The 56,666-nt window shown below is 67.8% G+C and carries 49 protein-coding genes, 2 tRNA genes, 1 other RNA gene and 1 pseudogene (1 of these 53 running past the window's edge); 18 read left to right on the forward strand and 35 right to left on the reverse strand.

What is annotated here, in order from left to right; all coding sequences use genetic code 11:
* The 4 genes and pseudogenes from Tther_RS13335 to Tther_RS00020 all read right to left on the reverse strand — a co-directional run.
* Positions 1 to 214 (reverse strand): annotated as a pseudogene (locus Tther_RS13335) (group II intron reverse transcriptase/maturase); the annotation flags it as partial.
* Positions 215 to 624: 410 nt separating this feature from the next.
* Entirely contained in the window at positions 625 to 2,097 is a 1,473-nt protein-coding gene (gene guaB, locus Tther_RS00010) for an IMP dehydrogenase (RefSeq protein WP_143899582.1), read from the reverse strand.
* A gap of 64 nt (positions 2,098 to 2,161) precedes the next feature.
* Complete coding sequence (locus Tther_RS00015; RefSeq protein ID WP_143899584.1) at positions 2,162 to 2,497, reverse strand: RnfH family protein; 336 nt, start codon at positions 2,495 to 2,497, stop codon at positions 2,162 to 2,164.
* Positions 2,487 to 2,936: a type II toxin-antitoxin system RatA family toxin gene (locus Tther_RS00020; protein WP_143899586.1), complete on the reverse strand. Its 450-nt coding sequence runs from the start codon at positions 2,934 to 2,936 to the stop codon at positions 2,487 to 2,489. Before Tther_RS00020 ends, Tther_RS00015 begins: the two co-directional genes overlap by 11 nt.
* A 33-nt stretch (positions 2,937 to 2,969) precedes the next feature.
* Here Tther_RS00020 and smpB point away from each other — a divergent pair, with 33 nt between their 5' ends.
* Positions 2,970 to 3,452 (forward strand): SsrA-binding protein SmpB, encoded by a 483-nt coding sequence (gene smpB / locus Tther_RS00025; protein ID WP_143899588.1) that lies wholly within the window; start codon positions 2,970 to 2,972, stop codon positions 3,450 to 3,452.
* A 92-nt stretch (positions 3,453 to 3,544) separates the two neighbouring features.
* On the opposite strand, the gene Tther_RS00030 is transcribed toward smpB, so the two are convergent.
* The 8 genes from Tther_RS00030 to rimP are packed head-to-tail and all read right to left on the reverse strand — an operon-like array spanning position 3,545 to position 13,731.
* Entirely contained in the window at positions 3,545 to 4,675 is a 1,131-nt protein-coding gene (locus Tther_RS00030; protein WP_143899590.1) for an enoyl-CoA hydratase/isomerase family protein, read from the reverse strand.
* An 11-nt stretch (positions 4,676 to 4,686) separates the two neighbouring features.
* Positions 4,687 to 5,550, reverse strand: a complete 864-nt coding sequence (locus Tther_RS00035; RefSeq protein ID WP_143899592.1) for a DMT family transporter — start codon at positions 5,548 to 5,550, stop codon at positions 4,687 to 4,689.
* Positions 5,547 to 7,376 (reverse strand): translational GTPase TypA, encoded by a 1,830-nt coding sequence (gene typA, locus Tther_RS00040; protein ID WP_143899594.1) that lies wholly within the window; start codon positions 7,374 to 7,376, stop codon positions 5,547 to 5,549. The genes Tther_RS00035 and typA overlap by 4 nt, the downstream gene beginning before the upstream one ends.
* Complete coding sequence (gene truB, locus Tther_RS00045; protein WP_143899596.1) at positions 7,373 to 8,332, reverse strand: tRNA pseudouridine(55) synthase TruB; 960 nt, start codon at positions 8,330 to 8,332, stop codon at positions 7,373 to 7,375. Before truB ends, typA begins: the two co-directional genes overlap by 4 nt.
* Positions 8,329 to 8,703, reverse strand: coding sequence for a 30S ribosome-binding factor RbfA (rbfA, locus tag Tther_RS00050; protein ID WP_143899598.1), 375 nt, complete (start codon positions 8,701 to 8,703; stop codon positions 8,329 to 8,331). Before rbfA ends, truB begins: the two co-directional genes overlap by 4 nt.
* A 9-nt stretch (positions 8,704 to 8,712) precedes the next feature.
* Positions 8,713 to 11,583 (reverse strand): translation initiation factor IF-2, encoded by a 2,871-nt coding sequence (infB, locus tag Tther_RS00055; RefSeq protein ID WP_143899600.1) that lies wholly within the window; start codon positions 11,581 to 11,583, stop codon positions 8,713 to 8,715.
* 28 nt (positions 11,584 to 11,611) lie between these two features.
* Entirely contained in the window at positions 11,612 to 13,114 is a 1,503-nt protein-coding gene (gene nusA, locus Tther_RS00060; RefSeq protein ID WP_143899602.1) for a transcription termination factor NusA, read from the reverse strand.
* Between the two features lie 35 nt (positions 13,115 to 13,149).
* The gene (gene rimP, locus Tther_RS00065) at positions 13,150 to 13,731 is read right to left on the reverse strand and encodes a ribosome maturation factor RimP (RefSeq protein ID WP_143899604.1); all 582 of its coding nucleotides are present in this window, start codon (positions 13,729 to 13,731) and stop codon (positions 13,150 to 13,152) included.
* Positions 13,732 to 13,929: 198 nt separating this feature from the next.
* Between rimP and Tther_RS00070 the strand changes: the two genes are divergently transcribed.
* From Tther_RS00070 to Tther_RS00095, 6 genes are all read left to right on the forward strand, one after another.
* Positions 13,930 to 14,631 carry a glutathione binding-like protein gene (locus tag Tther_RS00070; RefSeq protein ID WP_143899606.1) on the forward strand — a complete coding sequence of 234 codons (702 nt, stop codon included), beginning with the start codon at positions 13,930 to 13,932 and terminating at the stop codon, positions 14,629 to 14,631.
* A 47-nt stretch (positions 14,632 to 14,678) separates the two neighbouring features.
* Positions 14,679 to 14,755 (forward strand) — tRNA-Pro (locus tag Tther_RS00075).
* A gap of 19 nt (positions 14,756 to 14,774) precedes the next feature.
* Positions 14,775 to 14,851, forward strand: a tRNA-Arg gene (locus Tther_RS00080).
* A gap of 23 nt (positions 14,852 to 14,874) precedes the next feature.
* Complete coding sequence (gene map, locus Tther_RS00085; RefSeq protein ID WP_143899608.1) at positions 14,875 to 15,705, forward strand: type I methionyl aminopeptidase; 831 nt, start codon at positions 14,875 to 14,877, stop codon at positions 15,703 to 15,705.
* Positions 15,706 to 15,742: 37 nt separating this feature from the next.
* On the forward strand, positions 15,743 to 18,427 hold the full coding sequence (locus tag Tther_RS00090; protein ID WP_143899610.1) for a [protein-PII] uridylyltransferase: 2,685 nt from the start codon (positions 15,743 to 15,745) through the stop codon (positions 18,425 to 18,427).
* Between the two features lie 122 nt (positions 18,428 to 18,549).
* Positions 18,550 to 18,879, forward strand: coding sequence for a hypothetical protein (locus Tther_RS00095; protein WP_185974950.1), 330 nt, complete (start codon positions 18,550 to 18,552; stop codon positions 18,877 to 18,879).
* On the opposite strand, the gene ligA is transcribed toward Tther_RS00095, so the two are convergent.
* The 5 genes from ligA to dnaX form a co-directional block, all read right to left on the reverse strand.
* The gene (ligA, locus tag Tther_RS00100; RefSeq protein ID WP_425472785.1) at positions 18,848 to 21,001 is read right to left on the reverse strand and encodes an NAD-dependent DNA ligase LigA; all 2,154 of its coding nucleotides are present in this window, start codon (positions 20,999 to 21,001) and stop codon (positions 18,848 to 18,850) included. The genes Tther_RS00095 and ligA overlap by 32 nt on opposite strands.
* Before the next feature lie 8 nt (positions 21,002 to 21,009).
* The gene (locus Tther_RS00105; protein WP_143899612.1) at positions 21,010 to 22,059 is read right to left on the reverse strand and encodes a type 2 periplasmic-binding domain-containing protein; all 1,050 of its coding nucleotides are present in this window, start codon (positions 22,057 to 22,059) and stop codon (positions 21,010 to 21,012) included.
* Between the two features lie 187 nt (positions 22,060 to 22,246).
* Positions 22,247 to 22,846 (reverse strand): recombination mediator RecR, encoded by a 600-nt coding sequence (gene recR, locus Tther_RS00110; RefSeq protein WP_143899613.1) that lies wholly within the window; start codon positions 22,844 to 22,846, stop codon positions 22,247 to 22,249.
* 27 nt (positions 22,847 to 22,873) lie between these two features.
* Positions 22,874 to 23,206, reverse strand: coding sequence for a YbaB/EbfC family nucleoid-associated protein (locus Tther_RS00115; RefSeq protein WP_143899615.1), 333 nt, complete (start codon positions 23,204 to 23,206; stop codon positions 22,874 to 22,876).
* 35 nt (positions 23,207 to 23,241) lie between these two features.
* The gene (gene dnaX / locus Tther_RS00120; RefSeq protein ID WP_143899617.1) at positions 23,242 to 24,903 is read right to left on the reverse strand and encodes a DNA polymerase III subunit gamma/tau; all 1,662 of its coding nucleotides are present in this window, start codon (positions 24,901 to 24,903) and stop codon (positions 23,242 to 23,244) included.
* 34 nt (positions 24,904 to 24,937) lie between these two features.
* On the opposite strand from dnaX, the gene ffs reads away from it, so the two are divergent.
* From ffs to Tther_RS00145, 5 genes are all read left to right on the forward strand, one after another.
* Positions 24,938 to 25,034: signal recognition particle sRNA small type (gene ffs / locus Tther_RS00125), an RNA gene on the forward strand.
* Between the two features lie 37 nt (positions 25,035 to 25,071).
* Complete coding sequence (trxA, locus tag Tther_RS00130) at positions 25,072 to 25,404, forward strand: thioredoxin TrxA (protein ID WP_143899619.1); 333 nt, start codon at positions 25,072 to 25,074, stop codon at positions 25,402 to 25,404.
* 251 nt (positions 25,405 to 25,655) lie between these two features.
* The gene (rho, locus tag Tther_RS00135; protein ID WP_143899622.1) at positions 25,656 to 26,921 is read left to right on the forward strand and encodes a transcription termination factor Rho; all 1,266 of its coding nucleotides are present in this window, start codon (positions 25,656 to 25,658) and stop codon (positions 26,919 to 26,921) included.
* A 117-nt stretch (positions 26,922 to 27,038) separates the two neighbouring features.
* Positions 27,039 to 27,293: a type B 50S ribosomal protein L31 gene (locus Tther_RS00140; protein ID WP_143899624.1), complete on the forward strand. Its 255-nt coding sequence runs from the start codon at positions 27,039 to 27,041 to the stop codon at positions 27,291 to 27,293.
* A gap of 127 nt (positions 27,294 to 27,420) precedes the next feature.
* Entirely contained in the window at positions 27,421 to 29,118 is a 1,698-nt protein-coding gene (locus Tther_RS00145) for a hypothetical protein (protein WP_143899626.1), read from the forward strand.
* Here the strand turns inward: Tther_RS00145 and phoR are convergent.
* From phoR to Tther_RS00185, 8 genes are all read right to left on the reverse strand, one after another.
* Complete coding sequence (phoR, locus tag Tther_RS00150; protein ID WP_143899628.1) at positions 29,115 to 30,434, reverse strand: phosphate regulon sensor histidine kinase PhoR; 1,320 nt, start codon at positions 30,432 to 30,434, stop codon at positions 29,115 to 29,117. The two genes, Tther_RS00145 and phoR, sit on opposite strands and share 4 nt — an antisense overlap.
* 57 nt (positions 30,435 to 30,491) lie before the next feature.
* The gene (gene phoB, locus Tther_RS00155; protein WP_143899630.1) at positions 30,492 to 31,211 is read right to left on the reverse strand and encodes a phosphate regulon transcriptional regulator PhoB; all 720 of its coding nucleotides are present in this window, start codon (positions 31,209 to 31,211) and stop codon (positions 30,492 to 30,494) included.
* On the reverse strand, positions 31,208 to 31,906 hold the full coding sequence (gene phoU, locus Tther_RS00160; protein WP_143899632.1) for a phosphate signaling complex protein PhoU: 699 nt from the start codon (positions 31,904 to 31,906) through the stop codon (positions 31,208 to 31,210). Before phoU ends, phoB begins: the two co-directional genes overlap by 4 nt.
* Positions 31,907 to 31,956: 50 nt before the next feature.
* A complete protein-coding gene (gene pstB, locus Tther_RS00165) occupies positions 31,957 to 32,787 on the reverse strand; it encodes a phosphate ABC transporter ATP-binding protein PstB (protein ID WP_143899634.1) in 831 nt (276 codons plus the stop codon).
* A 57-nt stretch (positions 32,788 to 32,844) separates the two neighbouring features.
* Entirely contained in the window at positions 32,845 to 34,497 is a 1,653-nt protein-coding gene (gene pstA / locus Tther_RS00170) for a phosphate ABC transporter permease PstA (protein WP_143899637.1), read from the reverse strand.
* A gap of 26 nt (positions 34,498 to 34,523) precedes the next feature.
* The gene (locus Tther_RS00175) at positions 34,524 to 36,809 is read right to left on the reverse strand and encodes an ABC transporter permease subunit (RefSeq protein ID WP_143899639.1); all 2,286 of its coding nucleotides are present in this window, start codon (positions 36,807 to 36,809) and stop codon (positions 34,524 to 34,526) included.
* Between the two features lie 82 nt (positions 36,810 to 36,891).
* Positions 36,892 to 37,527, reverse strand: a complete 636-nt coding sequence (locus Tther_RS00180) for a hypothetical protein (RefSeq protein ID WP_143899641.1) — start codon at positions 37,525 to 37,527, stop codon at positions 36,892 to 36,894.
* A gap of 20 nt (positions 37,528 to 37,547) precedes the next feature.
* Complete coding sequence (locus Tther_RS00185) at positions 37,548 to 38,528, reverse strand: PstS family phosphate ABC transporter substrate-binding protein (protein WP_143899643.1); 981 nt, start codon at positions 38,526 to 38,528, stop codon at positions 37,548 to 37,550.
* A 227-nt stretch (positions 38,529 to 38,755) separates the two neighbouring features.
* On the opposite strand from Tther_RS00185, the gene Tther_RS00190 reads away from it, so the two are divergent.
* Positions 38,756 to 40,240: a Ppx/GppA phosphatase family protein gene (locus Tther_RS00190; protein ID WP_143899644.1), complete on the forward strand. Its 1,485-nt coding sequence runs from the start codon at positions 38,756 to 38,758 to the stop codon at positions 40,238 to 40,240.
* 34 nt (positions 40,241 to 40,274) lie between these two features.
* Here the strand turns inward: Tther_RS00190 and Tther_RS00195 are convergent, their stop codons facing one another.
* The 4 genes from Tther_RS00195 to Tther_RS00210 form a co-directional block, all read right to left on the reverse strand.
* Entirely contained in the window at positions 40,275 to 40,748 is a 474-nt protein-coding gene (locus tag Tther_RS00195; RefSeq protein WP_143899646.1) for a SixA phosphatase family protein, read from the reverse strand.
* Positions 40,749 to 40,752: 4 nt separating this feature from the next.
* Positions 40,753 to 42,834 carry a polyphosphate kinase 1 gene (gene ppk1 / locus Tther_RS00200; protein WP_143899648.1) on the reverse strand — a complete coding sequence of 694 codons (2,082 nt, stop codon included), beginning with the start codon at positions 42,832 to 42,834 and terminating at the stop codon, positions 40,753 to 40,755.
* Between the two features lie 95 nt (positions 42,835 to 42,929).
* On the reverse strand, positions 42,930 to 43,769 hold the full coding sequence (locus tag Tther_RS00205) for a UDP-2,3-diacylglucosamine diphosphatase (RefSeq protein WP_246098845.1): 840 nt from the start codon (positions 43,767 to 43,769) through the stop codon (positions 42,930 to 42,932).
* Positions 43,770 to 43,831: 62 nt separating this feature from the next.
* A complete protein-coding gene (locus Tther_RS00210; protein WP_143899650.1) occupies positions 43,832 to 44,689 on the reverse strand; it encodes a GNAT family N-acetyltransferase in 858 nt (285 codons plus the stop codon).
* A 172-nt stretch (positions 44,690 to 44,861) separates the two neighbouring features.
* On the opposite strand from Tther_RS00210, the gene lplT reads away from it, so the two are divergent.
* Positions 44,862 to 46,109, forward strand: coding sequence for a lysophospholipid transporter LplT (lplT, locus tag Tther_RS00215; RefSeq protein ID WP_143899652.1), 1,248 nt, complete (start codon positions 44,862 to 44,864; stop codon positions 46,107 to 46,109).
* Here the strand turns inward: lplT and Tther_RS00220 are convergent.
* Entirely contained in the window at positions 46,063 to 47,313 is a 1,251-nt protein-coding gene (locus Tther_RS00220; protein ID WP_246098840.1) for a glycosyltransferase family 4 protein, read from the reverse strand. The two genes, lplT and Tther_RS00220, sit on opposite strands and share 47 nt — an antisense overlap.
* Before the next feature lie 189 nt (positions 47,314 to 47,502).
* Here Tther_RS00220 and Tther_RS00225 point away from each other — a divergent pair, with 189 nt between their 5' ends.
* Positions 47,503 to 48,111 (forward strand): hypothetical protein, encoded by a 609-nt coding sequence (locus tag Tther_RS00225; protein WP_342781746.1) that lies wholly within the window; start codon positions 47,503 to 47,505, stop codon positions 48,109 to 48,111.
* A gap of 34 nt (positions 48,112 to 48,145) precedes the next feature.
* Here the strand turns inward: Tther_RS00225 and Tther_RS00230 are convergent, their stop codons facing one another.
* Positions 48,146 to 49,831: an aminotransferase class III-fold pyridoxal phosphate-dependent enzyme gene (locus Tther_RS00230; RefSeq protein WP_143899656.1), complete on the reverse strand. Its 1,686-nt coding sequence runs from the start codon at positions 49,829 to 49,831 to the stop codon at positions 48,146 to 48,148.
* Positions 49,832 to 49,888: 57 nt separating this feature from the next.
* Between Tther_RS00230 and asd the strand changes: the two genes are divergently transcribed.
* Positions 49,889 to 50,776: an archaetidylserine decarboxylase gene (asd, locus tag Tther_RS00235; protein WP_246098841.1), complete on the forward strand. Its 888-nt coding sequence runs from the start codon at positions 49,889 to 49,891 to the stop codon at positions 50,774 to 50,776.
* Here the strand turns inward: asd and glmM are convergent.
* From glmM to Tther_RS00255, 4 genes are all read right to left on the reverse strand, one after another.
* Positions 50,773 to 52,110 carry a phosphoglucosamine mutase gene (gene glmM / locus Tther_RS00240; protein WP_143899659.1) on the reverse strand — a complete coding sequence of 446 codons (1,338 nt, stop codon included), beginning with the start codon at positions 52,108 to 52,110 and terminating at the stop codon, positions 50,773 to 50,775. The genes asd and glmM overlap by 4 nt on opposite strands.
* A 32-nt stretch (positions 52,111 to 52,142) precedes the next feature.
* Positions 52,143 to 53,024, reverse strand: coding sequence for a dihydropteroate synthase (gene folP, locus Tther_RS00245; protein ID WP_143899662.1), 882 nt, complete (start codon positions 53,022 to 53,024; stop codon positions 52,143 to 52,145).
* Between the two features lie 115 nt (positions 53,025 to 53,139).
* Positions 53,140 to 55,068 carry an ATP-dependent zinc metalloprotease FtsH gene (gene ftsH, locus Tther_RS00250; protein WP_143899664.1) on the reverse strand — a complete coding sequence of 643 codons (1,929 nt, stop codon included), beginning with the start codon at positions 55,066 to 55,068 and terminating at the stop codon, positions 53,140 to 53,142.
* A gap of 184 nt (positions 55,069 to 55,252) precedes the next feature.
* On the reverse strand, positions 55,253 to 55,936 hold the full coding sequence (locus Tther_RS00255; protein WP_143899666.1) for an RlmE family RNA methyltransferase: 684 nt from the start codon (positions 55,934 to 55,936) through the stop codon (positions 55,253 to 55,255).
* A gap of 83 nt (positions 55,937 to 56,019) precedes the next feature.
* Between Tther_RS00255 and Tther_RS00260 the strand changes: the two genes are divergently transcribed.
* Both Tther_RS00260 and Tther_RS00265 read left to right on the forward strand, forming a co-directional pair.
* Positions 56,020 to 56,499: a YhbY family RNA-binding protein gene (locus Tther_RS00260; protein ID WP_143899668.1), complete on the forward strand. Its 480-nt coding sequence runs from the start codon at positions 56,020 to 56,022 to the stop codon at positions 56,497 to 56,499.
* Positions 56,500 to 56,547: 48 nt separating this feature from the next.
* On the forward strand, positions 56,548 to 56,666 hold the 5' portion of the coding sequence (locus Tther_RS00265) for a M3 family metallopeptidase (RefSeq protein WP_143899670.1). Its footprint extends 1,942 nt past the window's final position; 119 of the gene's 2,061 nt are visible here — the first part of the coding sequence; its start codon is at positions 56,548 to 56,550; its stop codon lies off the right edge, out of view.

The following is a 56,666-nucleotide window of genomic DNA, read 5'->3' on the forward strand; positions in this document are numbered from 1 at the left end:
TGTTGGCTTTGACTCGTTTCCACGCTTGCCGCAGGTTCTCTCTCGCCAGGACAGCTTGCAGCAGTCCCAGCCCTGTGTTCTCGGTGTCCTGTCGCGGGCTGGACGCTTCGTCGCTGACAGGATCACGCCCAGCTTCACCGTGCGCTATGCCCGCCCGCTCTGCTTGCGCAGACTTCTGACGCCTTGCTTCCAACATCGACATGGTCTCGAACACTTCTCCTCGTTCGGCCCTTCGCCCCAAACTGGCAGCTACTATGGCCTCTGCTGACTTCTCGCTCCGGCACAGGCCGTCGCCCTTTCAGGCATAAGGCGAGATCTCCCCGGGTAAGAACGCACTCCTTCGCTGCACAACCGCCGGATTTACGCCACTTCGCCTTGATCACAAGAGCTTCGCGAATTCATGCCCGCTCGCCCTGCTCCGCAGCGCCTTCTATCCGGTTCTTGTCCATCGGCTCGCAGCTTCGCTCCACGCTTCCTCCCCACAATCGGTCACCCTCTTGCAGTTGCGCTTCGCTTCGTTCGCTGTGATCAACTTACGGGAGGACTTTCACCTCCAAGAGTGCGCCCGTGCCGGGCGCACATGCAAAGGGCCGCCGATGCGGCGGCCCCAGGTGGCGGGCGGGATCAGTCGAGCCGGTAGTTGGGCGCTTCCTTGGTGATTTGCACGTCGTGCACGTGGCTTTCGCGGATGCCCGCTGCGGTGATCTGCACGAAGGCCGCGCGCTCGTGCAGTTCGTCAATGGTGGCGCAGCCGCAGTAGCCCAGGGCTGCGCGGATGCCCCCCGCCATCTGGAAGATGATGGCCACCACCGACCCCTTGTAGGGCACGCGGCCCTCGATGCCCTCGGGCACCAGCTTGTCGGCGTTGGGGTTGGCAGCCTCGTCGTTTTCCTGGAAGTAGCGGTCGGCGCTACCGGCTTTCATGGCGCCGATCGAGCCCATGCCGCGGTAGCTCTTGTAGCTGCGCCCCTGGTAGAGGATGACTTCGCCGGGGGCCTCCTCGGTGCCGGCGAACATGCCCCCCATCATCACCGTGTGCGCGCCGGCCGCCAGCGCCTTGGCGATGTCGCCGCTGTAGCGGATGCCGCCGTCGGCGATCAGCGGCACACCGGTGCCGCGCAATGCCGTGGCCACGTTGTCGATGGCGGTGATCTGCGGCACGCCCACCCCGGCGACGATGCGCGTGGTGCAAATCGAGCCCGGCCCGATACCGACCTTGACCGCATCGGCGCCCGCCTCGACCAACGCCCGCGCGGCCTCGCCTGTGGCGATGTTGCCGCCGATGACCTGCACCTGCGGGTAGTGCTGTTTGACCCAGCGCACCCGATCCAGCACGCCTTGGCTGTGGCCGTGCGCGGTGTCAACCACGATGGCATCGACCCCGGCTTTGACCAGGGCTTCCACGCGTTCCTCGGTGCCGGGGCCGACGCCCACGGCGGCGCCGACGCGCAGGCGGCCGTTTTCGTCGCGCGCGGCATTGGGGAAGTTGAGCTGCTTGGTGATGTCCTTGACCGTGATCAGGCCCTTGAGTTCGAAGGCGTCGTTGACGACCAGCAAGCGCTCGAGCTTGTGCTTGTTGAGCAGCGCCTTGGCCGCCTCGGGCGTGGTGCCTTCGGGCACCGTGACCAGGCGCTCGCGCGGGGTCATGATTTCGCGCACCGGCGCGTCCATGCGCGTTTCAAAACGCAGGTCGCGGCCGGTGACGATGCCCACCACCCGGCCGTGCTCGACCACCGGAAAGCCCGAGACGCCCAGCTCATCCGAGAGCTTGACCACCTGCCGCACCGTGGTGTCGGGGGCGATGACCACGGGGTCGCGCAGCACCCCGGACTCGTAGCGCTTGACCTTGGCCACGTGCGCCGCCTGCTCCTGCACCGAGAGGTTTTTGTGGATGATGCCGATGCCACCCTCTTGCGCGATGGCAATGGCCAGCCGCGCCTCGGTGACGGTGTCCATGGCGGCGGACACCAGTGGCAGGTTGAGGGTGATGTCGCGCGTCAGGCGCGTGGCCAGCGATGTGTCCTTGGGCAGGACTTGAGAGTACGCAGGAACGAGCAGAACGTCGTCGAACGTCAGGGCTTTTCCGAGCAGGCGCATGGGGGAGCTCCAAAAACACTATTGTACGCGCCCGCTCCCATGGGAGCGCTGCGGCAGCGTGCGTTTACGGCGATCGGCCACCGGGCCGCCGCGCAAACAGACCCGCCGCCCGCGCGCCCTGCCGCGCAAACCGCTGGCGCCGTGCGACTTTGGGATCGACGCGCAGCGGGCGCGTGAGCTCCAGCCGATCCCCGTCGCGCAGCGCGGTGGTGGGCGACGCGCGCCGCCCCCAGATGCTCGCCGCCACGTCTGCATGGGGGTCGTCCACAGGGCCGACCACCCAGCCGGTGCGCGCCATCGCCTGCGCCACGGTCGCCCCGTCGGGCAGCTCCAACACCACCTCGTGCACGGTGCGCGGCGCGCTCGCCCAGACCACGGTCACCCGCACGTCATCCCCCATACACCTGATCGGCGCGTTTGACAAAGGCATCCACCAGCGTGTCGGCGATGCGGTCGAACACCGGGCCCACCAGCGCGGCCAGCACGCTGCTGGAAAAGCCGTAGGTCATCGTGAAGTCGATGCGGCAGGCACGCTGCGCGTCGCCGCCCACGGGGGTGAAAGTCCAATCGCCTTCGAGCTGGGAAAACGGCCCCTCGACCAGTTGCAGGTGGATACGGCGGTCGGGCTCGTGGACGTTGCGCGTGGTAAAGCTTTTGCGCACACCGCCAAAGGCCATGCCGATCGAGGCCACCATGCCGTCGGCGGTGCGCTCGAGCACCTGGCCGGAGGCGCACCAGGGCAGGAACTCCGGGTAACGTTGCACGTCGCTGACGAGCTCGAACATCTCGTGCGGGCTGTGCCAGACGAGCACGGACTTGCGGACGGTTTTCGGTTTCATACAATCGTCGGCCCTGCCCCGATTGTAGGTCCCATGTCGTCCAACACGTCCAAAACCCCCGCCGACAGCCGAATCGCCGAGAACAAAAAAGCGTTCTTCAACTACCACATCGAGGAACGCTACGAGGCCGGTGTCGTGCTGCAAGGGTGGGAGGTCAAAGCCATCCGTGAGGGCAAGGTGCAAATCACCGAAGGCTACGTCGTCGTGCGCGAGGGCGAGCTGTTTCTGATCGGCTGTCTGATCCACCCGCTGCGCAGCACGTCCACGCACATCCGCGCCGATGCCGACCGCACGCGCAAGCTGCTCATGCACAAGGCCGAGATCCGGCGTCTGATCGGCAAGGTGGAGCAAAAAGGCTACACGCTGGTGCCGCTCAACCTGCACTGGAAAAACGGCCGCGTCAAGTGCGACATCGCCCTGGCGCGCGGCAAGGCGCAGCACGACAAACGCGACACCATCAAGGAGCGCGAGGGCAAACGCGAGGTCGAGCGCGCCATGAAGCAGCGCCTGCGCTGAACCACCCGCCCCTGCCCTGTATCGCCGGGCGGGCGTGTGTGCGGCCCGGGCAGGCGCCGGCATGCGTCGCCGCCCCGCGTGTCAGCGCACCATCAACGCAAATCGCGCAGCGGATGGGCGTGCGCCGGCCACGGGCTGGCAAAAAACGGCTCGACCATGGCCGTGGTCACGTCGTCGATGCGTGCGGGGTTCCAGCGCGGGGCGTGGTCTTTGTCCACCGCCAGCGCGCGTATGCCTTCGACGGTTTCGCTCTGCGCCGGGGTGCGCCCCAGATGGTGCGGGTGAAAGCAGTGCCGCACCAGGTCGCGCTCCATGCGCAGCACGTCGGCCAGCGCCATGCCGCGCGCGCGCCGGATTTGCGCCAGCACGACGTGCAGCATCAACGGGCTGCGCTGGTGCAGCAGCGCCAGGGTTTGCGTGGCAGCTTCGGTGCCGGCGCGGTCCAGCGCGGCCACGATGGCAGGCACGGTGTCGGCCGCAAAGGCCGCGTCGAGCTCCGGCGCCAACGGGGCCACCGTGCGCGCCTGCGCGTGCTGCCAGCCGGCGCGGCGTGTCCATTCAGCCCACGCCGCCTCGAACGCGGCGGGGCTGTTCGCGCTCAGCGTACCCAGCGCCTCCCAGGCGCGCGGCAGATCGGCAGATGGCGCGGCCACGTCGGCCAGTCCCCACGACAGCGCCGCGTGCGCGCCGATCACGGTGCCCGTCAAGCCCAGGTATTCACCCACGTGCCCTGGGCAGCGGGCCAGGAAGTGACCCCCGCCCACGTCGGGGAAGAGCCCGATGTTGGTCTCGGGCATGGCCATCTTGGTGCGCTCGGTGACGATGCGGCAACGCCCGCCCTGGCTGATGCCCATGCCGCCGCCCATCACCACCCCGTCCATGAACGCGAGGTACGGTTTGGGGTAGGTGTAGATGAGGTGGTTGAGGGCGTATTCCTCGGTAAAAAAGTCCTCCAGACGCGCATCGCCCGCCAGCGCCGCCTGGTGGAAGAAGCGGATGTCGCCGCCGGCGCAAAACGCGCCGAAGGGCCCGTCCTTGCCCATGCCGCGCACCGCCACCGCCACCACGGTGGGGTCGTCACGCCAGGCCCGCAACGCCTCGGTGAGCGCGCGCACCATGCCCAGGTCCAGCGCATTGAGGGCCTTGGGCCGCTCCAGCGTGATGCGCCCAACGCCATTGGGCGTGCGTTCGATGCGGACGAAATCGCTCCAGGGTGAGGTCATGGATGTGTCTCCTACCGATAGGTCAACCACAGATGGGTCAGCAATGCCCCCAGCACGAGGGCGCCGCCTTGCCAGACGGCTGGCGTGGGCACCTCACCGGCGCCGAGCCAGGCCAGCACGATGCCAAACAGGACTTCCAGCAACGCCAGCAGCGACACCTCCGCGGGCGGCAACGCGCGCGCGCACACGACGGCCAACACACACGGCACGGCCAGTTGCCACAGGCCCAGCCCGGCCAACCAGGCCACGTCGTGTGCGCTCGCGCGCAGCGGCCACGCCAGGGGCAGGGTTAGGGCGGCGGACAGCAACGCGCCGATCAACACCGCCGGCACCAAGTCCACGCCGCGGCCCTGCCGCTGGCTGCGCTGCACCAGGTTCCAATTGAAGGCACCGCCCAACGGCGCGCCCAGCGCCACCAGGCTGCCCAGCCAGCCGCCCTCCCCCAGCTGGCGCGCAAACATCCAGGCGATGCCCGCCCCTGCCACCCCAATGGCACCCCACGTCGACCGTGCCAGCCGCTGTCCAAAGAACAGGCGCGAAACCAAGGCGGTCAACAACGGGCCGGCGGCCAGCGTGATCAGCACATTGGCCACGCTGGTCAGCGCCAGCGCAACCATGAACGCCGTGAACATGACCGCCCAGCACACGCCCGAGACCCACAGCGTGCGCCCAACGCTGGCGATGCGCCGCCACACGCCCCAGCCTTGCCACGCGGGCAGGATCAGCGCCAGCGACAACGCGGTAAACGCGCTGCGCCAAAAGGTGATTTCAAACGCCTGCGCCTGCTCGAGCTGCCGGGTGACGACGCCCGCCGTCGCCCACAACAGCGTCACCACCACCATGAGGGCGACGGCCTGCCCGTGGCGCAGCGTCATGCGCCTTCCCGGGCAGCGCGTTTGCGCTCGTGCTCTTTGAGGTGGCGCTTGCGCAACCGGATGCTCTTGGGCGTGATTTCCACCAGCTCATCGTCCTCGATGAACTCGACCGCGAATTCCAGCGTCAGCTCGATCGGGGGCGTGAGCTTGATCGCTTCGTCCTTGCCGCTGGCGCGGAAGTTGGTCAGCTGCTTGGTGCGCACCGGGTTGACGACGAGGTCGTTGTCGCGGCTGTGGATGCCCACGATCATCCCCTCGTACACCGGATCGCCGGGTTTGACGAACATGCGGCCGCGATCGTCGAGCTTGCCCAGCGCGTAGGCGACGATCTCGCCATCATCCTGGCTGATGAGCACGCCATTTTTGCGGCTGGCGATTTCGCCCTTGTACGGCTCATAGCCGTCAAAGATGTTGGACATCAGCCCGGTGCCGCGCGTGAGGTTGAGAAATTCGGTCTGAAAACCGATCAGCCCGCGCGCGGGGATGCGGTACTCCAGGCGCACCCGACCGCGGCCGTCGGGCTCCATGTTGACGAGCTCGCCCTTGCGCTCGCCCAGCGCCTGCATCACCGCGCCCTGGTGTTGCTCTTCGACATCGACGGTGAGCAGCTCGATGGGCTCGTGGCGCACGCCGTCGATCTCCTGCCACACCACGCGCGGCTTGGACACCGCCAGCTCGTAGCCCTCACGGCGCATGTTTTCCAGCAGGATCGTCAGGTGCAGCTCGCCACGGCCGCTGACCTCGAAGACACCGTCTTCCGCCGTCTCGCGCACGCGTAACGCGACGTTGCTTTGCAGCTCGCGCTGCAGCCGGTCCCAAATCTGGCGGCTGGTGACGAACTTGCCCTCACGCCCCGCCAACGGCGAGGTGTTGACGCAAAAATTCATCGTCAGCGTCGGCTCGTCCACCTTGAGCATGGGCAGCGGCTGCGGCTGCAGCGGATCGCACACGGTCACGCCGATGCCGATGTCTTCGATGCCGTTGATGAGCACGATGTCACCGGGGCCGGCGCTGTCGGCCAGCACGCGCTCCAGGCCCTGGAAGGTCAGGACCTGGTTGATGCGACCTTTGCGGCGCGGGCCCTCGGCCCCTTCGCACACCAACACCTCCATGCCGGGGCGGAGGGTGCCGGCGTTGATGCGGCCTACGCCGATGCGACCGACATAGGACGAGTAGTCCAACGAGGATATTTGCAGCTGCAGCGGCGCGCTTGCGTCGCCCTGGTGCGCGGGCACGTGGCGCAGGATGGTCTCGAACAGCGGCGCCATGTCGGTGCCCCAGGCCTGGCCCGGCTCCCCCTCGGTCAGCGACGCCCAGCCGTTGAGGCCCGAGGCGTAGACCACCGGAAAATCCAGCTGCTCGTCGGTGGCGCCCAGCTTGTCAAACAGGTCGAAGGCGGCGTTGATGACGTAGTCGGGCCGTGCGCCGGGCTTGTCCACCTTGTTGACGACGACGATGGGCTTGAGGCCCAACGCCAGCGCCTTCTTGGTCACAAAGCGCGTCTGTGGCATCGGCCCCTCCTGGGCGTCGATGAGCAGCAGCACGCCGTCGACCATCGACAGCGCGCGCTCGACCTCGCCGCCAAAGTCGGCGTGTCCCGGCGTGTCGACGATGTTGATGTGGGTGCCCTGCCAGCGCACCGCGCAGTTCTTGGCCAGGATGGTGATGCCGCGCTCGCGCTCGAGGTCGTTGCTGTCCATCACCCGCTCGCCGACCGCCTGATTTTCGCGGAAGGTGCCGGATTGGCGCAGCAACTGATCCACCAGGGTGGTTTTGCCGTGGTCGACGTGGGCGATGATGGCGATGTTGCGGATGGCTCGGGTCATGATGCCGTTTGTTGGAGATATTGGGAAATTTCGGTCGGTGCCAGCAGCCGCAGGGGGATCAGCTCGCCCCTCACGCAGCGCGCCGTGCCCAACAGCGCCCGCGGGCGCTGCGCAAAGACGGCCACCAGTGGCGCGGGCGGCCACGGTCCGCGTCGGCGCAGCCCACTCAAAAAGCGGCCCGCCTCGCGCTCGTCGAGCTGCACCTGCGGCACACCTGGCAACAGCGCCTCGGGTGGCAGCAGTACGCGCAGCCGCTGCGCGGGCGACAGGGCTTGCAACCCCTCCAGCGTGATGGCCTGCGCCAGCGACAGTCCGCCGGTGTCCGTGCGCCGCAGCGCGGTCAAATGCGCCCCGCAGCCCAGCGCCGCACCGATGTCCTCGGCCAGGGTGCGCACGTAGGTGCCCTTGCTGCAGCGCACCTGCAACCGCAGCGCGGTGGGGTCGTCCGCCACGGGCGCCAGCGTCAACGCGTGGATGGTCACCTGGCGCGGTGCGCGCTCGACCACCACGCCGGCGCGTGCGTACTCGTAGAGCGCCCTGCCCTCTTTTTTGAGGGCGCTGTGCATGGGTGGGATCTGCTCGATCACGCCGGTAAAGCGCTGCGCCAGCGCCGCCAGCCGCTGCGGGCACAGCGCGTCGGGGTCCACGGCGGCGGTGGCGACGACCTCGCCCTCGGCATCGCCGGTGGTCGTGCGCACGCCTAGGCGCAGCGTGGCGTCGTAGGCTTTGTCGGCGTCGAGCTGCAGTTGGGCAAATTTGGTGGCCGCGCCCAAGCAGACCGGCAGCAGGCCGCTGGCCAGCGGGTCGAGCGTGCCGGTATGCCCAGCCTTTTCGGCGGCCAGCAGCCACTTGACCTTGGACACCGCCGCCTGCGCCGACAGGCCCACGGGCTTGTCCAACAGCAGCACCCCATGCACGGGGCGCCGCGGCACCCGTGCACGGGGCTCGGCCGTCATGTCGCGTCCTCGTCCTTGCCGCGCGAGGCGATGGCTTTGGCGATCAGCGCGTTCATGTCAGCGGCGCGCTCGATCGAGCGGTCGTAGATGAAGTGCAGCGTCGGCACGGTGTGGATGTGCAGCCGCTTGAACAGCGCATTGCGCAAAAAGCCCGCGCCTTGGTTGAGCGCTTCTTCCGTTTGCTGGGGATCGCCCACCAGCACGCTGAAGTACACCCTGGCGTGCGCGTAGTCGGGCGTGACCTCCACGGCCTGGATGGTGACCATCCCCACGCGCGGGTCCTTGAGCTCGCGCGGGATCAGCTCGCTGAGGTCGCGCTGGATTTGGTCGGCCACTTTCAAGCCGCGGTTGGGGCCTTTTTTGGGCGCCATGGCCACTCCTTACAGCGTGCGCGCGACTTCCTTGATCTCGAAGAACTCCAGCATATCGCCTTCCTTGATGTCGCTGTAGTTCTTGAGCTTGATGCCGCACTCGAAGCCTTCCTTGACCTCGCGCACGTCGTCCTTGAAGCGCTTGAGCGATTCGAGCTCGCCCGTGTAGACGACCACGTTGTCGCGGATGAGGCGGAAATGCGCGCTGCGCGTGACGTAACCCTGCGTGACCATGCAGCCGGCCACGGTACCAATCTTGGACGCCACGAACACGCTGCGGATTTCGGCCATGCCGATGACTTCCTCGCGCTTTTCCGGCGAGAGCAGACCGGCCATCGCGGCTTTGAGGTCGTCGACCGCGTCGTAGATGATGTTGTAGTAGCGGATCTCGACGTCGGCCGCCTCGGCCGCTTTGCGCGCGTTGGCGTCGGCGCGCACGTTGAAGCCGATGATGATCGCCTTGGAGGCGATTGCCAGGTTGACGTCGGACTCGCTGATGCCGCCCACGCCCGCATAGACGAGCTGCACGCGCACTTCGTCGGTGGAGAGCTTGAGCAGCGCGGCCGAGAGCGCCTCCTGCGAGCCCTGCACGTCGGCCTTGATGATGATGGGCAGGGTCTTGACCTCGCCCGCCGTCATCTCGGCAAACATGTTTTCCAGCTTGGCCGCCTGCTGCTTGGCCAGCTTGGTGCTGCGGTACTTGCCGGCGCGGTAGGTGGCGATTTCGCGCGCACGGCGCTCGTCGGCCATGACCATGAACTCATCGCCCGCCAGCGGCACCTCGGCCAAGCCCTGGATTTCCACCGGAATGGAGGGACCGGCCTCCTTGACCGGACGGCCGTTTTCGTCGAGCATGGCGCGCACGCGGCCGTAGGTCTGGCCCGCCAGCACCACATCCCCGACGCGCAGCGTGCCCGACTGCACCAGGGCGGTGGCCACCGGACCGCGCCCCTTGTCCAGCCGTGCCTCGATCACCAGGCCCTTGGCCTTGGCGTCGACCGGCGCCTTGAGCTCCAGCACCTCGGCTTGCAGCAGCACGTTTTCCAGCAGCTCGTCGATGCCTTGACCGGTCTTGGACGACACGCCAATGAACGGCGAGTCGCCACCGTACTCCTCGGGCACCACTTCTTCGGCGACCAGCTCCTGCTTGACTTTCTCGGGGTTGGCGTCGGGCTTGTCGATTTTGGTCAGCGCCACCACGATCGGCACCCCGGCCGCCTTGGCGTGCTTGATGGCTTCGCGCGTTTGCGGCATGACGCCGTCGTCCGCCGCCACCACCAGGATGACGATGTCGGTGGCCTGCGCGCCGCGGGCACGCATCGCGGTGAAGGCCTCGTGACCCGGTGTGTCCAGGAACGTGACGACACCGCGCGGCGTCTCCACGTGGTAGGCGCCGATGTGCTGGGTGATGCCGCCCGCCTCGCCCGCGGCCACCTTGGCGCGACGGATGTAGTCGAGCAGCGAGGTCTTGCCGTGGTCCACGTGGCCCATGACGGTGACCACGGGCGGGCGCGGCACGGGCTCGCCCTGGTAGAGCACCGCTTCGTCTTCCGAAAACGCCTCGGGGTCGTCCAGGGCCGCCGCCACCGCCTTGTGGCCCAACTCCTCGACGACGATCATGGCCGTGTCCTGGTCCAGCGACTGGTTGATGGTGACCATCTGGCCCAGTTTCATCAGCACCTTGATGACTTCCGAGGCTTTGACCGCCATCTTGTGCGCAAGCTCGGCCACGGTGATGGTCTCGGGCACATGCACCTCGAGCGCGCGCTGCTCCACCGCCGGTGCGGCCGATGCGCGATCGTCCCGGTCCGAGCGGCCCGGTTTGCCCTTGGGGCCAGCACGCCAGCCGCCAGCGCCCCGCGCCCCCGCGGCGTCACCACGGGTCTTGAGCTCTTTTTTCTTGCCCGCCTCGTCCTTCCACGACGACGACAGCGCCTCGGACTTGACTTCCTTCTTGGCCGTGGGCGCAGCGCCGCCCGCGCTGCGCGCAGGGGTGCCCGCCGGTTTGTGCAGCGTGCCCTTGATGGCCGGCTTGGCTTCGGCGGCGGGCTTGGGCTCCTCCGGCTTTTTGGCCACGAGCACCTTGCGCGGCTGTGCCATCATGGCGCGAATCGCTTCCGCTTCCGCCAGTGCCTTGCGGCGGCGCTCTTCCAGCTCGCGGGCGCGCGCTTCCTCGGCGGCGCGCTCGGCAGCCAGCCGTGCTTGCTCTTCGGCCCGGCGCTGGGCGGCTTCATCAGCCGCCGGCGCTGACGGGGTGGTGGGTGTTTCGTTGGCGGGCGTCTGCGCAGCCGGCGTGTCGGTAGCCGGCTGGGCCGCTTGGGCATCGGCCTGGCGGGCTGCTGCGGCTTCGCGCTCGGCGCGCTCGCGCGCGGCCGCCTCGCGCGCCAGGCGCGCTTCTTCGGCGGCGCGCGCTTCGGCTTCCTCGCGTTCGCGGCGTTTGCGCGCCAGCGCCTCCTCTTCTTGGCGCAGCCGCTCGGCTTGCAGGCGCGCTTCTTCCTCGCGCCGCGCCAGCTCCGCAGCACGCGCCGCTTCCTCGGCCTCTTCCTGCGCCGCCACCGCCGGGGCCGCCACGCCTTCATCGTCGCGTTTGACGAACGTGCGCTTCTTTCGCACCTCCACCTGGATAGTGCGCGCACGCCCGGTGGCGTCGGCCTGTTTGATTTCCGTCGTCGAGCGCTTGGTCAGCGTGATCTTGCGCCGCTCTTGCCCCGCGTGGCCATGCGCTGCCTTGAGGTACGCGAGCAGGGCCTGCTTGTCCCCTTCGGTGACAGGATCGGCGCCCCCCCGCTTGTGCACGCCGGCGGCGGCCAGCTGCTCCAGCAGCAGGGAGACGGGTTTGTTCAATTCAGCGGCAAATTCGGCGACAGTGTTACTCGACATACGGTGTCCTTCTCCTCGGCAGGGCTGCTCACGAACGCGCGGGTGACGATGCGTCGTCAGCGAACCAGTGTTCGCGCGCCTTCATGATCAGGGCCGTCGCTTCTTCGCGGCTTTGTCCCGTGATTTCCATCAATTCGTCGACGGCCAAATCGGCCAGATCGTCGAGCGTGTGCACGCCGGCTTCGGCGAGCTTGGCGATCAGGTCGGTGGTCAAACCGTCGAGCTCGCGCAGATCCTGCGAGACCTCTTCGACGCTTTCTTCCTTGGCGATTTCCAGCGTCAGCAGCGCGTCCTTGGCACGCGCGCGCAGTTCGTTGACGGTGTCCTCGTCGAAGGCCTCGATGTCGAGCATTTCCTGCAGCGGCACATAGGCCACTTCCTCGAGGCTGGTAAAGCCCTCCTCGATCAGGATGTCGGCGATTTCCTCGTCGACGTCGAGCTTGCTCATGAACAGCTCGCGCAGCGCCTGGCGCTCCTGCGCCTGCTTGGCCGCCGACTCCTCGGCCGTCATGATGTTGATCTTCCAGCCCGTCAGCTCGGAGGCCAGCCGCACGTTTTGGCCACCGCGGCCGATGGCGATGGCGAGGTTTTCCTCATCGACGACCACGTCCATGGCGTGCCGTTCTTCGTCGACGACGATGGACTGCACGTTGGCCGGGGCCAGCGCGCCAATGACAAACTGCGCCGGGTCGTCGCTCCACAGCACGATGTCCACCCGCTCGCCCGAGAGCTCGTTGGTGACGGCATTGACGCGCGAGCCGCGCACGCCCACACAGGTGCCGATGGGGTCGATGCGGCGGTCGTGCGAGAGCACCGCGATCTTGGCGCGGCTGCCGGGATCGCGCGCGCATGCCTTGATCTCCAGCAGCCCCTGCTCGATCTCCGGGACCTCTTGGCGAAACAGCTCGATCATGAAAGCCGGCGCGGCGCGCGAGAGCAAAATCGGCGCACCCCGCAGGGTGGGATCGACCTCGATGATGAGCGCGCGCACACGATCGCCCGAGCGGAAGTTTTCCTTCGGGATCATCTCGCTACGCTTGAGCCGCCCTTCGACGCGACCGCTTTCGACGATCACATCGCCCTTGTCCAGCCGCTTGACGGTGCCCACGAAAATCTTGTCGCCACGCGACAGAAAGTCGTTGAGCAGCATTTCGCGCTCGGCGTCGCGGATTTTTTGCAGGATGACCTGCTTGGCCGCCATGGCGCCGATGCGGCCAATGGGCACGCTCTCGATGCGTTTTTCGATGTAGTCGCCGACCTGTATGCCCGGGTGGTCCTCGACCGCGTCGGAGTACAGCTCCTCGGCATCCGGGTTTTGCAGGCCGGCCTCATCGGGCACCACCTTCCAGCGCTGGAAGGTTTCGTAGGCACCGGTATCCGGGTCGATCGACACGCGCACGTCCACCTCGCCGCCAAGCAACTTTTTGGTCGCCGACGCGAGGGCCGATTCCACCGCGCCCAACACGACGCGCGGCTCCACGTTCTTCTCGCGCGAGATGGCATCGATCAACATCAACATTTCGCGGTTCATTGCTTTGGCCTGCCTTTCACTGCCTGCGTACTCTTTTATGCGTTGTCGGCGGCGTCGCGCGGGCGACGCCCCTTGAAATCCACGATCGGGGCCAGACGCGCCTCGCGCACCTCGTCGAGCGTAAAACCCAGCACCTGCACCACCTGCGGCTCAGCCCGCCGGCGCGGCGCGCCGCGCTGCGGCTGGGCGGGCGCGTCCTCGACCCACTCCAGCCGCCAGGTGCCGGGCGCATCGCCCTGGCGCAACACGCCACGAAACTTCTTGCGCGACGGCGCCACGGCCCCCTGCCCGGCCGCGCCGATAGGCGCGCGCAGCGTCAGGTCCACCACCTCGCCCACGAAGCGCTGGTAGTCGCGCGCATGGCGCAGCGGCCGGTCGATGCCGGGCGAGCCGACTTCCAGCCGCTTGTAGTCCACGCCCTCGACCTCCAGCACGTACTGGAGCTGCCGGGTGACGCGCTCGCAGTCCTCCACGGTGATGAAGCGCTCTTGCGGCAGCCCCGGCTCCCAGGGCCAATCGATGGTCACGCGCAGCAAACCACCGGCGGACCGCTCCAGATCCACCAACTCATACCCGAGCCCGACCACCGTCTGCTCTACCGCTTGCTGCCAGCCCATGTGTCCTTTCGTCGCCCCTGCGTCACCTGCTTGCCACCGCGCCCACCGCGGCACGCGGCCGCCCGGCCCCGTGCACGCCCCCAACGCGTTCGACCAAAAAAAATGGGCCGGTATGCACCCGCCCATTCGGTCGTGACTGGTCTATTCTAGCACTTTGGGTGAGAATGCGCATCCCACCCACGTCTTGCCACACCCGCCATGATCGACGTTTATACCTGGCCCACGCCCAATGGACACAAAGTTCACATCGCGCTGGAGGAGTGCGGCCTGCGTCTGGGGCGGGACTGGCGCGTGCACCCTATCGACATCGGCAAGGGCGACCAGTTCAGCCCGGCGTTTTTGCGCATCAGCCCCAACAACAAAATCCCCGCCATCGTCGACCCCGACGGCCCCGATGGCAAGCCGATCGCGATGTTCGAATCGGGGGCGATCCTGCTGTACCTGGCCAGCAAAACCGGCAAACTGTTGCCCCGGGGTGAGCGCCAGCGCTGGGAGGTGCTGCAGTGGCTGATGTTCCAGATGGGCGGGGTGGGGCCGATGCTGGGGCAGGCGCACCATTTTCGGCTCTATGCGCCCCAGAAGATCGACTACGCCATCGAACGCTACACACGCGAGGCGCAGCGCCTCTACGGCGTGATGGAGCGCCGCCTGCAAGCCAGCCCCTGGCTGGGCGGGCGCAGCTACAGCGTCGCCGACGTGGCCACGTTCCCCTGGGTGCGGTCGTGGCAGAACCAGGGGGTGAACCTGTCCGACTACCCAGCGGTGCAGGCGTGGTTCGAGCGCATTGCCGCGCGCCCTGCCGTCCAGCGCGGGCTGCAGGTGCTGGCCGATGCGCGCAAGCCCCTGGACGACCGCGCGCGGGCGGTGCTGTTTGGCAACGACGGTCGCGCCCAGGGGTAACGCCGGCAGGCCGGCGGGCAAGCCGGTACAATGCGGCTGTCGGACGTCGGAGCGTAGCGCAGTCTGGTAGCGCATCTGCTTTGGGAGCAGAGGGTCGAAGGTTCGAATCCTTTCGCTCCGACCACCCTTACACACAACCCCTGCCGTCCGTAGCTCAGCTGGATAGAGCAACGGCCTTCTAAGCCGTGGGTCGGGGGTTCGAGCCCCTCCGGACGGGCCAGCCACACGCACACCATTCACGACATGACCGTCACCATCAAGGACGCCGCAGGCATCGAAGGCATGCGCATCGCCGGCCGGCTGGCGGCCGAGGTGCTGGACTACCTGACGCCGTTTGTCCGCCCCGGCGTCACCACCAACGAGCTCGACCGCCTGGCGCACGACTACATCGTGCAGGTGCAAGGCGCGGTGCCGGCCCCGCTCAACTACGCACCCAACGGCTACACGCCCTACCCCAAAAGCATTTGCACCTCGGTCAACCACGTGGTGTGTCATGGCATCCCCAACGACAAACCGCTCAAAAAAGGCGACATCGTCAACATCGACGTCACCGTGATCAAGGACGGCTGGCACGGCGACACCAGCCGCATGTTTTTGGTGGGAGACGTGCCGCCGCACGCACGCCGGCTGTGCCAAATCACGTACGAAGCGATGTGGAAAGGCATCCAGCTGGTGCGCCCCGGCGTGCGCTTGGGCGACATCGGCCACGCCATTCAGACCTACGCCGAGGGTGCCGGCTACAGCGTCGTGCGTGAGTTTTGCGGCCATGGCATTGGCCGGCGCTTCCACGAGGACCCGCAGGTTTTGCACTATGGACGACCCGGCACGGGCATGGAGCTGCGGCCGGGCATGACCTTCACCATCGAGCCCATGATCAACCAGGGCCGGCGCGACATCCGCGAGCTGGGCGACGGTTGGACCATCGTCACCAAAGACCGCTCGCTGTCCGCGCAGTGGGAGCACACCGTGCTGTGCACCGACGACGGCTACGAGGTGCTGACCTGCTCGGCCGGCACACCGGCACCGCCTGCATTCGTCGCCGCAGCGCCCGCCGCCCCGCCGACGCCGGCCTGATCGGCGGGACGGCACGGTTCTTGCAAGTGGCGGTGCCATGCGTGTGCCAGCCCCAACCCCCATTCCCCAGTCTGACGACATCGCCGCGCTGCGGCAGCGCTACCGCGACGACAAACAGGCCCTGCTGCAAGCCATCGCCGGGCTCAGCGGCCGTGCCCGCAGCGTTGCCCCCTTGCTGCGGCGCCTGAGCCGGCTGACCGACCGCACCCTCAGAACGCTGTGGCGTCGCGCTGGCCTGCCAGCGTCGCTCACGCTGGTGGCGGTGGGGGGCTACGGCCGCGGCGAGCTGTTTCCGTTTTCCGACATCGACGTGCTCGTCCTGTTGCCCGATGACGCCAAGCCCGAGGCCGACGCAGGACTGCGACAGGCGGTGGAGCGCTTCATCGGGCACTGCTGGGACGTCGGGCTGGAGCTGGGCTCGAGCGTGCGCACGGTGGCCGAGTGCCTGCGGGAGGCCGGTGCCGACATTTCGGTGCAAACCGCTTTGCTCGAGAGCCGCTGGCTCGCCGGTGACCGCCACCGCTTCGTTGTCCTGGGGCAGGCGCTGGCGGACCAAATCGACCCGCTGGCCTTTTGCCGCGCCAAGCAGTTCGAGATGCAGCAGCGCCACCAGCGCTACGAAAACACCCCGTACGCGCTCGAGCCCAACTGCAAGGAGTCGCCCGGGGGCTTGCGCGACCTGCAGGTGATTCTGTGGGTCGCCAAGGCCGCCGGTCTGGGCCACACCTGGGACGAACTGGCGCAGCGCGGGCTGGCCACCGCGCACGAGGTGCGGCAGCTCAAGAGCAACGAGGCGCTGCTGAGCCTGATTCGCGCGCGCTTGCACGTGCTGGCGCGGCGGCGTGAAGACCGGTTGGTGTTCGATCTGCAAACGCCGCTGGCAGCCGCGTTTGGCATCGAGGCGCCAGCGCCGGCGGGCAACGGCCGCGAACACTCGGCGCGGCGCGCGCGCATGGCCAGTGAGCGGCTCATGCGCCGCTACTACTGGGCCGCCAAGGCCGTCACCCAGCTCAACCAGGTGCTGCTGCTCAACATTCAGGAGCGGCTCGAAGGCGACGCACACCGCCTCGACCCGCCCCGGCCGATCAACGCGCGCTTTGGGGACAAAGGCGGCTTGCTGGAGGTGGCCCACGACGACCTGTACTGGCGGCACCCCCAAGCCATCCTCGAAACCTTTTTGCTCTACCAACAAGTCCCCGGCATCAAGGGCCTGTCGGCGCGCACGCTGCGCGCACTCTACAACGCCCGGCCGGTCATGAACGCCGCCTTTCGGCGCGATCCGGTCAACCGCCGCACCTTCTTGCAAATCCTGCAACAGCCGCAGGGCATCACGCACGCCTTTCGGCTCATGAACCAAACGTCCGTGCTCGGGCGCTACCTGTGGCCGTTTCGCAATGCGGTGGGCCAAATGCAGCACGACCTGTTCCACGTCTACACGGTGGATCAGCACATCCTGATGGTGCTGCGCAACATGCGCCGCTTCTTCATGCCCGAGCATGCGCATGAGTACCCGTTTTGTTCGCAGCTGGCGGCCGGCTGGGACAAACCCTGGGTGCTGTACGTGGCGGCGCTGTTTCACGACATCGGCAAGGGGCGCGGGGGCGACCATTCGCTGCTGGGCGCGCGCGACGTGCTGACCTTTGCCCGTCAGCACGGCATCGCCCGCGAGGATGCGGCGCTGATTCACTTTCTGGTCGAGCAACACCTCACCATGAGCCAGGTCGCGCAAAAGCAAGACCTCAGCGACCCGGCGGTGATCCAGGCGTTTGCCGAACGGGTGCGCGATGAGCGGCGCCTGACCGGCTTGTACCTGCTGACCGTGGCCGACATCCGGGGCACCAGCCCCAAGGTCTGGAACGGTTGGAAAGCCAAGCTGCTCGAGGACCTCTACCGCGCCACCGCGCGCGTGCTCGGCGGCAGCGCGCCCGACCCGCACGCCGAGGTGGAAGCGCGCAAGCGCGAAGCGCTGGCGCTGCTGGCGCTGCACGCCCTGCCCCATCAGGCCCACCAGGCGCTGTGGTCGCGCTTGGACGTGGGCTATTTCATGCGGCACAGCGCCGATGAAATCGCCTGGCACACCCGCCACCTGTCGCGCGCGCTGGCCCAGGCCGCCCCGGATGCGCCGGTCACGCTGGTGCGTGCCCGCCCCTCGCCAGCAGGCGAGGGGTTGCAGGTGCTGGTCTACACGCCGGACCGCTCCGACCTGTTTGCGCGCATCTGCGGCTTCTTCGACCGTTCGGGGTTTTCCATCCTCGACGCCAAGATTCACACCACCGCGGATGGCCACGCGCTCGACACCTTCCAGGTGGCCACCGAAACGCCGACCGAGCACCACCGCGAACTGGTCGGCCTGGTCGAAAGCGGCCTGCCCCCCGCCCTCGATTCGGCCGCGCCGCTGCCACCGCCGGGCAGCGGGCGCGTCTCGCGCCGCGTGCGCAGCTTTCCGGTCGTCCCGCGCGTGCAGCTGCAGCCGGATGAACGCGGTCAGCGGTGGCTGCTCAGCCTCTCGGCCAGCGACCGCCGGGGGCTGCTCTACCGCATTGCCGCGGTCTTCGCCCGCCACCAGGTGCAGCTGCAGTTGGCCAAGGTCACCACCCTGGGCGAGCGGGTCGAAGACACCTTCCTCATCACCGGCCCCACCCTGCACGTGGCACGCGAGCAGGCACAGCTGACGCAGGATTTGCTGGCGGTTCTGGACGACACCCCGCACAACGGCGTATAGTGGGATGGCCGCTACGCGGCGGATGGCCGCGGGTGGCAACCCCATGGACCGTTCAAGGGAGCGCGACGACCATGCCACGGCACATCAGCTCTGTCGGGTGGCTGACACCCGTTCGACGCGTCATGCACCAGATACAGCGTGCCACGCTGGCCTCTTGTGCGGGTTTGGCCGCTGGGCTGGCGCAGGCGGAGGTCCCGGCGATCTTTCGCGACGCCGATCTGGCCGCTGGCGAGCAGCTCATCCGCCAGCACCGCTGTGCGCAGTGCCACGCGGAAAAAGTCGGCGGCGACGGCAGTGCCATCTACCGCCCGCTGGGCCGCATCAACACACCGGGGCTGCTGCGCGGCATGGTCGAGCAATGCAACAGTGCGCTCAACCTGCAAATGTGGCCCGAAGAGGTCACGGCGGTGGCTGCCGTCCTCAACCGCGATCACTACCGCTTTCGGGATTGACGGGGTTGGCCTCCTGCAGCAGCGCGCGCAGGCCCGCCTCGTCCAGGATGGTCACGCCCAGCGCACGCGCCTTGTCGAGCTTGCTGCCGGCGGCCTCACCGGCCACGACATAGTCGGTTTTGCGGCTGACCGCGCCGCTGACCTTGCCACCTGCGGCTTCGATCAGGGCCGTGGCGTGCTCGCGTGACCAGTTCGGCAGCGTACCAGTGAGCACGAAGGTCTTGCCCGCCAAGGGCGCGGCCGCAGCCTCGGCAGCGGCGCCCTCGTGCTCGGGCCAGTGCACGCCACTGGCGCGCAGCTGCTCGACCACCTCGCGGTTGTGCGGCTGGGCAAAAAACGTGTGGATGCTTTGCGCCACCACGGGGCCCACGTCCGGGACCTGCAGCAACTGCTCGACCGAGGCGTCCATGATCGCGTCCAGGCGGCCAAAGTGGCGTGCCAGATCGCGCGCGGTGCGCTCGCCCACATGCCGTATGCCCAGTGCAAACAAAAAGCGCGCCAGCGTCGTGGACTTGGACGCTTCGATGGCCGCCAACACGTTGCTGGCCGATTTCTCGGCCATGCGCTCCAGCCCCACCAGCGACGACAGCCCCAAGCGGTACAAATCGGCCACGCCGCGCACGATCTGCCCATCCACCAGCTGATCGACGAGCTTTTCCCCCAGCCCCTCGATATCCATCGCGCGCCGCTGCGCAAAATGCAGGATGGCCTGCTTGCGCTGCGCCGGGCAATACAGCCCACCCGAGCAGCGGTGATCGACCTCGCCCGGCTCACGCACCACGGCGCTGCCGCAGACCGGGCAGGACGTGGGCATGGCAAAGGCCGGGCCGCGCGGCTCGGGCAGCGGCGGCGCCACGGCCACCACTTCCGGGATCACATCACCGGCGCGCCGCACGATCACGGTGTCGCCCACGCGCACGTCCTTGCGCGCCACCTCGTCGGCGTTGTGCAACGTTGCGTGGGTGACGGTGACGCCGCCGACGAAGACCGGCTCCAGCCGCGCCACCGGCGTGAGTTTGCCGGTGCGCCCCACCTGCACGTCGATGGCCAGCACCCGGGTGAGCTGCTCCTGCGCGGGGTATTTGTGGGCGATCGCCCAGCGCGGCTCGCGGGTCACGAAGCCCAGCGTGCGCTGCCAGTCCAGCCGGTCCACCTTGTAGACGACGCCATCGATGTCAAATGGCAGGGCGTCGCGTTGCGCGCCCATGTCGCGGTGGTAGGCGGCCAGGGCCTCGCCGCCGGCGCAGCGGCGTGCCAGGTCTGTCACCGGGAAACCCCAGCCGCGCAGCGCTTGCAGCACGTCCCAATGGGTCTCGAAGGCCGGGCCACCCTCGGCCGGCGGGGACACCTCGCCCAGCCCGTAGGCAAAGAAGCTCAACGGCCGGGATGCGGTGATCCGCGGGTCGAGCTGGCGCACCGCGCCGGCCGCGGCGTTGCGGGGGTTGACGAAGGTTTTGTCCCCGCGCTCGCGCTGGCGCGCGTTGAGCGCCTCGAAGTCGTCGCGGCGCATGTAGACCTCGCCGCGCACCTCCAGCTTGGGCACACGGGCGCCCTCGCCCTGCAGGCGCAGCGGTATTTGCCCGATGGTGCGGATGTTTGGGGTCACATCCTCGCCGGTTTCGCCATCCCCGCGCGTGGCGGCGCACACCAGCACGCCGTATTCGTAACGCAGGCCGATGGCCAGGCCGTCGAACTTGGGCTCGGCCACGTACAGCACCGGCGGTTCATCCGGCCCCAACCCGAGGTCCTTGCGGATGCGCGCATCGAAGGCCAGCGCCGCCGCCGGCTCGGTGTCGGTTTCGGTGCGAATGCTCAACATCGGCACCGCATGGCGCACCGGCGCAAAGCCCTGCAGCGGCTGCCCTCCGACGCGCTGGGTCGGGGAATCCGGGGTCACCCACTGCGGATGCCGGGCCTCGAGCTCGCGCAGCTCGGCGAACAGGCGGTCGTATTCGGCATCCGGAATTTCCGGGTCGTCGAGCACGTAGTAGCGCCACGCATGGTGGTGCAGGGCCTGGCGCAGCGCCTGCAGGCGCTGCCATTCGGGGTCGGATGCGGGCGTCGCGGCAGCGAACAAATCGCCCTGCTCAGCCGGGGCGGAAGCGGAATACGGGGCAGCCACGGTGCCGATTATCCACGCGCCCAGGGCGCACCGGGCGCATCCGCCGTGGCAACGAAGCGCGGGGTGTACAGGCGCGTGGGGGCGAGGCGATCGTCCCCGGCGCCGAAGGGCAGCGCCTGCCACACCCGCAGGGTATTGAGCACCATCGGTTCACCCACGGCGCCATCGGGCGAATACGACTCGCGCATATGGGCAAACACCGCCAAAAAGGCGGTGGCATCGCCCGCCAATCCGGCCAAATCGGCGTGGTCCGCCAAATCCAGGGGGCTGGCGGTTTGCAGCCAACGCAAGGCGCGTTGCACGGCGCGCGCAGTGGCCTGCAGTTCGGCCCCATGGGTCGCAACCTGCGAGGTTGCCACACTCAGACACGCCCCCACCATCGCCCCACCGATGAGGCGTTGGCTCTCGCTCCACTGGCGCGTGTCGATCACCACGCGGATGGCGCCACGGCGCTGCAACCGGGTCAGCAAGGGGTCGTCGATGCACACCGCGTCCAGACGGCCGTCCTGCAGCGCGGCTTCGATCTGCGCGGTGTCGGCCAGCGCCACGAGCTGGCCCGCGCGCGCGGTCAGGCCCTGGCGCTGCAGCGCCAGCGCGACGATGCGCGGGGGCAGCGCATGGGACGCCAAGATGCCGATACGGGCGTTGGGCCAGGCAAGCGGTGCGGCGTCCACGGCGTCAGGGATGTGCCGCTCGGCCAGCCCCAGCAGCGGTGTGCGTGCCAGCGCCAAAAAGGCTTGTTCCGCCTGGCCTCGGGCGTGCTGGCGCAGCACGGTGTCGAAATCGCCCGCCAACACGCGCACCGTACCTGCGCCAGGGGCCGGCGCAGGTGGCTGGGTGCGCGCATCCCACGGCCCGGCCGCGACCGCAACCCCCTCCGCGTGAAAAAACCCCAACCGCAGGGCGAGCAGCACCGGGAACACCTTGAGGGCGGCGTCGGCTTGCCACAACAGCCGCACCGACGGCTGCCCCCACGCCAGCGGGCCGCGCGCGATCCCGGACGCCGCGGCGGCCATCGCCGCCACCGCTGCCGCGCGCAAATACCGCCGCCGATCCATCCCTGTCGTTCCCTGTGACGGGCCCGCCGGCCGGTGGGCCTCGGTGTGCAGGGTATGTCGCCCAGGCACGCGTGCCCATCCGGTCCAGCCCCAACAGGGATCGCCCTTACACGTTTACCACGACCCGCCCCGCCACGCGTGGTGGGCCGCGTCGCATCGCTACGGGGCTGCGGGGTGTCCCGGGATGCTAGCGGCGGTCGGCCAAGGCGTGCGCGATGGTGCCCAGGTCCACGTATTCGAGCTCGCTGCCCACGGGCACCCCCCGGGCCAGCCGCGTGACCTTCAGGCCCAGCGCCTGCGCCAGCCGGCTGATGATGTGCGCGGTTGCTTCACCCTCGGCCGTGAAGCTGGTGGCCAGGATCACCTCCTGCACGGCCGGCGTGGCCTGCAGGCGCTGCAGCAGGGGGTGTACGCCGATGTCATCCGGCCCGATCCCGTCGAGCGGACTCAACCGCCCCATGAGCACGAAATAGCGCCCCCGGTAGCTGCCGGTGCGCTCGATCGCGGCCTGGTCCGCCGGGGTCTCGACGATGCACAGCTGCGCGGGATCGCGCGCCGGATCGGCGCAGGTGGGGCAGACATCCTCTTCGGCAAAGGTGTGGCACAGCCGGCAGTGCCGGATGCCCTCGGCCGCCGCCTGCAGCGCGTGGGCGAGCTGCAGCGCGCCGTCGCGGTCGTGCTGCAACAGGTGGTAGGCCATGCGCGAGGCCGAGCGCTGACCGACGCCGGGCAGGCGCTGCAACGCCTGCACGAGTTGATCGAGCCGCCGCGAGGCTGGAGGTGCCATGGCCGCTGATCGGGCGGACAGCGCCGCTCAGAACGGAAACTTCATGCCGCCCGGCAGGCCGGGCATGCCCGCCGTGACCTTGGCCATGCGCTCCTGCGTCGTCTCCTCGACCTTGCGCACGGCGGCGTTGAAGGCCGCCGCGACCAGATCCTCGAGCATGTCCTTGTCATCGGCAAGCAGCGACGGGTCGATGGTGACGCGCTTGACGTCGTGCTTGCCGGTCATGACCACCTTGACCAGCCCAGCGCCGGACTCGCCGGTGACCTCGAGCTGCGCGAGTTCCTCCTGCGCGCGCTTGAGGTTTTCCTGCATGGCCTGGGCCTGCTTCATCAGACCCGCGAGTTGTCCTTTGTTGAACATGGATGCGACTTTCTTGCAATGCAACGGGAGAGGGTTCACGCGGCTGGGGAGCCGTCGACGGGCTGGATGCTACCAGGGACGATGGTGGCGCCGTACTCGCGCATCAGCGTCTGCACCAGGGGGTCGGCGCGTATCGCCGCCTCGGCCTCGGCCTGGCGCGCACGCTGGCGCGCCGCGCGGCGCTCGGCGGGTGAGTCCGGCGCCGGCCCCACCTCGACCGACAGGCGCCAGCCCTCTGGCAGCCCCAGGTGGGCGGCCATGGCAGCCTCCAGCCGCTCGCGCGGGCCGTCCTGGGCCAGGGTTTGCCGGGGCACGCGCAAGCGCCAGGCCCCGTCACGGCGCTCGACCAGCACACCCTGCAGCGCCAGCTCGCGCGCCAGGGCCTGCAGGCGACCCGCCGCTTCAAGCGCATCGACGATGCGCTCCCAGTCGTCCGCCAGGTCCACGGCTGGCGGCAGTGCGGATGTCTCAGACGGCGCTGCGGGTGTCGGTGCCGGTGTCGGTGCCACCGGGGGCGTCAGCGGTGTTTTTTTTTCCGTGGCTTGCGGCGCGGCGGACGCCGTCGGCGGCATCGGCGCGCCAACGGCGGCCGCCACCACGACCGGCTGCGCATCGGGCATGAAGGTCAGCGCGCGCAGCAACACCATGGTCAGCGCCGCGTACTCGTCGGGGGCCAGCCCCAGCTCCGCGCGGCCGTGCAGGCACAGGCTGTAGAGCAGCTGCGTGACGTCGGCAGGCAATGCGGCCGCCAGGGTTACCAGCGCCGGCTCATCGGGCGACCCCTCGCCCGTCCACTGCACCACGGCCAGGCGTTGCAGGACGGCGGTGAGCTCTTCCAGCGTGGCGCCCGGTGCCACCCCATGCGCGCGCATGTCGTCGATGGTGGCCACCAGGGCGCGCGCGTCGCCAGCGGCCAGCGCGTGCAACAGCGCATACACCGGCGCCCTGTCCACCACCCCGAGCATCTGGCGCACGCCCGACTCCTCCAGGCGCCCGCCGCCAAAGGCGATCGCCTGGTCGGTCAGGCTCAGCGCATCGCGCATCGAACCGCGTGCGGCGCGCGCCAACAGGCGGATCGCGCCGTCATCGGCGACCACACCTTCGACGTCGAGCACCCGCCGCAGGTGCATGGCCACGGTCTCGGGCGCCATGGGGCGCAGGTTGAACTGCAGACAGCGGCTCAACACCGTCACCGGCACTTTTTGCGGATCGGTGGTGGCCAGCACGAACTTGAGGTACTCGGGGGGCTCTTCCAGCGTCTTCAACATCGCGTTGAAGGCGGTGTTGGTCAGCATGTGCACTTCGTCGATCATGAAGACCTTGAAGCGCCCCTGCACCGGTTTGTAGATGGCCTGCTCGAGCAGCGTTTGCACCTCGTCCACGCCCCGGTTGGAGGCCGCGTCGAGCTCGGTGTAGTCGACGAAGCGGCCCGCATCGATCTCGCGACAGGCGTCGCACACGCCGCACGGCGTGTCGGTGATGTAGCCTTGGCCATCCGGCCCGGTGCAGTTGAGCGACTTGGCCAAAATGCGCGAGACGGTGGTCTTGCCCACCCCGCGGGTGCCCGTAAACAGGTAGGCGTGATGCAAGCGGCGCGCGCGCAACGCGTTGCCCAGCGCCTGCACCACGTGTTCCTGCCCGACCATCTCGGCAAACGTCTTGGGACGGTATTTGCGGGCCAGAACCAGATAGGACATGCGCCCATTCTAGCGGTGGCATACAATGGCAGGTGACGGGCCTTCCCGCATGGTGAAGCGGCCAACCGGGTCAGGTGGGGAACCAAGCAGCCCTAACCGTGTAGCCAGTGCCGGGGTCAAGGCTCGTCACCTTCGTTTTTTTGTTTTGCCACCCTTGCACGCACCACCATGGCCAGTGACCTCATCAAACATGTGACCGACGCCACCTTCGACGCCGATGTGCTGCAGTCCAGCACGCCGGTGCTGGTGGACTTCTGGGCCGAATGGTGCGGACCGTGCCGCATGATCGCCCCCATCCTGGACGAAGTGGCCAGCGCGTACCAGGGCAAGCTGCAAATCGCCAAGGTCAACGTGGACGAAAACCGCTCGGTGCCGGCGCAGTATGGCATCCGCGGCATCCCCACGCTGATGCTGTTCAAAAACGGCCAGCTCGCGGCCACCAAGGTGGGCGCGCTGAGCAAGGCGCAACTGACGGCGTTCGTCGAGCCGTACCTGGCATGATGCCGGCGGCCCGCGCGGCCCATCGCCGGCCGTCGGCGCGCGCCGATGCCCGGCAACCCCTGGTTTTGGTGTCATAATCACACCGCCGGACGCAACGCATCCGTTGCCGTCCCGTCCCGGCCGGTCCCGTCACCGGCTGAGTGGGCACTGACCGCCGACGTACCGGCTCCCACACGTTTGATTTGTCTTGCAGCGGCTGGCACCCGGCCGCAGGCAGCCAATGCCACACTCCCCCTCCGGAGTCGATTCCCATGCACCTGAATGAACTCAAGGCCCTGCACGTTTCCGAACTGCTCAAAATGGCCGAGGCGCTCGAAATCGAGAACACCGGCCGCATGCGCAAGCAGGAGCTGATGTTTGCCATCATCAAAAAGCGCGCCAAGGCCGGCGAGCAGGTGTTTGCCGATGGTGTGCTCGAAGTGCTGCCGGACGGCTTCGGGTTTTTGCGCGATCCCAGCGCCAGCTACACCGCCAGCACCGACGACATCTACATCTCGCCCAGCCAGATCCGGCGCTTCAACCTGCACACGGGCGACATGATCGAGGGCGATGTGCGCATCCCCAAGGATGGCGAGCGCTACTTTGCCCTCAACAAGCTCGACAAGATCAATGGCCTGCCCCCGGAGCAGAACAAGCACAAGATCATGTTCGAGAACCTCACGCCGCTGTTCCCGAAGGAGCAGATGAAGCTCGAGCGCGAGGGCCTCAAGAGCGAAGAAAACATCACCGGGCGCATCATCGACATCATCGCGCCGATCGGCAAGGGCCAGCGCGCGCTCATCGTCGCGCCGCCCAAGAGCGGCAAGACGGTCATGATGCAGCACATCGCGCACGCCATCACCGCCAACTACCCCGAGGTGATCCTGATGGTGCTGCTGGTGGACGAGCGCCCCGAGGAGGTCACCGAAATGCAGCGTACCGTGCGCGGCGAGGTGATCGCCTCCACCTTCGACGAACCGGCGGCGCGCCATGTGCACGTCGCCGAGATGGTCATCGAGCGCGCCAAGCGGCTGGTCGAGCTCAAAAAAGACGTCGTCATCCTGCTCGACTCCATCACCCGGCTGGCGCGCGCCTACAACAACGTGCTGCCCTCCAGTGGCAAGGTGCTCACCGGCGGCGTGGACGCCAACGCGCTGCAGCGGCCCAAGCGCTTCTTTGGTGCCGCACGCAACGTCGAGGAAGGCGGCAGCCTCACCATCATCGCCACCGCGCTGGTGGACACCGGCAGCCGCATGGATGAGGTCATTTTTGAAGAATTCAAAGGCACCGGCAACTGCGAGCTGCACCTGGATCGCCGCTTGTACGAAAAGCGCGTCTTCCCCTCGATCCAACTCAGCCGCAGCGGCACCCGACGCGAGGAATTGCTGCTGCCGCCCGAAATCCTGCAAAAGACCCGCATCCTGCGCCAATTCTTCTACAACATGGACGAGATCGAGGCCATGGAGATGGTGCTCAAGAGCATGAAGCAAACGAAGAACAACCAGGAGTTCTTCGAGCTCATGCGCCGGGGGGGGTGATTCGCCGCCGGACACGTGCGCCGGCGGGACAGCCTCTGGACGACACCGTTATAATTTGGGATTTTGCAGCAAGTGCGCCGGATGGGCCGGCTGTGGCTACTGCAGCAGGAAGCGACCATGAAAGAAGGCATTCACCCGAACTACCGCGAAGTGTGCTTCGTGGACCTGTCCAACGGCGCGCAGTTCATCATCCGCTCGTGCGCCCCGACCAAAGAAACCATCAAGCTCGACGACGGCCGCGAGCTGCCGCTGTTCAAGCTGGAGACGTCGAGCGAATCGCACCCCTTCTACACCGGCACGCAAAAGAGCGTGGACACCATGGGTGGCCGGGTGGAGAAGTTTCGCAACCGCTACGCGCGCGCTGGCAAGTAAGCGCCTGCCTGCGTCCCACCCCAAGCAGCCGCGCGGCTGCTTTTTTATTGCCCACCCGATGGTGTAGGCTTGCGTGCCGCGCCACCGCTGTCCGTTGCGCCCAGTGTTGCATCCCACCCCTGCCCTCGTGACCGCCGACGCCGCCCGGCGCCTGCCGCGCTGGGTGCCCTGGTTGCTGATGATCGCCTATGTGCTGCCCGGCTTCGTCGGGCGCGATCCTTGGCGGGGGGACGACCTGAACGCGTTTGCTGTGATGCTGGACATGGCCCACGGCGGGCCGTGGTGGACGCCGCAGGTGCTGGGGGAAGCCGCCAAGACCTTGGCTTGGTTGCCGTATTGGCTCGGCGCCTGGGCCATGCAAGCGCTGCCGCTGCCGGGTGCCCTGGCGGCGCGCGTGCCGTTCATTGCCCTGCTCGGGTTGACGTTGGCGGCAACCTGGTACGCCACGTACCGCCTGGCCTGCCATCCTGGGGCGCAGCCGCTGCGCCCTGCTTTCGGCGACGATGTTCCCCCAGGCGACTACGCCCGCGCCCTGGCCGACGGCGCCCTGCTGGGGCTGGTGGCCACCCTGGGGCTGGCGCGGCTGGCGCATGAAATCGCTCCCTCGGCCGCGCAGCTGGCCTTTGGCGCGGGATTGTTTTACGCGGTCAGCCTGGGCCTGCGCGCGCAGGCGCCGCAGCCCGCGCGTGCCGCCTGGGAGCCACTGGCGCTGTGGTGGCTGAGCGCGTGGGGCTGGGCCCTGTCGGGCGCACCGGGCTTGATGGCGCTGGTCAGTTGCGCCGGGCTCGTGTGGTGGCGGCGCGCTGGCGTGCCTTGGCCGCGGCTGTGGATCGCCGCGCTGGGCAGCATCGCCGCAGCCCTGGCGGTGTGGCTGCTGGCCGCGGCGGCCGAACGCGCCACCGACCTGTGGCGCCCGTACTGGCATGTCTGGGGCAACGCCACGGCGTGGGTGGATGGGCTGCGACAGCTGGCCTGGTTTTGGTGGCCCACGGCGCCATTTGCCCTTTGGACGCTGTGGCGCTGGCGGGGGCGCTGGCGCGAGGCGCACATCGGCTGGCCCGCCACCGTGGTGGCGTTGGTGTTGCTGGTCACGCTGCACGACGGGGGCGACGAGCGCACGCTGTTGCACGCCCTGCCGCCGCTGGCCACCTTGGCAGCCTTTGCCCTGCCGACGCTGCGCCGTGGTGTCAACGCGCTGATCGATTGGTTCGCGGTGCTGTTTTTCACGGGCGCCGCGGTGCTCATTTGGCTGATTTGGGTGGCCATGCAAACCGGCGTCCCCCCCAAGCCCGCCGCCAACGTCGCGCGGTTGGTGCCCGGGTTCGAGCCCACGGTCGAGGTGGCGTTGCTGCTGCCGGCCATGGCGATGAGCGCCGCCTGGCTGGGGGTGGTGCTCTGGCGCCTGGGGCGCCATGCGCCGGCGCTGTGGAAGGGACTGGTGTTGTCGGCATCGGGTGTCACGCTCAACTGGGTATTGCTCATGACCCTGTGGCTGCCGCTGCTCGATTGGGGCCTGGGGCAAGCCCCCGTGTCGCGGCGCATCGCCGCGCTCATCCCGGCGGGCGACTGCGTGTTGGTGCATGGGTTGGATGCCGCGCGCATTGCCGGGCTGCAGTATCACGGCGGCCTGACCGTGCGACGGGTGACGCATCCGGACGCCGACGCCTGCCGCTGGTTGGTGGCCAATCCGGCGGATTTTCCGGGGTTGGCGCGCGCCATCGATTTGGCGGGCTGGCAGTTGCGCACCGAGGTGCCGCGCCTGCGCGAAAACCGCGAGAAATGGCTGGTCTTCGAGCGCGTCGAGCGCGCGGATGCGGCCCTTTAGCCCGCCGGCCCGACACACACGCGCGCGGGCGGCAAGCGCAGCCGGAAGGTTGACCCCACCCCAACCTGGCTGTCGATCAGCAACTGGCCACCGTGCCGTTGCGCGACGTGCTTGACGATGGCCAGGCCCAGCCCTGTGCCGCCACTTTCGCGGGAGCGGCTGCGATCGACGCGGTAAAAACGCTCGGTCAGGCGCGGCAGGTGTTCGGGGGCGATACCGGGGCCGTTGTCGGTGACATAGAACTCCACACCCTCGTCGGGCAGCAGGCGCCAGCCAACCTCGATGCGGCCGTGCGCTGGGGTGTAGCGCACGGCGTTGGAGAGCAAATTGCTCAAGGCGCTGAGCAGCTCGTTGCGCGCCCCGGCCACGTCCAGGGCCGGGCCCGGCTGCAGCACGAGGGACTGCTCGCCACCGTGCAAGACCTTCGACAGCGCCTGCGCCTGGGCCACGGCCTCGAGCAGCAGCTCATTGGCCGCCACCCACTGCGCGTCGTCCGGCGCGGGGCTTCCCTCCAAGCGCGACAGGGTCAACAAATCGTCCACCAGCGTGTGCAGGCGCTGCGCCTGTTGGGCGATCAGGTCCAGAAAGTGGGCGCGTTCGGCGTCGCTGAGGTTGAGCGTTTGCAGCGTTTCGACAAAGCCCGAGATGACCGTCAGCGGGCTGCGGATTTCGTGCGAGACATTGGCCACGAAGTCGCGCCGCATGGCCTCGGCCAGCTCAATCGCGGTGATGTCGCGGGTCAGCATGAGGCGCCGCCCCTTGGCGTAGGGAAAAATCTGCACGGCGATGCGCTGCGGATGCCCGGGGCGCGCATGGCGGCCGTCGATTTCGACGGGACGGCTGAAGTCGCGCTGGTTGAGGTAGGTGATGAACGCCGGGTCACGCACCAGGTTGCGGATGCGCTGCCCCAGATCCCGCTTGGCGTCGAAGCCGAGATGCTCACCCGCCATGAGATTGCACCACTCGATGGTGCCCTCTTTGCTGAGCAGCACCACCCCGTTGGGCGAGGCCTGCAACGCCGCCAGAAACTCCTGCAACCGTGCCTGGCTTTTGCGCGCCTTGCGGTTGCGCGCCTTGAGCTCGCGCCGCGCGCGATCGACCACGGCCCCCCAGACCGACCCCACCTCGGGTGGCGGCTGGCCGCCGGGGTCGCGCAACCAGGCCAGCACCCGCTGAGCGCGGCGATCGTCGATCACAGCCCACGCGACGGCGCCGACCACGGTGCCCGCCAACGCCCAGCCCAGATGGCCCCACAGCAAAGGCAACAGCGCGCCAGCGGCCATGCTGGCCAAAAGCTCGAACGTGCGTGGGATCATGACACCGGCATCATAGCCAAGCGCCGACGGCCGGCGCACCACGCGTGCCGCGCAGCATCACGCCGAGCGCGCGTCGGCCTCAGACGCCAAGGCCCGCGGCGAGAAGCGGTAGCCCGCGCCGCGCACCGTCTCAATCATGACCGCGGCCGGCCCCAGCGCCTCGCGCAGGCGCTTGATGTGCACGTCCACCGTGCGCTCCTCGATGAAGACGTGATCGCCCCAGATGCGATCGAGCAGCGTGGTGCGGCTGTGCACGCGCTCGGGGTGCTTCATCAAAAAATGCAGCAGGCGAAACTCGGTCGGCCCGATCTTGAGCTCACGGCCCTCCCAGGTCAGCCGGTGTGCGACGGCGTCGAGCACGAGCGCGCCCGCTTGGACGGTATCGGGGACGGACTCGGGCGCGCGGCGGCGCAACACGGCGCGGATGCGCGCGAGCAGCTCCTGCGTCGAAAACGGCTTGGTGATGTAGTCGTCCGCGCCGGCGTCCAGCCCTTGCACCTTGTCGGACTCCTCGGCGCGGGCGGTAAGCATGATGATCGGCACCGCTTTGGTGCGGTCGTCCAAGCGCCACGCACGTGCCAGCTGCACGCCGCTGCGCCCCGGCAACATCCAGTCGAGCAGAATCACATCCGGCAGCACGGCGTCAAGCTCGCGCTGGGCCGCTTCGGCGTCGAAGACGACGATCGGCGCAAACCCGTTGTGCCGCAGGTTGACGGCGATCAGCTCGGCAATCGAGGGCTCGTCCTCGACCACCAGCACACGCGGCAACTTTCTCATCGCAGCGCCGTCTCCACTTGCTCCAGGGCCGCGTGGCGCACGTCCAGCCCCTTGACGATGTAGATGATGATTTCGCCGATGTTCTTGGCGTGGTCGCCGATGCGCTCGATGGCCTTGGCCACGAACAGCAGATCCAGGCTGGGGGAGATGGTGCGCGCGTCTTCCATCATGTAGGTGACGAGCTTGCGCACGAAGCCGTTGAACTCGACGTCGATGCGGTCGTCCTCGCGCATGATGGCCACGGCTTCCTCCACGTCCAGCCGCGCCAGCGCATCCAGCGCGCGGCGCAACAGGCCCGCCGCCAAGTCCGCTGCCAGACGCAACTCGCCCACCGGCAAGCGCCGCCCCTGCCCGCTTTGCATGATGGAGCCCGCCATGCGCGCGATGCGCGCCGCCTCATCGCCCGCACGCTCCAGGTTGCCCAGCGTTTTGGAAATGCCGATCAGAAAGCGCAGGTCGCGCGCGGTTGGCTGGCGCCGCGCAATCGTGGTGGAGAGGTCGGCGTCGACCGCGAGCTCGACCTCGTTGATGGTGCGCTCGGTCTCCAGCACACGCCGCACGAGCTCCTCGTCCTCTTCGAGCAGCGCCTGCACGGCCCACTGGATTTGGCGCTCCACCATTCCACCCATCTCCAACACGCGGGTGGAAATCGAGTTGAGCTCGGCGTCGAATTGACTGGAAATGTGTTTGTCCATGGCAAGGCTCCTTCTGCCGTCAGGATGGTGGCGCGGGCATCAACCCAAGATCAACCAAAGCGCCCGGTGATGTAGTCCTCGGTTTCCTGCCGCCTGGGGCGGGTGAAGATGTTGTCCGTGGCGTCGTATTCGATCAGATCCCCCAGGTACATGTACGCCGTGTAGTCCGACACCCGGGCCGCCTGCTGCATGTTGTGGGTGACGATGACGATCGTGAAGCGCTCTTTGAGCTGGATGAGCAGCTCTTCGACCTTGGCCGTGGAAATCGGGTCCAGCGCCGAGCACGGTTCGTCGAGCAGCAGCACGTCCGGCTCGAGCGCGATGGCGCGTGCAATCACCAGGCGCTGCTGCTGACCACCCGAGAGGCTCAAACCGTTGGCGTCGAGGCGGTCCTTGACCTCGTCCCACAGCGCCGCACCACGCAGCGACTTTTCGACCACCTCGTCGAGGTGCGCCTTGTTGCGCACCCCCATCAAGCGCAAGCCGTAGGCCACGTTCTCGTAGATGGACTTCGGGAACGGGTTGGGCTTTTGAAACACCATGCCGATGCGCCGCCGCAACTGGGCCACGTTGACGCTGCGGTCGTAGATGTTGACGCCCTCGTGCAGGATTTCGCCTTCGATGCGGCAGTTGTCCACCAGGTCGTTCATGCGGTTGAAGCAGCGCAGCAGCGTGGACTTGCCACAGCCGCTCGGGCCAATGAACGCCACCACGCGCCCCTTGGGGATGCCCATGTTGATGTTGTGCAACGCGTGTTTGTCGCCGTACCAAAGGTTGAGGTTGTTGACCTCCAGCGCCTTGGGCAAGGACGCCAGCGGCGGCGCCTGATGAAAGGCGGCGTTGGTGTGGACAAAGGTGGTCTTTTCAGCGGATGCGGTCATACGGCTAGCCTGCCTTGGGGCCGCGTGGCCCCGGAAATGAAATCGGGGATATCGTGCTCAAACGCTTTCCAAACCGCGGTATTTCTCGCGCAAGTGGTTGCGCAGCTTGATGGCGGCCAGGTTGAGCACCATGATCAGGATCACCAGCAGCAGCGCCGTCGCGTAAACCAACGGGCGCGCGGCCTCGACGTTGGGGCTTTGAAAGCCCACGTCGTAGATGTGAAAGCCCAGGTGCATGAACTTGCGGTCCAGGTGCACGAAGGGCGCATTCATGTCGATGGGCAGCGACGGCGCGAGCTTGACCACGCCCACCAGCATGAGCGGGGCTACCTCGCCCGCGGCGCGCGCCACCGCCAGGATCAGCCCCGTCATCATCGCCGGGCTGGCCATCGGCAGCACGGTGCGGATCAGCGTCTCGGCCTTCGTTGCTCCCAGCGCCAGGCTACCCTCGCGCACCGAGCGCGGCACGCGCGCCAGCCCTTCCTCGGTCGCGACGATGACCACCGGCAGGGTCAAGATGGCCAGCGTCAGCGAGGCCCACAGCAGACCCGGCGTGCCAAACGTGGGGGCCGGCAGCGCCTCCGGGTAGAACAAGCGGTCGATGTTGCCCCCCAGCAGATAGACGAAAAAGCCCAGGCCAAACACCCCGTACACGATCGACGGCACACCCGCGAGGTTGTTGACCGAGATGCGAATGATGCGAATCAGCGGCCCCTGTTTGGCGTACTCACGCATGTACACCGCTGCCATGATGCCAAACGGCGTCACGATCACCGACATCACCAGCACCATGGTCACGGTGCCGAAAATGGCTGGGAAGATCCCCCCTTCGGTGTTGGCCTCGCGCGGATCGTCGGTCAAGAACTCCCAGAATTTGCGCAGGTAGTGGCCGATTTTTTGTCCCGTGCTCATCGCGTTGGCCTGGTACACGTCGGCGACCTTGGCCAGGGGCACCTCAACCGACTGACCATCGGCGACCTCGGCGATCAAGCTGTCACGCGCAATGTCGGTGCGCAGGGCCTGCAGCTTTTCCTGGAGCTGCGCAAACTGCGCATCCAGCGCCTCGCGCTGGCGCTGCAAATCGGCTTTGAGGGCGTCGTCGAGCTCTCCCTTGAGCTGCGCCCTGCGCTCGCGCAGACGCAGTTGCTCGATGCGGTAGTTGACCTTGCCGATATCGTCCTTTTCGATGCGCAAAATGGTGCGAAACAGCGCTTGCGCGCGCTGCACGCGCGCCTGCAACTCGGGCCACGCCTGGGGCCCTTCGGCCACCACGCGATCGCCCTCTTTGACCGCCTTGAGGTGCCCGTAAAAGTTGCCCCATTCGTGCCGCTCCACCGTCAGGAGGTCGGCCGGATAGGTCAACTCGCCCAACAGCGGCACGGGATACCAACGGAAATCCTGCCCCGTCACATCGCGGTTGCCCATTTTGATGAGCACCCGCTCCACGAACGCTTCGCTCGACTCGATCTTGAAGCCCGCCTCTTGCAGGCGGCGCACGGCAACCTCCTCGCGGTCGCGCACTTCGCCAATGACGCGCACGCGCTGATCGCCCTCCAGAAAGGTCGTCTCGGCAACGGCCTTGGGCCAAAAGTGCGTCAACCCGCGCGCCGCCGTCATCCACAGCACGAACAGCACCGCCAACACCGACAGCGCCACGGCACCGGCGGTCATCCAAATCCAGGGCGAACCCGTCTTGATCCAATCTTTCATTTGGCAAAACCCTCCAGCGTCGGCGCTCAAATGGTTTGATAGCGCTGGCGCAGCCGCTGGCGCACCAGTTCGGCGATGGTGTTGACCACAAAGGTGAACCCAAACAACACCAGGGCGGACAGGAACAGCAGCCGGTAGTGCGTCTCGCCCACCCCGGCTTCGGGCATTTCCACGCCAATGTTGGCCGACAGCGTGCGAAAACCGGTAAAGATGCTGAAGTCCATCACCGCGGTGTTGCCCGTGGCCATGAGCACGATCATGGTCTCGCCCACGGCGCGGCCCAGGCCAATCATCACGGCCGAAAAAATCCCGGGGCTGGCGGTCAGCAGCACCACGCGCGTCAGCGTCTGCCAGGGCGTCGCGCCCAGCGCCAACGAGCCAGTGGTCAGGTGCTTGGGCACCGAAAAGACCGCGTCTTCGGCGATCGAAAAAATCGTTGGCGTGACCGCAAACCCCATGGCAATGCCGACCACCAGCGAGTTGCGCTGCTCGAACTTGATGCCCGCCACGTTGCTGAGCCAGTTGGGCATGTCACCGCCAAAGAACGTCGCCTCGATCGGGTGCCCCACCGCCAGACACAGCGCAATCTGCACCACCAGCACCGGGAGCAGCAGCGCCGCCTCCCAGCCATCGGGCACGCGCTGACGCACAGCCGTCGGCAGCAGCGCGAACAACCAGGCCGCGACAAAAAACGTCAGCGGGAAGGTGGCAATCGTCAGCAGCACGCCCGCCAGGTTGTTTTCGACGAAAGGTGCCAGCCACAAGCCCGCCAGGAAGCCCAGGATCACCGTGGGCAGCGCCTCCATCACCTCGATGGTGGGCTTGACGATGCCACGGACCTTGGGCGACATGAAGTACGCGGTGTAGATCGCCCCCAACAGCGCCAAGGGCACTGCCACCAACATGGCGTAGAAAGCCGCTTTGAGCGTGCCATACGTCAGCGGTGCGAGGCTGAACTTGGGCTCGAAGTCCGCGTTGGCGGCCGCCGACTGCCACACATAGGCCGGCTCCTCGTAGCTTTCGTACCACACCTTTTGCCAGGTGGCGTAAAACGACACCTCGGGGTAGTCGTTTTCCACGTGCGCCACGTGCAGGCGCCCGGCCGCATCCTGCGCCAGGTAGCCATTGCCACGCGGCGGATAGCCCATGAGCACGATGGGCTGATCCGACAGTTGCCGCACGAACAGCAGCCGCTTGGAGGTGGCAAAGTAGCTGCCCACATGCCCGCTGGCGTCCCCAGCCATGAAGCCCTTGCGGTGGTATTCCGGCTCCAGCGCCGTGATGGCCGCCGGCATGGGCTTGAAGTCGCGGATGTGTGTCAGGCGGAAGTTCGTCCCCTCGGTGCGCACGGGAAACCACTGGCTGAGATGGCCGCGCTCCGTTCCCACGATGATCGAAAAGCCCCCCGAGAGCATGGTCAGCGCCGTGACCCGCTCGCCCGCCGGCGCCAGCGCCACCTTTTCCAAGAGCGTGGGCGCTGACGGGTTGCTGATGTCGTAGCGCCACAGCTCCCGATTGCCCGACAGCACATACAGCTCGCGCTGCTTGAACTCGATGAGGATGTCGCGCACCTCCGGCGGCACCGGCTCGATGGTGCCGTTTTGGCTCTCGAGCGTCGCCTCGCCGGTGATGGGGTTGCGCTGCACCGACACGCCGCTGATCCGCAGCCGCCCGTCTTCGGTCAGCGCGGCCAGCGTGGTGCCGTCGGTGCCGGACTGCACCGCCAGGCGCACCAGCGCGGCACCCTCAGGATCGACCACCACCGGGGCCTGCCCGATGGGATACTCGATATTCGGCTCGATGATGCGGCGCGCTTGTTCGTCAAACCGTGTGCTGAACCCCACTTTGGCCACCACGGCCCGCCCGTCCTGCAAGCCCAGCGCCACGGTGCTGGTGCTGCGATCGGCCGCCGCCTGGCTGCGCACGGGCACCCCTTGGGGCAGCGCAAGCCCGACGGTGGCCTTGGGTTGACCGGAAAAATAATCGGCAAACACCACCTGGCCGTCGGCTTGCACCCGCACCAGCGCCTCCAGTCGCTCGTCGGACTGCAACAGCACCGACGCCGTGCGCGCCTCTCCCGGCACGGCGTACTGACCGGTTTGGTGCACGCTGGGGGGCAAAAACAGCGGCACGACCACACTGGCCAGGTAGAAAAAGATGGCGGAAATCGCCACGATCACGCCCAACCCACCTGCGGTCATCAGGTGTTTGAAAAAACGATCGGTCCAGAGCCGGCCCGCCATGGCGCGGTCCAAGCTCTGCGCGGTCAGGCTGCGCTGTGGCGCAGCGTTGTTGGAGGTGCTGTGGTTCATGAACGCGGCGAAAATGACCTGTCAAAAGAACGGAGCGGGGGCAACGAGGCCGCCCGCCCCGAGTCAGCTAGAGCGAGCGGCGTCACTTGCCCGCGCGCAGCGCCTGGAAACGTTGCAACCGTTCGGTCGGCTTGCCCTTGGCGTAGCTGTTCTTGTCCATCACCCACACAAGGGTCGCGCCATTGGGCCCGGCGCCGATGTCGGTGTAGGAGTACGGCACCTCACCGTGCGAGGCAAATTCCAACAACGCCTTGAGGTCGTCGAACACGTAGTAGCGGCCGTTTTTGAACACCTCGCCGTAAAACTGCGGCGCGGGCGGCAGCTTGCCATCGTAGGTTAGCTCGGCCGCGCTCGGCTTGCCGGCTTTGACATCGTCATTCGTGATGCCAAAGACGATGGTCTGCCCGTTGGGGCCGGCGCCGATGCGCGAGCGCGTCAACGCCACTTCGCCGTGCGCCAGAAAGTCTTGGTACAGCTTGGCGCTGCCAAAGGCGTAGTAGCGGCCGTCCTCCGGCAAGACGACAAAGAACTCCTGCGCCTGCACGGCCGCCGGGGCGGCGGCGGGCGCGGCGGCCGATGCAGCCGCTGGGGCCGCTGGGGCCGCGGCGGCAGACGTTGCGGCCGCCGGTGTCGAGGTCTGGGATCCGGTGGGCTGCGTGGCGCAGCCCACCAGCCACAGCGCTGCAGCGGCGACGGCGCTCCATTGCATGGGTCGCATGGTGGGCATCTCCGTCGGCGTTACTTGGTGAGCTCGTCGATGGCCTTCTTGGCCAGCGTCGCCGGCAGCGGCACGAAGCCGTCCTTGATGACGACGTTTTGCCCTTGTTGCGACAGCACCATCTTGAAGAATTCACGCTCCAGCGGCGGCAGCGGCTGGTTGGGCTTTTTGTTCACGTAGACGTACAGAATGCGCGCCAGCGGGTAGCTGCCGTCAGCGGCGTGGGCGGGATCGGGTTCCACCAGCTCGCCACCTTTCTTCTTGGACAGCGGCAGCGCGCGCACGCCCGAGGTCTTGTAGCCGATGCCCGAGTAACCGATGGCGTTGAGCTGTGTAGCGACCGACTGCACCACCGACGCCGAGCCGGGCTGTTCGGCCACGTTGCGCTTGAAGTCGCCCTTGCACAGCGCATGCTCTTTGAAGTAGCCGTAGGTGCCCGACACCGAGTTGCGCGAATACAGCGCGATGTCGCGGTTGGCCCACTCACCCGTCAAGCCGACCTGACCCCACTTGGTGATGTCCGAGGGAAAGCCGCACTTGCGGGTGCTGGAAAAGATCGCATCGACTTCCTCGATGCTCAGACCTTTGATCGGGTTGTCCTTGTGCACATAGACCGCCAGCGCGTCGATGGCCACGGGCACCGGCGTGGGCTTGTAGCCATGTTTTTTCTCGAAGCTCTCGACCTCTTTGGCGGTCATCAGGCGGCTCATCGGGCCGAAGTTGGAGGTGCCCTCGGTCAGGGCCGGCGGCGCCGTGGAGGAGCCCGCACCCTGGATTTGGATGTTGACATTGGGGTAGAGGCGCTTGAACTCCTCCGCCCACAGCGTCATGAGGTTGTTGAGCGTGTCCGAGCCGATGCTGGTGAAGTTGCCCGAGACCCCGGCGGCCTTGGTGTAGGTGGGCAGCGCAGGGTCCACTTTGACCGCCTGTGCCGCGGCATTGTGGGCGGTAAACCCCAGGGTAACCATGCCCATGAGGGCCACGAGTGTTTTCAGTCGCATGAATACTCTCCAATGTTGGCGGACGGCATGGCCGCTGCTTGACGACCACGCGTTGCATGGTAGGTTGCAACTGTGACGGTTGTGTGACAAACCAATGCCCGCCCGCGGCGACGGGTGGCGCGGCCCTGCTGCGTCCGCTCAGCCCTGCGTCCGGCCGCGGCGCGGCCGCCCAATGGCGTCTGGTATGCTGCTGACCGTCGCCCTTGTGGCGCTTGCACCCACTTTGCATGCAAGACGGAACCCTGCTGGCCGCGCTGGATCTCGGCTCGAACAGCTTTCGCCTGGAAATCGGCCGCTACCAAGCCGGCCACATCGAGCGTGTCGAATATTTGAAGGAAACGGTGCGCCTGGGCGCCGGACTGGACGAGCACAAAGTGCTCAGCGCCGCGGCCATGGAGCGCGGCTGGGCGTGCCTGGCCCGGTTTGGCGAGCGGTTGCGCACTTTCGAACGCCGCCAGGTGCGCGCGGTGGCCACGCAAACGCTGCGGGAGGCGCGCAACCGCGACCAATTTTTGTCGCGCGCCCAGCAGTTGCTGGGCTTCCCGATCGATGTCATCGCCGGGCACGAGGAGGCGCGGCTGATCTACCAAGGGGTCACGCACCTGTTGCCACACTCGGACGAGCGCCGGCTGGTGGTCGACATCGGGGGGCGCTCGACCGAAATCATCCTCGGTCAAGGGTACCGTCCGCAGCGCATGGAGTCCTATGGCTTGGGCAGCGTGGCCTGGTCGACACGCTACTTTCCGGGCGGACGGGTCACCCCAACCGCGATGCGGCAGGCGGTCGTGGCGGCCACCGCGGTGCTGGACGAAGCACTCGAGGTGTTCGTGCCGGGCAGCTGGGACACGGTGTACGCGTCCTCGGGCACCGCGGGCGCCTTGGCCGATATGCTGGGATTGGCGGGTTACCCGCCCGGGGTCATCACGCGCGAAGGCATCGACTGGATAGCCGACCGCCTGGTGCGCGCGGGGCACGTGGACGCGGTGCGGCTGGAGGGGCTCAAGGACGACCGGCGCCCCGTGCTCGCAGGCGGTCTGAGCGTGATGTTGGCGCTGTTCGAGCTCTTTGGCTGGCAGGTGGTGCACCGCGCGCAGGGCGCACTGCGCCAGGGAGCGCTCTACGACCTGATCGACCGCGCATCGGACCAGACCGACGTGCGCGAGCGCACCGTGCGCTGGCTGGCGCAGAAATTTGCCGTCGATGCCGCCCAGGCGCAGCGCGTGCAGCGCGTGGCCATTGCGTTGTTCGAGCAGGTGGCCACCCCCGACCCGCGCAACGGCCGCTATTCCCAAAAGCTGGCCTGGGCGGCACAACTGCACGAGATCGGTGCGCACATCTCGCACAGCAGCGCACACCGGCACGGTGCCTACATTCTGGATCACGTCGATGCGCCGGGGTTTTCGCTGCCCGAGTTGCACCGCATGAGTTTGCTGGTGCTGGGCCAGCGCGGCAAACTGCGCAAGATGGAGCCGTATTTTGACGATGAACTCTTCGTCAAGCAGCTGCTGTGTCTGCGGCTGGCGGTGCTGCTGTGCCACGCGCGCAAGGACCCCGACATCGGTGCGCTGCGGCTGCAATACACGCCACGGCACTTCCGTTTGGTGACGGTGCCGGGTTGGGCCAACCAATACCCCCAGTCGGCCTGGCTGATCCAGGAGGAAGTGGACGCCTGGTCCAAAACCCCATGGCGTTTGAGCGCCAGTTTGCGCTGACGCGTCGCCGGCAAACACCGGCTACAGCAGCCGGCTACAGCAGCTCGGGGGTTTGCACCGCCAGCAAGATGGTCTGCCAGGTGTCGTGGCGCTGGCGCCGTCGCAACCACCACACCGCCCCCTTGCGAACCGAACATTCGCCCGCGCGCATGCCCAACAGCTCGGCCACCACGCGCCCCAGCGTGGGTTGATGCCCCACCACCAAACTGGCGTGGCGCGCATCGGGCCACTGCACGACCTCGAGCAGCCCCTGGGGTGTGCCATCGGGCGCCAGATCCGGATGCAAGCGGTAGCGCCGCCCCAGCGCCAAGACCGTCTGCTCCGCGCGCACCGCGGGGCTGGACCAAATGCGCACACCATCGGGCAGCATGCGGTCGAGCCAGGCGGCCATGCGCGCGGCCTGTTTTTCGCCGCGGGCGGTCAGGCGGCGCGAGAGGTCATCGCCCCCGCCCTCATCGGTTTCCTGCCAATCTTCGGCCTCGGCATGCCGCCACAGGATCAGGTCCATCGTCCTAGCCTTTCGTGCCATAGCGCGCCATCAGCGTCGCCTGCGCCGACGGCAGCGTGCCGTGGCGTGTGCCCTTGCCGACCAGCGACGCGGCCTTGACGTATTGGCCGTCGGGCTGCAACAGCCACGCGTCGCGCTGATCGGCCAAATAAAGATGCAGACATTCGTCCATGATGCGCGCGCGCAGCGCCGGGTCGGTGACCGGCCAGGCCAGCTCCACCCGGCGCAGCATGTTGCGGTTCATCCAGTCGGCGCTGGACAGCCACAGCTCCTCCTCCTCGCCGCGCCGGAAGTAAAACACCCGCGAATGTTCCAAAAAGCGCCCGATCACGGAGCGGATGCGCACCTGCTCGGTGTAGCCCGGCACACCTGCGGGCAATATGCACGCGCCGCGCACGATGACATCGATGCGCACCCCCGCCTGCGAGGCCTGCACCAGCGCGCGCGCCAGGGGCTCATCGGTGAGTGCGTTCATCTTGAGCACGATCTGGGCCGGCAGGCCCGCCTTGACCGCGGCGACAGCCGCCTCGATGCGCTCGAGCATGCCCTTTTGCAAATGAAACGGCGCCATGAGCACTTTGTGCAGCCTGGGCAGCCGGTTTTGGCTGGCCAGGTGGCCAAAGATGTGGTCCACGTCGGCGGTCATGGCCTCGTCGGCCGTCAGGTAGCTCAGGTCGGTGTAGAGCTTGGCCGTGCCGGGGTTGTAGTTGCCGGTGGAGACGTGGGCATAGCGCACCAGGCGCCCGTCTTCGCGCCGGGTGATCAGCATCATCTTGGCATGCGTCTTGAGGCCAACGATGCCGTAGACCACTTGCGCGCCCACCGACTCCAGCCGCTCGGCGTGGTTGATGTTGGCCTCCTCGTCGAAGCGGGCTTTGAGTTCGACCACCGCGGTCACTTCCTTGCCACGGCGCACGGCTTCGCGCAGCAGCTCGGTCATCTCGCCGCGCGCACCGGTGCGGTAGATGGTCTGCTTGATGGCCAGCACGTTGGGGTCTTCGACCGCCTCGCGCAAAAAGGCCAGCACGGCGTCGAAACTCTCGTAGGGCTGGTGGATGAGCACGTCACCCTGTTTGAGGCGTTCGAAGAACGACTGGCCCGGCACCAACCCCACCGGCCAGCCGGGGACGAAGCGCTCGAAGCGCAGCGCCGGCGCGTCGATCTGGTCGATGAGCTGGTTGAGGCGCACCAGATTGACCGGCCCCGGCACGCGAAAGAGGCTCTCGGGCGGCAGGTTGAACTGTTCGAGCAAGAAGTTGGCCAAAAAGTCCGAACAACCCACCGAGACCTCCAAGCGCAGCGCCTGCCCATAGTGGCGTTTTTGCAGCCCCAGGCGCAAGGCGGTGCGCAGGTTTTTGACCTCTTCCTCATCCAACGCCAGATCGGAGTGGCGCGTGACGCGGAACTGGGAGAACTCCAGCACCGTGCGGCCCGGAAACAGGTCGGGCAGATGCGAGCGGATGATGCTGGAGATGGAGACAAAGTGCAGCTGCTTGGAGCCTTTGACCGCCGGCATCTGCACAAAGCGCTTGAGCGCGCGCGGCACCTTGACGATGGCGATTTCGTTTTCGCGCCCAAAGGCATCGCGCCCGCCCAGCCGCACGATGAAGTTGAGCGACTTGTTGGCCACCTGCGGAAACGGGTGCGACGGATCCAACCCCACGGGCAGCAGCAGCGGCTGCACCTCGTTGACGAAGTACTCGCGCACCCAGCGCCGCTGGCGCGGGTTGCGCTCGCCGTGGACGACGATGCGGATGCCGCGCTTTTCCAGCGCCGGCATGAGCTCATCGTTGTAGATGGCGTACTGGCGCTGCACCAGCGCGTGCACGCGCTCCACCAGAGCACGGTAGGTTTCGACCGTGGCCACGCCGCGCTGCTCGTTGGTCAGCCGCGCGGTGTGGTGGGGCGCAAAGCGCACCTCGAAAAATTCGTCCAGGTTGGACGACACGATGGCGAGAAAGCGCAGCCGCTCCAGCAGCGGCACATCGGCGCGGCAGGCCCAGTCGAGCACGCGCTCGTTGAAGGCAAGAATGCTTTGATCGCGATCGAGAAAGGCGTGTCGCGGGGAGGCAGCGGGATTCGTCATGGTCGTGATGGCGGCGCTGATGGCGGGTCGGTGCGCAAACCCCCGATTATTTCGGCACTGGGCGCTGCGATGATGACATTTTCATGACGCCCCCGTTACCCCTGCGGGGCTGTGGTGCGCGCACGAAACGCCTCCTGCACGGACGGTGTGGGCTGCCCCCAGTGGACCAGCTCCAGCCGCCCGTCGGCGTGCTCGACCAGGGCGCTCAGGCTCTCCACCCAGTCCCCATCGTTGCAATAGAGCACGCCATCGATCACCCGCAGGGTCGGGCGGTGGATGTGGCCGCACACCACGCCATCCAGCCCACGCCGGCGCGCCTCGCCGGCCAACGCCTCCTCGAACCGGGAGATGAAATTGACCGCCGATTTGACCCGGTGTTTGAGGTACTGCGACAACGACCAATACGGCAGGCCCAGGCGCGCGCGCCAGGAGTTGAGGTGGCGGTTGAAGCGCAGCGCCCATTCGTACAGGGTGTCCCCCAAATACGCCAGCCATTTGGCGTACTGAATCACCCCGTCGTACAAGTCCCCGTGGGTGACCCACAGGCGACGCCCGTCGGCGGTGACATGCACGGCTTCCTCCACCACCTCCACCCCGCCGAAGTGGTGACCGCTGAAATGCCGCACAAACTCGTCGTGGTTGCCGGGAATGTAGAACACGCGCCCACCCTTGCGCACGCGGCGCAGGATTTTTTGCACCACGTCGGTGTGGCTCTGCGGCCAGTACCAGCGCCGGCGCAACTGCCAGCCGTCGATGATGTCGCCCACCAGGTACAGCCGATCGCTTGGGTGTGCCTTGAGAAAGGCGAGCAACGCCTTGGCTTGGCAGCCGGGTGTGCCCAGGTGCACGTCGGAGATGAACACCGCCCGCAGCCGCTCGCGCCCAAGGGGCAGCGCCTCATCTTCATCCAGGTCGGCGACCCCGGGCCCGCGCATGGCAGCGCCATCCGCGGCTGCGGCTGCCGCCACCGCCTTGGCCATCCACGGTGCACGCACGCTCACCCCCCCAGCAGGTGGCGCCGGTAGCGCGCGGGCAGATCGGCCAGCCGCATCATCATCGGCAGGTCCGCGGTGTTGAAGTCGGGGTCCCACGCGGGCGCACCCATCACTTTGGCGCCCAGCCGCAGATAGCCCTTGACCAGCGCCGGTGGCTCCACCGGCAGCGTGTCGTCCAGCTCGTGCACCGGCAGCGGCAGGCGCGGCGTCACGTGGTACTCGACCGGCGCCAGGTGCCGCTCGCGCACCTGGCGCCAGATGCTGGCCGCTGCATGGCCACCGCCGGCCATGCCATGCGGCCCTTCGTGGTGCATGGGGATGCTGGCGCAGCCGATCATGACGTCCAGCCGGTTGCGCGCCATGAAATCGGCCAACGCGCCCCACAGCGCCATGATGACGCCGCCGTGGCGGTGCTGCGGATGCACGCAGGAGCGGCCCAGCTCCACCATCTGCTCGCGCAGCGCGCGCAGGCGGGTCAGGTCGAACTCGGTGTCGCTGTAGAAGCAGCCGACGCGCTTGGCCTGCGCCGGGGTGAGCACGCGGTAGGTGCCAATGACCTGGCCGCTGTCGGCCTCCCGCACCAGCAGGTGCTCGCAATAGTCGTCAAACAGGTCGATGTCGTGCCCCGGCAGCGGCGTGCGCAGGCGCGCGCCCAACTCCTCGGCAAACACGGCATACCTCAGGCGCTGGGCGGCGCGCACGTCGTCGAGGTGGCGCGCCCACGCCACGTCCAGGCGCGCCACCGGCGCAGGGGCAGGGTCGGCCAGGCGCGCTGGAAGCAACCTCCCGGCCGTGCGGCCCGGGGTTTGCCCCCCAACCAGCGTGGACAGGTGCAGCGTGGGCGTCGGAAGCTCTTTCATCGGGCGTCATCTCCGCTTGGGTGGCGGGCGACACCGTGGTCGCCCACGGTCGGGCATTCTGGACACGGGGTGTGACGCCGGCTTGGCGGTTCCATGTCAACGGCATGACATCGCGCGCTGCGCAGCGCGCCTTCACGCGCCTGTCACGCAGTGCAGTCAGAGTGTGGACCCCATGCCGGCAGGTTTTTTCTGGTTGCTCACGGCGCAGTTCTGCTCCGGACTGGCCGACCACGCGGTGCTGATCATCGCCATCGCCTATTTGCAGGAGCAGCATCACCCCCTGTGGTGGGCACCGCTGCTCAAGTTCGCGTTTACCTGGAGCTACGTGCTGCTGGGGCCCGTCGCGGGTGCTTGGGCCGACGCGGTACGCAAAAACACGTTGATGGGATGCATGAATGCGCTCAAGGCCTTGGCGGTGGTAGGCTTGGTGGCGGGCGCGCATCCACTGGCGGCATTTGCCGTGCTGGGGCTGGCGGCGGCGCTGTACGCGCCGGCCAAGTACGGTTGGATCACCGAATCGACTCCCGGGAGCGACCTCGTGGCGGCCAACGGCTGGGTGGAGGTGTCGGTGGTGCTGTCGGTGCTGCTGGGTACGGCGCTGGGCGGCTGGTGGGTCTCGCCGCTGTGGCAGGCGCCGCACGCGCAGGCGATGCTGGGTCTGCACGGTTGGATCCCGAGCACGGCGCTGCTGCCAGCGTTCGCGGCGGTGCTGACGCTGTATGGGCTGGCGGCATGGTGCAACCGCCACATCCCTTCGCGTCCGGCGCGGCGCGCGCAATCCCTGCGCGACTGGCCGGCGCTGTGGCCGCGCTTTTGGCGCGACAACGCCCGGCTGTGGCGTGACCCGCTCGGCGGCCTGTCGCTGGCCGTGACCAGCTGGTTTTGGGGTTTTGCGGCCCTGATGCAGATGGCCGTGCTGCGCTGGGCCGAGCTGCGGCTGGACCTGCCCTTGTCCCAAGCCGCGTATCTGCAGGCCACGGTCGCGCTGGGCGTGGTGGGCGGCGCGCTGTGGGTGGCCCGGCGGGTGGCGCTGCGCCAGGCCTGGCGGGTGTTGCCGCTGGGCGTGCTGCTCGGGGCGCTGCTGGCGCTGGCGGTGCATACCCGCGACCTGGGCGTGGCCGTGCTGGGGCTGGTGGCGATCGGTGCCCTGGGCGGCATGTTGGTGGTGCCCATGAACGCCTTGCTCCAGTACCGCGGTCACCGGCTGCTGCAGCCGGGGCAGTCGATCGCCATTCAGGGTTTCAACGAGAACGCCAGCGTGCTGGTGATGGTGGGCGGGCTGGCGCTGGCCATGCGCGCCGACTGGCCCCTGGTGCCGCTGCTGTCCGCGCTGGGGCTGACCATGGCGTTGGGGCTGGCGCTGCTGTGGCGCATCACGCGCCGGTGGCAGGCAGACCGTCCCACCACGGCGACGACTTGACCACCGTTGGGCCCGCAGCGTGGGCCGCGAGCAGGCGCAGCCAGACCGCTTCCGTGCGCTCGATGATGTGCTCCCACCCCCGGTGTTGCACGGCGTGCACCGCGCCGGCACGCAAACGCTGCAGCAGCGCGTCGTCGCGCGCCACCGCACGCGCCAGGGCCACGTAGGCGTCGGTGTCCCCCACCGGCGCCAGCAGGCCGCTGTCGCCGTGCCGCACCACCTCGGCCGCGGCAGCGTAATCAAAGGCCAGCACGGGCAACCCGCTGGCCAGCGCCTCCAGCGTCACGTTGCCAAAGGTCTCGGTCAGGCTGGGGAAGAGGAGCAAATCGCTGCTGGCGTAGGCCTGCGCCAACGCCTTGCCCACCAATGTGCCCAACAGCACGGCGTGCGGGCAGCGCTGGGACAGCCAGGCGCGCTGGGGACCGTCGCCCACGACCACCAAGCGCCAGGTGGGTTGCACGGCGCACATGGCGTCGAACGCCGTGGCCAGGAGCGCCAGGTTTTTTTCCGCGGCCAGCCGACCGACGTAGAGCAGCACCCGCTGGTCGGGCTGGATGCCCCACACCGTGCGCAGTGTGGGGTTGCGCAAGGCGGGCGTGAAGCGGTCGATGTCCACGCCCCGCTGCACCACGATCAAGCGTTCAAAGCCGGCGGCGCGCAGCTGCTGGCGCAAACCCTCGGTCGGCACCAGGGTGCAGTCGGCCTGGTTATGAAACCGCCGAAGATACGCCTGCACCGAGCGGCGCAGCCAGCCCACGCCGTAGTGGGCGCTGTAGGCGTCGAAATGGGTGCGAAAGTCCGTGCTCACGGGCAAGCGCAGCTTGCGCGCGGTGCGCAGCGCCGACCACCCCAGCGGCCCTTCGGTGGCGATGTGCACGATGTCGGGGCGGCGCCGCATCCACAACGCCTGCAGCGCGCGCTGTGCCGGCAGCCCCATGCGCAGCTGCGGGTAACGCGGGATGGGCACGCCGCGCGTGAGCACCTGCTCCAACCCCAGGCGGCTGCCGTCGTGGTCGTAGGCGTCGGCGCCCTGTCGCGGCCGCACCACCTGCACGTCATGGTCGCGTCGCTGCAGGCCCTGGACCATGCGCTCCATGGTCGTGGCCACGCCGTTGACCTCGGGCGGGAAGGTTTCGGTAACCACCGAAACGCGCAGCAGCGCACGGCGGGGCGGGTAGCTCTCGATCATCAGGCGTGCATCCATGCAGGCAAGCATGGCCGCGGCGTGCGACACGCGTGTGACAACCCGGGTTGCGCACGCGGGCGTCACCGTCGCGTCACACGATGTCCGGAAGATGACGGCGGCCCGGGTGAGCCACCTGCAAGTCGCTGCCGACGGCCACCTGGCCCCCGCTCCCGCAACTCCCTCACCCTGCAACGAGGACCACCGATGATGCTGCAACGCTTCATGCAAACGCTGCGCGAGCAGCGCTGGGATGACCACCGCTACTACCACCAAAGCCGCATCAACCAAACGCTGCACCTGATCAGTGCGATCAGCTTTGTGATCGCCTACGTCTGGCTGTTCAAGGACCCGGCCACCGCAGCCCTGATCGCCTGGGGCATTTCGATGGTGACGCGCCAATCGGGGCATTTCTTCTTCGAGCCCAAGGGTTACGACCACGTCAACCAGGTCTCGCACGAATACAAGGAGGCGGTCAAGGTCGGCTACAACCTCAAGCGCAAGGTGGTGCTGATGGGGATCTGGGCAGCCTCGCCCCTGCTGCTGCTGTGGGATCCGACGGCCTTGGGTTGGCTCGAACCCCATACCGATTGGGTGGGGTTTTGGCACAACGTGGGCTGGCTGTGGTTGGCCATTGGCGTCGGCGGCCTGCTGGTGCGCGTGCTGCAGCTGTGGGTCGAAAAAGACCTCTACACCGGCGTGGTGTGGGTGACCAAAATCCTCACCGATCCTTTCCACGACATCAAGCTGTACCACCGCGCACCGCTGTACCTGTTGCGCGGGCAACTGCTCGACCCGGGTCACCCGCGCGCAGGGTGAGCGCCACCAGGCCGGTGGCGCGCCGCGCGGCGCGTTAGTCGGGCGTGCGAGCGCCCGCGCAGCGCGCCTGCCACCACGCCTGCAGGGTCTCGCGCAGCAGGCTGCGGCGCACGCGCTGGGCCCAGGCGTCGGCTGGCAGCGTCTCGTCGCGCCACCACCAACCGTCGGCCTGCATGCGCTGGCAGGCCGCCACGAAGCGCTGCAGGGCCTCCTCGAACGCCGTATCCTCCAGCGCGATCGGGAAGATCAAGCGGCCCGTGCCCACCCAACTCAGCGCCAGGCCGGCGTCGCGCAGGTAATACTGCAGCAGCCAGTGGTAGCGCCCGGGCTGGGTGTAGAGCACGGTCCAAATAGACGACAGCGCCGCCACCCGCACCGGTACGCCGGCTTGTGCCAGCGCCGCGTTGAAGCGTTGCTCGCGCGCCTGCCAGCGCGCGTCCAGCCCATCGTAAGCGGCGCGCACCGCCGGCGTGTCCAGCGCGCGCAAATACGCGTTCATCGCCCCCATGACATACGGGTGGGCATTGAAGGTGCCACGCGCCAGGCACAGGTCGGCTGGGCGCTGCGGGCGGTAGCGCTCCATCCAGTGCCGCTTGCCGCACACCACCCCCACCGGCAACCCGCCCCCCAGCGTCTTGCCGTAGCACACCAAATCCGCTTGCACGCCAAAGTAGGCCTGCGCACCGCCCGATGCGAGCCGAAACCCGACGAAGACCTCGTCGAAAATCAAGGCGATGCCGGCTTGGGTGCAAACCTCGCGCAGCCGCTGCAGCCACCGGGTGTAGGCGGCCCGGTCGAACCCCGCTTGGCGGGTGCCACCCACCAGGGTGGAGTCGCTCGGTGCGGCACGGTTGGGATGCAGCGCCTGCAGCGGATTGACCAATACGCACGCGATGTCGCGGCGCGTGCGCAGCACGGCCAGGGTGGCCTCGCTCATCTCGGCCAGGGTGTAGGTCTCGCGCGGTGGCAAGGGGTTGCCGGGGCCCGGCTGCACGTCTTCCCACCAGCCGTGGTAGGCGCCGGCAAAGCGCACCACGTAGCGCCGTCCTGTGTGGTAGCGCGCCAAGCGCACGGCCTGCATCACCGCTTCGGTGCCGGACATGTGAAAGGTCACATCGTCCATGCCACTGATGGCCCGCAAGCGCGCGACATTGTCCGCCACGCAGGGGTGCAGCCCGCCCAGCACCGGGCCAAGCGCAGCGCCCAGGTGCGCACCCGCTTCTATCGTGCCCTTGTAAAAATCCAGCCCCAGCACATTGACACCGTAGGAGCCGGTCAGGTCCAGAAAGCGGTTGTCGTCGAGGTCGATCAACCAGGGCCCTTCGCTGCGCGCCCAAAAGGCACCGATGGGCAATTCCCGCGCCAGCTCGGCAAACGCATAGGGCACGCGGTAGCGGCCGGTCAGGCGCAAGTCGGGCATGCCCTCGCGCGCCTGCGCGGTCAGCGCCAGCGTGCACGGCGCCGCTGCGCGCAGCCGCTCCCCCAGCGCGCGCCAGCCCGCCTGGCGCAGCTGTAACACGGCAGGCGGTGCGCCGTCGCAGGCAAAGGCCTGCGGGGCGTGCAGTGCGTAGCCCGGCAGCCAGCGCGCCAGGCGCTTGGCCCAGCGTTGGTGCCCTGCCAGTGACGGGTGTTTGGCGCGCGACAGTCGCAAACGCTGCCACCCCAGGGGGATGGCAGCCAGCGCGGCGCCGGCCATCCAACCCAGCGCGTTGTCCACCATGTCACGATCCTTTCAAGTGCCGATGCGAAAGTTGTACGCATGGCCCTTGACACCCCTGTGACGAACGCCTCTGGCCGCCGTGGTTGGCGCCGCTGGCGCGACCGCTTGTGGGCGCACGATACGCTCAACTATTGGCTGTCGCGCCATGTGCCGCGTGCGGCGTTGACGCACCTGATGGGCTGGTACAGCCGCATCGACAATCCCGTGCTGACGCGGCTGGCGCTGGCGCTGTGGCGGCGCTGCGCCGACCTCGACCTGAGCGAGGCGGCACCGGCCGAATACCGCAGCCTGCGCGATGTCTTCACCCGCGCCCTGCGCCCGGGTGCGCGCCCGTTCGACCCCGATCCCACGGTGCTGTGCAGCCCCTGTGACGCCATCGTTGGCGCCTGTGGCGACGTGCACGGCACCACCGTTTGGCAGGCCAAGGGCATGCCCTACCGGCTGGAAGAGCTGATGGGCGCAGACGCCGCGGCGCGGCACGCCAACGGCCGTTACGTGACGCTGCGCCTGACACCGACCATGTACCACCGCTTTCACGCCCCGGCCGATTGGCATGTGCACCGGGTTCGCTACGTCAGCGGCGATGTCTTCAATGTCAACCCGCCGGCGCTGCGCCGCATCCCCCGGCTGTTTTGCCGCAACGAGCGCGCCCTGATCGAAGGGACGTTGACCGACGGCAGTCCCATCGCGCTGGTGCCGGTGGCGGCGATCCTGGTGGCCAGCATCCGGCTGCATTTTTTGGACGTGACGCTGCACCTGCGCTGGCGCGGCGCGCACGAGCTGCCGTGTGATGCACACCTGCCGCGCGGGCAAGAGCTGGGGTGGTTCGAGCACGGCTCGACGATCTTGTTTTTCGTGCCGGCCCACTGGCGGCTGGCCGACGGCATCGAGCCGGGGCACACCATCCGTGCCGGGCAGGCGCTGTGGCGCCGAGCGGCCGCCTAAGCCCCCGCCCCAGCCGCTTCGGCCAACCGCGCGGCCCAGCGCTCGGCGTCCGCGGCGCGGCGGGCCTCGACCATCACGCGCAGCACCGGCTCTGTGCCGCTGGCGCGGATCAGCACCCGGCCATCGTCGCCCAGCGCCGCCTCGGCGTCCCGCTGGGCCTGCTGCAACACGATGTTGGAGCGCCAGTCGGCCCCCGGGGCCAGGCGCACGTTGCGCAGCACCTGGGGAAAGCGCTCCACCCCGTGCAGCACCTCGGCCAGCGTGCGTTGCTGGCGCAGGCAGGCCTGCAGCACCTGCAGGGCCGAGACGATGCCGTCGCCCGTGGTTTGCTTGTCCAGGATGATGAGGTGGCCCGAGCCCTCCCCGCCCAGCAGCCAGTGGTGGCGGTGCAGTTCCTCCAACACATAGCGGTCGCCCACCTTGGCGCGCACCAGCCGCACGCCGCGTGCGGCCAGCGCCTGCTCGATGGCCATGTTGGTCATCAGCGTGCCGACGACGCCGGGCACCACCTCGTCGCGCCCCAAGCGGTCGTCGGCCAACACATAAAGCAGCTCGTCGCCGTCAAAAAGCCGGCCACTGGCGTCCACGATCTGCACGCGGTCGGCGTCGCCATCGAGCGCGATGCCCAAATCGGCCTCGTGCGCGCGCACCGCGGCGATCAGGGTCTGGGGGTGCGTGGCGCCGACGCCGTCGTTGATGTTGCGGCCGTTGGGGCTGCAGCCGATGGGCACTACGTCGGCGCCCAGCTCGTGGAACACCGCCGGCGCGATCTGGTAGGCCGCACCGTGGGCCGCGTCCACCACGATCTTGAGACCGCGCAAGCTGAGGTCGGGCGCAAACGTGCTCTTGCAAAACTCGACGTAACGACCGGCCGCATCGTTGAGGCGTCGCGCTGCGCCCAGCGCCGCCGACTCCACCCACACCGGCGGCTGCGCCAGTGCCGCTTCCACCGCCAGCTCCCACGCGTCGGGCAGCTTGGTGCCCTGGGCGCTGAAAAATTTGATGCCGTTGTCCGGATAGGGGTTGTGGCTGGCGCTGATGACCACCCCCAGGCTGGCCCGCTGCGCACGCGTGAGGTAGGCCACGGCAGGCGTTGGCACCGGCCCGAGCAGCACCACGTCCACCCCGGCGGAATTGAAGCCCGACTCCAGCGCCGACTCCAGCATGTAGCCGGAAATGCGCGTGTCCTTGCCGATGAGCACGGTGGGCCGCGCCTCGGTGCGCTTGAGCACCTGCCCCACCGCGTGCGCCAGCCGCAACACGAAGTCCGGAGTGATGGGCACATGCCCCACCGTGCCGCGGATGCCGTCGGTACCAAAGTATTGTCGTGTCATGTTGGGTATTGACCAATGAACCCGCGTGTCGATCAGGCCCGAGCGCACGCGTCGCTGTCGTGCAACGCCTGCCAGACCTTGAGCGCCTGCACGGTGGCCGCCACGTCGTGCACCCGCACGATGCGCGCCCCCCGCTCCACGGCCAACAAGGCCGCCGCCAGGCTAGCGGCCACCCGATCGGCCGCCACATCCTGCCCGGTGATGCGCCCCAGGGTCGATTTGCGCGACCAGCCCGCCAGCAACGGATAACCCAGGGCAAGCAGCTCGTGCTGGCGGGCGAGCAACGCCAGATTTTGCGCCACCGTTTTGCCAAAGCCGATGCCGTAGTCGAGCACGATGCGCTCGCGCGCGACGCCGCGTGCCTGCAGCGTCGCCGCCCGTGCTGCCAAAAAGTCGCGCACCTGCGGCACGGCGTCGCCCTGCATCGGCTGCACCTGCATGTCTTGGGGCTGGCGGTGCATGTGCATCAGCACCACGCCGCACGCCGGGTGCTGGGCCACCACCGCCTCGGCGCTGCGGCCGTCCGCGCCAACGCGGCGCAGCGCCCAGACGTCGTTGACGATATCGGCACCCAGCGCCAGGCACTCGGCCATGACCTCGGGCTTGTAGGTATCGATACTGATCGGCACCCCCCAGCGCACCGCCTCGCGCACCACCGGCAGCACACGGGCCAACTCTTCCTGCAGCGGCACCGGGGGGGCGCCGGGCCGGGTCGATTCACCGCCGATGTCCAGGATATTGGCGCCTTGCGCGAGCAGCGACTCGGCGTGACGCAGACCACTGGCGGGATCGCCGTGTGCGCCGCCGTCGGAAAACGAGTCCGGCGTGACGTTGACGATGCCCATGACCAAAGGATGGCGCAGGTCCAGCGCAAAGCGCGCGGTGCGCCACAGCAAAGCGGGGGCTTGGATCATGCCCGCTATTGTGCGCGAGGTCGGCACCCTGCCAGCCCGGTGAGCGCCCAAAAGCGAGGCCCCGAACGTCTGTCGTTCGGGGCCTGGAAGCTGCCGGGCTCAACCCCGCGCGGGATCACGCGGCGCTGGGCGCCTGCGGTGCGGGATCACCCTTGGCAACGGCGGCCGATCCACCGGAATCCCCTCCACCCGGGGTGGGGCTGGACGGCGACATGTCCTTGGGTGGCCGCGGTGGCCGGCCTGCCATGATGTCATCGATCTGGTCGGCGTCGATGGTCTCCCACTCCAACAAGGCCTTGGCCAGCGCGTGCATTTTGTCTTTGTTGTCTTCGATCAGACGGCGCGCCAGCGCGTACTGCTCGTCGATGATGCGCCGCACCTCGGCATCGACCTGGCGCATCGTTTCTTCGCTCATGTGCGTGGTCTTGGTGATCGAGCGGCCCAGGAACACCTCACCCTCGTTTTCGGCATACACCATGGGGCCGAGTTTTTCCGACATGCCGTAGCGCATCACCATGTCGCGCGCGATTTGCGTGGCCCGCTCGAAGTCGTTGCTCGCGCCGGTGGTCATCTGGTTCATGAAGACTTCTTCGGCGATGCGGCCGCCAAACAGCATGGCGATCTGGTTGAGCATGTACTCCTTGTCGTAGGAGTAGCGGTCGCGCTCCGGCAGGCTCATGGTCACCCCCAGCGCGCGCCCGCGCGGGATGATGGTGACCTTGTGCACCGGGTCGCACTTGGGCAGCAGCTTGCCGATCAGGGCATGGCCGGCCTCGTGATAGGCGGTGTTGCGCCGCTCTTCCTCGGGCATGACCATGGACTTGCGCTCGGGGCCCATCAGGATTTTGTCCTTGGCGCGCTCGAAGTCCTGCATCTCCACCACGCGGGCGTTGCGGCGTGCCGCCATCAGCGCGGCTTCGTTGCAGAGGTTGGCCAGGTCGGCCCCACTCATGCCCGGCGTGCCGCGCGCGATCACCTCGGGGCTGACGTCCGGCCCGATGGGGATCTTGCGCATGTGCACCTTCAGGATCTGCTCGCGGCCGCGGATGTCGGGCAGCGTCACGTACACCTGGCGGTCGAACCGCCCCGGGCGCAGCAGGGCCGCGTCCAGAATGTCCGGTCGGTTGGTCGCCGCGATGACGATGACCCCCAGGCTGGTTTCGAAGCCGTCCATCTCGACCAGCATCTGGTTGAGGGTTTGCTCACGCTCGTCATTACCACCGCCCAGGCCCGCGCCGCGCTGGCGGCCCACGGCGTCGATTTCGTCGATGAAGATGATGCACGGCGCGTTCTTTTTGGCCTGCTCGAACATGTCGCGCACCCGCGCCGCACCCACACCGACGAACATTTCGACGAAGTCCGAGCCCGAGATGCTGAAGAACGGCACCTTGGCCTCACCCGCGATGGCCTTGGCCAGCAGCGTCTTGCCGGTGCCAGGCGGCCCCACCAGCAGCAAGCCGCGCGGAATGCGCCCGCCCAGCTTTTGGAATTTTTGCGGGTCCTTCAGGAAGTCGACGACCTCCTTGACCTCCTCCTTGGCCTCGTCGCAGCCCGCGACGTCGGCAAAGGTGACGGTGTTGGCGTTTTCGTCGAGCATGCGCGCGCGGCTCTTGCCAAAGCTAAACGCCCCACCACGGCCACCGCCTTGCATCTGGCGCATGAAATAAATCCACACGCCGATGAGCAACAGCATCGGCCCCCAGCTCACCAGCAGGGTCATCAGCAGCGAGCCTTCCTCGCGCGGACGCACGTCGAACTTGACGTCGTTGGCCAGCAAGTCGCCCACCAGTCCGCGGTCGAGGTAGGTGGCGTTGGTGCGCACGCGCCGGTCGTCGGTGGTGATGGCGATGATTTCGGTGCCGTTGGCGCCCTCCTGGATGGTGGCGCTCTTGATGCGCTGCGCCTTGACCTCGTTGAGGAAGTCCGAATACGCCATGTAGCCGGCGCCCTGCACCGCACGGCCGTCAAATTGCTTGAAGACCGTGAACAGAACCATGGCGATCACCATCCAGATCGCCACCTTGGAAAACCACTGGTTATTCAACGAACGCTCCTACCGTAGTGGGATGACACACCGGCCACGCCGCGCCAGCGCCGGCCCTTGGTACTCACCCATGTGAAGCCATTGTAGGCCTTATCAAGCCCGCACCCACTTGACAAAAGCGAAACCCTTTTGATCACTGGGATAGGGTTTGCGCTATCGCGGGGAGGGCGGCACGCCGCTCGCGCTAGGCCTTCAGACCCCGGCCGACCAGGAAGGTTTCCGCCGATTGCGGCCGCGACGCCTTGGGCTTGTGCACCTTGACCGTGCGAAAGTGCGCGCGAAACAGCCGCACCGCCGCGTCGTACGCACCGCCATGGAACACCTTGGCGACCAAGGCCCCCTCAGGCTTGAGGTGCTCGACCGCAAACGCCACGGCCAGCTCGATGAGGTGCTCGATGCGCGCCGCATCCACCTCCTCCACCCCGCAGAGGTTGGGCGCCATGTCCGACACCACGAGGTCGAGCCGGTGCGCCGCATCGCCGCCCAGCGCCTCGGTCAGTGCCGCCTGCAACGCCGCCAGCGTCGCCTCCTCACGAAAGTCGCCCTGGATGAAGCGCACGCCCTCGACGGGCTCCATGGGCAACAGGTCCACCCCGATGATGACCCCGCGCGTTTGTGGCTGGCCGTTGGGGCCCGGCGTGGTGCCCATGCGACGGCGCAGATACTGGCACCAGGCACCCGGCGCGCACCCCAGATCGACCACGGCAAACCCGGGCCGCACCAGGTGAAACGTCTCATCCAGCTCCTGCAGTTTGTAGGCGGCGCGCGCGCGGTAACCCTCTTGTTGCGCGCGCCGCACCCATGGGTCGGTGACGTGCTGGTTGAGCCACGCCTTGTTGACCTTCTTGCTTTGCGTTTTGACTTTCATGACCCCGCACTATAGGCCCGTGCGGGCACGCGCGGCGCCCAACGGCGACGCCCCCAACCCACATATCCCGGATAATCGCCCCCATGCCCCAGATCACCCTCACCCCCGCCGAGCGCGCCCAGCACCGCGGCGCGGCTCACCACCTCGAGCCGGTTGTCATGATCGGCGCCGACGGTCTCACCGATGCCGTCAAGGCCGAGGTCGATGCCGCGCTGACCGCCCACGGCCTGATCAAGGTCCGCGTGCTGGGTGACGACCGCGCCCAACGCGAAGCCTGGCTGCAAACGCTGGCCGACGAGCTCCATGCCGCGCCGGTGCAGCACATCGGCAAGCTGCTGGTGCTGTGGCGGCCGATCCCACCCAAGGCCAAACGCGTCGACGAAGACCGCAAGCCCGGTCCGCGCGAATACAAGGTCGTCAAGTACAGTGCCAAAGGCGGCCAGCGCCCGGAGATCAAGACCGTCAAGGTCCTGGGCAACCAGCGCCTGACACCGGGCGGGCTGGTCAAAAAGGCCAAGCGGCGGCAAAAAAGCGCCAAGAAATCCGCATCGGCTGCTGGCTGATCGGGGCGCGCCGGCGCGGCACGGCGCGTTCCATGGCATGCTTGCGGCATGAACGACCGCATCGACCCTGCCCTGCTCGACAACCCACTGCTCGACTTCGACGGCCTGCCGCGCTTTGACGCGGTGCAACCCGCGCACATCGAGCCCGCCATCGACGCGTTGCTGCA

This window comes from Tepidimonas thermarum (assembly GCF_007556705.1).
Lineage (GTDB): Bacteria > Pseudomonadota > Gammaproteobacteria > Burkholderiales > Burkholderiaceae_C > Tepidimonas > Tepidimonas thermarum.

Bases quoted from the DNA above. Each gene is read 5' to 3' on its own strand.
- pstB (WP_143899634.1), bottom strand. From the start codon at position 32,787: ATGACCGCATCCGCTGAAAAGACCACCTTTGTCCACACCAACGCCGCC.
- rbfA (WP_143899598.1), bottom strand. From the start codon at position 8,703: ATGGCGCCCAAAAAAGGCCCCAACCGCGGCTTGAAAGTGGCCGACCAA.
- pstA (WP_143899637.1), bottom strand. From the start codon at position 34,497: ATGAAAGATTGGATCAAGACGGGTTCGCCCTGGATTTGGATGACCGCC.
- Tther_RS00205 (WP_246098845.1), bottom strand. From the start codon at position 43,769: ATGCGCGGGCCCGGGGTCGCCGACCTGGATGAAGATGAGGCGCTGCCC.
- phoB (WP_143899630.1), bottom strand. From the start codon at position 31,211: ATGAGAAAGTTGCCGCGTGTGCTGGTGGTCGAGGACGAGCCCTCGATT.
- dnaX (WP_143899617.1), bottom strand. From the start codon at position 24,903: ATGTCCTATCTGGTTCTGGCCCGCAAATACCGTCCCAAGACGTTTGCC.
- Tther_RS00140 (WP_143899624.1), top strand. From the start codon at position 27,039: ATGAAAGAAGGCATTCACCCGAACTACCGCGAAGTGTGCTTCGTGGAC.
- Tther_RS00230 (WP_143899656.1), bottom strand. From the start codon at position 49,831: ATGGTGGACAACGCGCTGGGTTGGATGGCCGGCGCCGCGCTGGCTGCC.
- Tther_RS00105 (WP_143899612.1), bottom strand. From the start codon at position 22,059: ATGGATCGGCGGCGGTATTTGCGCGCGGCAGCGGTGGCGGCGATGGCC.
- Tther_RS00190 (WP_143899644.1), top strand. From the start codon at position 38,756: ATGCAAGACGGAACCCTGCTGGCCGCGCTGGATCTCGGCTCGAACAGC.
- Tther_RS00260 (WP_143899668.1), top strand. From the start codon at position 56,020: ATGCCCCAGATCACCCTCACCCCCGCCGAGCGCGCCCAGCACCGCGGC.
- smpB (WP_143899588.1), top strand. From the start codon at position 2,970: ATGTCGTCCAACACGTCCAAAACCCCCGCCGACAGCCGAATCGCCGAG.
- Tther_RS00015 (WP_143899584.1), bottom strand. From the start codon at position 2,497: ATGGGGGATGACGTGCGGGTGACCGTGGTCTGGGCGAGCGCGCCGCGC.
- Tther_RS00195 (WP_143899646.1), bottom strand. From the start codon at position 40,748: ATGGACCTGATCCTGTGGCGGCATGCCGAGGCCGAAGATTGGCAGGAA.
- phoR (WP_143899628.1), bottom strand. From the start codon at position 30,434: ATGATCCCACGCACGTTCGAGCTTTTGGCCAGCATGGCCGCTGGCGCG.
- Tther_RS00175 (WP_143899639.1), bottom strand. From the start codon at position 36,809: ATGAACCACAGCACCTCCAACAACGCTGCGCCACAGCGCAGCCTGACC.
- nusA (WP_143899602.1), bottom strand. From the start codon at position 13,114: ATGAACCGCGAAATGTTGATGTTGATCGATGCCATCTCGCGCGAGAAG.
- Tther_RS00220 (WP_246098840.1), bottom strand. From the start codon at position 47,313: ATGGATGCACGCCTGATGATCGAGAGCTACCCGCCCCGCCGTGCGCTG.
- map (WP_143899608.1), top strand. From the start codon at position 14,875: ATGACCGTCACCATCAAGGACGCCGCAGGCATCGAAGGCATGCGCATC.
- Tther_RS00185 (WP_143899643.1), bottom strand. From the start codon at position 38,528: ATGCGACTGAAAACACTCGTGGCCCTCATGGGCATGGTTACCCTGGGG.
- Tther_RS00255 (WP_143899666.1), bottom strand. From the start codon at position 55,936: ATGAAAGTCAAAACGCAAAGCAAGAAGGTCAACAAGGCGTGGCTCAAC.
- ppk1 (WP_143899648.1), bottom strand. From the start codon at position 42,834: ATGACGAATCCCGCTGCCTCCCCGCGACACGCCTTTCTCGATCGCGAT.
- Tther_RS00030 (WP_143899590.1), bottom strand. From the start codon at position 4,675: ATGACCTCACCCTGGAGCGATTTCGTCCGCATCGAACGCACGCCCAAT.
- trxA (WP_143899619.1), top strand. From the start codon at position 25,072: ATGGCCAGTGACCTCATCAAACATGTGACCGACGCCACCTTCGACGCC.
- Tther_RS00035 (WP_143899592.1), bottom strand. From the start codon at position 5,550: ATGACGCTGCGCCACGGGCAGGCCGTCGCCCTCATGGTGGTGGTGACG.
- Tther_RS00095 (WP_185974950.1), top strand. From the start codon at position 18,550: ATGCACCAGATACAGCGTGCCACGCTGGCCTCTTGTGCGGGTTTGGCC.
- Tther_RS00020 (WP_143899586.1), bottom strand. From the start codon at position 2,936: ATGAAACCGAAAACCGTCCGCAAGTCCGTGCTCGTCTGGCACAGCCCG.
- Tther_RS00090 (WP_143899610.1), top strand. From the start codon at position 15,743: ATGCGTGTGCCAGCCCCAACCCCCATTCCCCAGTCTGACGACATCGCC.
- glmM (WP_143899659.1), bottom strand. From the start codon at position 52,110: ATGACACGACAATACTTTGGTACCGACGGCATCCGCGGCACGGTGGGG.
- recR (WP_143899613.1), bottom strand. From the start codon at position 22,846: ATGGCACCTCCAGCCTCGCGGCGGCTCGATCAACTCGTGCAGGCGTTG.
- Tther_RS00210 (WP_143899650.1), bottom strand. From the start codon at position 44,689: ATGAAAGAGCTTCCGACGCCCACGCTGCACCTGTCCACGCTGGTTGGG.
- Tther_RS00115 (WP_143899615.1), bottom strand. From the start codon at position 23,206: ATGTTCAACAAAGGACAACTCGCGGGTCTGATGAAGCAGGCCCAGGCC.
- rho (WP_143899622.1), top strand. From the start codon at position 25,656: ATGCACCTGAATGAACTCAAGGCCCTGCACGTTTCCGAACTGCTCAAA.
- Tther_RS00070 (WP_143899606.1), top strand. From the start codon at position 13,930: ATGATCGACGTTTATACCTGGCCCACGCCCAATGGACACAAAGTTCAC.
- truB (WP_143899596.1), bottom strand. From the start codon at position 8,332: ATGACGGCCGAGCCCCGTGCACGGGTGCCGCGGCGCCCCGTGCATGGG.
- rimP (WP_143899604.1), bottom strand. From the start codon at position 13,731: ATGGGCTGGCAGCAAGCGGTAGAGCAGACGGTGGTCGGGCTCGGGTAT.
- infB (WP_143899600.1), bottom strand. From the start codon at position 11,583: ATGTCGAGTAACACTGTCGCCGAATTTGCCGCTGAATTGAACAAACCC.
- phoU (WP_143899632.1), bottom strand. From the start codon at position 31,906: ATGGACAAACACATTTCCAGTCAATTCGACGCCGAGCTCAACTCGATT.
- Tther_RS00180 (WP_143899641.1), bottom strand. From the start codon at position 37,527: ATGCGACCCATGCAATGGAGCGCCGTCGCCGCTGCAGCGCTGTGGCTG.
- folP (WP_143899662.1), bottom strand. From the start codon at position 53,024: ATGATCCAAGCCCCCGCTTTGCTGTGGCGCACCGCGCGCTTTGCGCTG.
- guaB (WP_143899582.1), bottom strand. From the start codon at position 2,097: ATGCGCCTGCTCGGAAAAGCCCTGACGTTCGACGACGTTCTGCTCGTT.
- lplT (WP_143899652.1), top strand. From the start codon at position 44,862: ATGCCGGCAGGTTTTTTCTGGTTGCTCACGGCGCAGTTCTGCTCCGGA.
- Tther_RS00225 (WP_342781746.1), top strand. From the start codon at position 47,503: ATGCTGCAACGCTTCATGCAAACGCTGCGCGAGCAGCGCTGGGATGAC.
- typA (WP_143899594.1), bottom strand. From the start codon at position 7,376: ATGACCCGAGCCATCCGCAACATCGCCATCATCGCCCACGTCGACCAC.